This window comes from Streptomyces sp. NPDC107528 (assembly GCF_055639295.1).
This window is the reverse complement of sequence record NZ_JBVKAV010000020.1, coordinates 57,196-104,772: the sequence shown is the minus strand read 5'-3', so window position 1 is coordinate 104,772 and position 47,577 is coordinate 57,196. Positions and strand designations below refer to the sequence as shown.

At 64.8% G+C, this 47,577-nt stretch carries 35 protein-coding genes, 1 tRNA gene and 8 pseudogenes; 16 read left to right on the top strand and 28 right to left on the bottom strand.

Features of this window, described 5'->3' with window-relative positions; all coding sequences use genetic code 11:
- Positions 1 to 1,016: 1,016 nt before the first annotated feature.
- A pseudogene (locus tag ACZ7L5_RS43150) lies at positions 1,017 to 1,291 on the top strand (transposase); the annotation flags it as partial.
- 299 nt (positions 1,292 to 1,590) lie between these two features.
- Entirely contained in the window at positions 1,591 to 1,839 is a 249-nt protein-coding gene (locus ACZ7L5_RS43145; RefSeq protein ID WP_471524367.1) for a DUF1963 domain-containing protein, read from the top strand.
- 860 nt (positions 1,840 to 2,699) lie between these two features.
- On the opposite strand, the gene ACZ7L5_RS43140 is transcribed toward ACZ7L5_RS43145, so the two are convergent.
- Positions 2,700 to 2,921 (bottom strand): hypothetical protein, encoded by a 222-nt coding sequence (locus tag ACZ7L5_RS43140; protein WP_471524355.1) that lies wholly within the window; start codon positions 2,919 to 2,921, stop codon positions 2,700 to 2,702.
- Positions 2,922 to 3,503: 582 nt separating this feature from the next.
- On the opposite strand from ACZ7L5_RS43140, the pseudogene ACZ7L5_RS43135 reads away from it, so the two are divergent.
- A pseudogene (locus tag ACZ7L5_RS43135) lies at positions 3,504 to 3,737 on the top strand (SDR family oxidoreductase); the annotation flags it as partial.
- Positions 3,738 to 3,958: 221 nt separating this feature from the next.
- Here the strand turns inward: ACZ7L5_RS43135 and ACZ7L5_RS43130 are convergent.
- The 3 genes from ACZ7L5_RS43130 to ACZ7L5_RS43120 form a co-directional block, all read right to left on the bottom strand.
- Positions 3,959 to 4,486, bottom strand: coding sequence for a hypothetical protein (locus tag ACZ7L5_RS43130; RefSeq protein ID WP_471524353.1), 528 nt, complete (start codon positions 4,484 to 4,486; stop codon positions 3,959 to 3,961).
- A gap of 230 nt (positions 4,487 to 4,716) precedes the next feature.
- The gene (locus ACZ7L5_RS43125) at positions 4,717 to 5,703 is read right to left on the bottom strand and encodes an NAD-dependent epimerase/dehydratase family protein (RefSeq protein ID WP_471524365.1); all 987 of its coding nucleotides are present in this window, start codon (positions 5,701 to 5,703) and stop codon (positions 4,717 to 4,719) included.
- Positions 5,704 to 6,340: 637 nt separating this feature from the next.
- Entirely contained in the window at positions 6,341 to 6,670 is a 330-nt protein-coding gene (locus tag ACZ7L5_RS43120; RefSeq protein ID WP_471524351.1) for a hypothetical protein, read from the bottom strand.
- A gap of 218 nt (positions 6,671 to 6,888) precedes the next feature.
- On the opposite strand from ACZ7L5_RS43120, the pseudogene ACZ7L5_RS43115 reads away from it, so the two are divergent.
- Positions 6,889 to 7,220 (top strand): annotated as a pseudogene (locus tag ACZ7L5_RS43115) (IS5/IS1182 family transposase); the annotation flags it as partial.
- 243 nt (positions 7,221 to 7,463) lie between these two features.
- Here the strand turns inward: ACZ7L5_RS43115 and ACZ7L5_RS43110 are convergent.
- The 5 genes and pseudogenes from ACZ7L5_RS43110 to ACZ7L5_RS43090 all read right to left on the bottom strand — a co-directional run bounded on the left by ACZ7L5_RS43110 (position 7,464) and on the right by ACZ7L5_RS43090 (position 15,247).
- Positions 7,464 to 7,754 (bottom strand): hypothetical protein, encoded by a 291-nt coding sequence (locus ACZ7L5_RS43110; RefSeq protein WP_471524349.1) that lies wholly within the window; start codon positions 7,752 to 7,754, stop codon positions 7,464 to 7,466.
- Positions 7,755 to 7,849: 95 nt separating this feature from the next.
- Positions 7,850 to 11,251 carry a S8 family peptidase gene (locus ACZ7L5_RS43105; RefSeq protein WP_471524347.1) on the bottom strand — a complete coding sequence of 1,134 codons (3,402 nt, stop codon included), beginning with the start codon at positions 11,249 to 11,251 and terminating at the stop codon, positions 7,850 to 7,852.
- A 134-nt stretch (positions 11,252 to 11,385) separates the two neighbouring features.
- Positions 11,386 to 11,887: pseudogene (locus tag ACZ7L5_RS43100) on the bottom strand (zinc-binding dehydrogenase); the annotation flags it as partial.
- A gap of 486 nt (positions 11,888 to 12,373) precedes the next feature.
- A pseudogene (locus tag ACZ7L5_RS43095) lies at positions 12,374 to 12,757 on the bottom strand (GNAT family N-acetyltransferase); the annotation flags it as partial.
- Positions 12,758 to 14,059: 1,302 nt separating this feature from the next.
- Positions 14,060 to 15,247: an ATP-grasp domain-containing protein gene (locus ACZ7L5_RS43090; RefSeq protein ID WP_471524345.1), complete on the bottom strand. Its 1,188-nt coding sequence runs from the start codon at positions 15,245 to 15,247 to the stop codon at positions 14,060 to 14,062.
- 146 nt (positions 15,248 to 15,393) lie between these two features.
- Between ACZ7L5_RS43090 and ACZ7L5_RS43085 the strand changes: the two genes are divergently transcribed.
- The 8 genes from ACZ7L5_RS43085 (at position 15,394) to ACZ7L5_RS43050 (ending at position 23,108) form a co-directional block, all read left to right on the top strand.
- A complete protein-coding gene (locus ACZ7L5_RS43085; RefSeq protein ID WP_471524343.1) occupies positions 15,394 to 15,528 on the top strand; it encodes a hypothetical protein in 135 nt (44 codons plus the stop codon).
- 223 nt (positions 15,529 to 15,751) lie between these two features.
- Complete coding sequence (locus ACZ7L5_RS43080) at positions 15,752 to 16,885, top strand: YcaO-like family protein (protein WP_471524363.1); 1,134 nt, start codon at positions 15,752 to 15,754, stop codon at positions 16,883 to 16,885.
- Complete coding sequence (locus ACZ7L5_RS43075) at positions 16,864 to 17,490, top strand: TOMM precursor leader peptide-binding protein (protein WP_471524341.1); 627 nt, start codon at positions 16,864 to 16,866, stop codon at positions 17,488 to 17,490. Before ACZ7L5_RS43080 ends, ACZ7L5_RS43075 begins: the two co-directional genes overlap by 22 nt.
- Positions 17,480 to 19,147 (top strand): hypothetical protein, encoded by a 1,668-nt coding sequence (locus ACZ7L5_RS43070; protein WP_471524339.1) that lies wholly within the window; start codon positions 17,480 to 17,482, stop codon positions 19,145 to 19,147. The genes ACZ7L5_RS43075 and ACZ7L5_RS43070 overlap by 11 nt, the downstream gene beginning before the upstream one ends.
- Positions 19,138 to 19,779, top strand: a complete 642-nt coding sequence (locus tag ACZ7L5_RS43065) for a nitroreductase family protein (protein ID WP_471524337.1) — start codon at positions 19,138 to 19,140, stop codon at positions 19,777 to 19,779. Before ACZ7L5_RS43070 ends, ACZ7L5_RS43065 begins: the two co-directional genes overlap by 10 nt.
- On the top strand, positions 19,776 to 21,515 hold the full coding sequence (locus ACZ7L5_RS43060; RefSeq protein WP_471524335.1) for an ABC transporter ATP-binding protein: 1,740 nt from the start codon (positions 19,776 to 19,778) through the stop codon (positions 21,513 to 21,515). The genes ACZ7L5_RS43065 and ACZ7L5_RS43060 overlap by 4 nt, the downstream gene beginning before the upstream one ends.
- Complete coding sequence (locus ACZ7L5_RS43055; RefSeq protein ID WP_471524333.1) at positions 21,499 to 22,332, top strand: MbnB/TglH/ChrH family RiPP precursor modification enzyme; 834 nt, start codon at positions 21,499 to 21,501, stop codon at positions 22,330 to 22,332. Before ACZ7L5_RS43060 ends, ACZ7L5_RS43055 begins: the two co-directional genes overlap by 17 nt.
- Complete coding sequence (locus ACZ7L5_RS43050; RefSeq protein ID WP_471524331.1) at positions 22,329 to 23,108, top strand: hypothetical protein; 780 nt, start codon at positions 22,329 to 22,331, stop codon at positions 23,106 to 23,108. The genes ACZ7L5_RS43055 and ACZ7L5_RS43050 overlap by 4 nt, the downstream gene beginning before the upstream one ends.
- A 138-nt stretch (positions 23,109 to 23,246) precedes the next feature.
- Here ACZ7L5_RS43050 and ACZ7L5_RS43045 read toward each other — a convergent pair whose 3' ends face one another.
- Positions 23,247 to 24,029: an AfsR/SARP family transcriptional regulator gene (locus ACZ7L5_RS43045; protein ID WP_471524329.1), complete on the bottom strand. Its 783-nt coding sequence runs from the start codon at positions 24,027 to 24,029 to the stop codon at positions 23,247 to 23,249.
- 603 nt (positions 24,030 to 24,632) lie between these two features.
- Here ACZ7L5_RS43045 and ACZ7L5_RS43040 point away from each other — a divergent pair.
- Positions 24,633 to 24,731: pseudogene (locus ACZ7L5_RS43040) on the top strand (IS5/IS1182 family transposase); the annotation flags it as partial.
- A gap of 354 nt (positions 24,732 to 25,085) precedes the next feature.
- Here ACZ7L5_RS43040 and ACZ7L5_RS43035 read toward each other — a convergent pair.
- Entirely contained in the window at positions 25,086 to 26,183 is a 1,098-nt protein-coding gene (locus ACZ7L5_RS43035) for a hypothetical protein (RefSeq protein WP_471524327.1), read from the bottom strand.
- Between the two features lie 319 nt (positions 26,184 to 26,502).
- Here ACZ7L5_RS43035 and ACZ7L5_RS43030 point away from each other — a divergent pair.
- A pseudogene (locus tag ACZ7L5_RS43030) lies at positions 26,503 to 26,705 on the top strand (cold-shock protein).
- Positions 26,706 to 26,754: 49 nt separating this feature from the next.
- A tRNA-Met gene (locus ACZ7L5_RS43025) sits at positions 26,755 to 26,828 on the top strand.
- Positions 26,829 to 27,045: 217 nt separating this feature from the next.
- Here the strand turns inward: ACZ7L5_RS43025 and ACZ7L5_RS43020 are convergent.
- The gene (locus tag ACZ7L5_RS43020; protein ID WP_471524325.1) at positions 27,046 to 27,402 is read right to left on the bottom strand and encodes a hypothetical protein; all 357 of its coding nucleotides are present in this window, start codon (positions 27,400 to 27,402) and stop codon (positions 27,046 to 27,048) included.
- Positions 27,403 to 28,584: 1,182 nt separating this feature from the next.
- On the opposite strand from ACZ7L5_RS43020, the gene ACZ7L5_RS43015 reads away from it, so the two are divergent.
- Positions 28,585 to 29,667, top strand: a complete 1,083-nt coding sequence (locus ACZ7L5_RS43015) for a WD40 repeat domain-containing protein (RefSeq protein WP_471524323.1) — start codon at positions 28,585 to 28,587, stop codon at positions 29,665 to 29,667.
- 135 nt (positions 29,668 to 29,802) lie between these two features.
- On the opposite strand, the gene ACZ7L5_RS43010 is transcribed toward ACZ7L5_RS43015, so the two are convergent.
- From ACZ7L5_RS43010 to ACZ7L5_RS42935, 16 genes and pseudogenes are all read right to left on the bottom strand, one after another.
- Positions 29,803 to 30,651: an IS5 family transposase gene (locus tag ACZ7L5_RS43010; RefSeq protein WP_471524321.1), complete on the bottom strand. Its 849-nt coding sequence runs from the start codon at positions 30,649 to 30,651 to the stop codon at positions 29,803 to 29,805.
- A gap of 58 nt (positions 30,652 to 30,709) precedes the next feature.
- Positions 30,710 to 31,129 (bottom strand): RacP protein, encoded by a 420-nt coding sequence (locus ACZ7L5_RS43005; RefSeq protein ID WP_471524319.1) that lies wholly within the window; start codon positions 31,127 to 31,129, stop codon positions 30,710 to 30,712.
- A gap of 2 nt (positions 31,130 to 31,131) precedes the next feature.
- A pseudogene (locus ACZ7L5_RS43000) lies at positions 31,132 to 32,132 on the bottom strand (DUF6192 family protein).
- A 612-nt stretch (positions 32,133 to 32,744) separates the two neighbouring features.
- Entirely contained in the window at positions 32,745 to 34,088 is a 1,344-nt protein-coding gene (gene gdhA, locus ACZ7L5_RS42995) for an NADP-specific glutamate dehydrogenase (protein WP_471524317.1), read from the bottom strand.
- A gap of 93 nt (positions 34,089 to 34,181) precedes the next feature.
- Entirely contained in the window at positions 34,182 to 35,306 is a 1,125-nt protein-coding gene (locus ACZ7L5_RS42990) for a CaiB/BaiF CoA transferase family protein (RefSeq protein ID WP_471524315.1), read from the bottom strand.
- Between the two features lie 17 nt (positions 35,307 to 35,323).
- The gene (locus ACZ7L5_RS42985) at positions 35,324 to 37,003 is read right to left on the bottom strand and encodes an AMP-binding protein (RefSeq protein ID WP_471524313.1); all 1,680 of its coding nucleotides are present in this window, start codon (positions 37,001 to 37,003) and stop codon (positions 35,324 to 35,326) included.
- Positions 37,000 to 38,040, bottom strand: coding sequence for an acyl-CoA dehydrogenase family protein (locus tag ACZ7L5_RS42980; RefSeq protein WP_471524311.1), 1,041 nt, complete (start codon positions 38,038 to 38,040; stop codon positions 37,000 to 37,002). Before ACZ7L5_RS42980 ends, ACZ7L5_RS42985 begins: the two co-directional genes overlap by 4 nt.
- Positions 38,037 to 38,816 carry an enoyl-CoA hydratase-related protein gene (locus ACZ7L5_RS42975; protein ID WP_471524309.1) on the bottom strand — a complete coding sequence of 260 codons (780 nt, stop codon included), beginning with the start codon at positions 38,814 to 38,816 and terminating at the stop codon, positions 38,037 to 38,039. The genes ACZ7L5_RS42980 and ACZ7L5_RS42975 overlap by 4 nt, the downstream gene beginning before the upstream one ends.
- Positions 38,816 to 39,679, bottom strand: coding sequence for a 3-hydroxyacyl-CoA dehydrogenase family protein (locus ACZ7L5_RS42970; protein ID WP_471524307.1), 864 nt, complete (start codon positions 39,677 to 39,679; stop codon positions 38,816 to 38,818). The genes ACZ7L5_RS42975 and ACZ7L5_RS42970 overlap by 1 nt, the downstream gene beginning before the upstream one ends.
- A 12-nt stretch (positions 39,680 to 39,691) precedes the next feature.
- Positions 39,692 to 40,570, bottom strand: a complete 879-nt coding sequence (locus tag ACZ7L5_RS42965; RefSeq protein ID WP_471524305.1) for a 3-hydroxyacyl-CoA dehydrogenase family protein — start codon at positions 40,568 to 40,570, stop codon at positions 39,692 to 39,694.
- 31 nt (positions 40,571 to 40,601) lie between these two features.
- Positions 40,602 to 41,357 carry an SDR family NAD(P)-dependent oxidoreductase gene (locus ACZ7L5_RS42960; RefSeq protein ID WP_471524303.1) on the bottom strand — a complete coding sequence of 252 codons (756 nt, stop codon included), beginning with the start codon at positions 41,355 to 41,357 and terminating at the stop codon, positions 40,602 to 40,604.
- Complete coding sequence (locus ACZ7L5_RS42955) at positions 41,357 to 42,583, bottom strand: acyl-CoA dehydrogenase family protein (RefSeq protein WP_471524301.1); 1,227 nt, start codon at positions 42,581 to 42,583, stop codon at positions 41,357 to 41,359. The genes ACZ7L5_RS42960 and ACZ7L5_RS42955 overlap by 1 nt, the downstream gene beginning before the upstream one ends.
- On the bottom strand, positions 42,580 to 43,368 hold the full coding sequence (locus ACZ7L5_RS42950; protein ID WP_471524299.1) for an enoyl-CoA hydratase/isomerase family protein: 789 nt from the start codon (positions 43,366 to 43,368) through the stop codon (positions 42,580 to 42,582). Before ACZ7L5_RS42950 ends, ACZ7L5_RS42955 begins: the two co-directional genes overlap by 4 nt.
- A complete protein-coding gene (locus ACZ7L5_RS42945) occupies positions 43,365 to 44,609 on the bottom strand; it encodes a CaiB/BaiF CoA transferase family protein (RefSeq protein WP_471524297.1) in 1,245 nt (414 codons plus the stop codon). Before ACZ7L5_RS42945 ends, ACZ7L5_RS42950 begins: the two co-directional genes overlap by 4 nt.
- Before the next feature lie 32 nt (positions 44,610 to 44,641).
- Positions 44,642 to 45,982: an MFS transporter gene (locus ACZ7L5_RS42940; protein ID WP_471524295.1), complete on the bottom strand. Its 1,341-nt coding sequence runs from the start codon at positions 45,980 to 45,982 to the stop codon at positions 44,642 to 44,644.
- Between the two features lie 493 nt (positions 45,983 to 46,475).
- A complete protein-coding gene (locus ACZ7L5_RS42935; protein ID WP_471524293.1) occupies positions 46,476 to 47,216 on the bottom strand; it encodes a FadR/GntR family transcriptional regulator in 741 nt (246 codons plus the stop codon).
- Positions 47,217 to 47,577: the final 361 nt, after the last annotated feature.

Sequence of the window (47,577 nt, the reverse complement as noted above, 5' to 3'; positions counted from 1 at the left end):
TGCTGGGTGAGTCTGCCTCCGGGCACCGCGATCTCCTTCGCACGTTCTGGTGCCGCAGCCCAGTTTCGCGTTCGATTCCATTACATTGCAACGAACGAGCAGAACCATATTGCATTAAGTTCAAGTCCATTGCAACGAAATTGTCACCCTGAGCTCCATTGTTGGCGTAAATACGCAACGCCCCTGCTGGGCATCCCTTGAATGCAGGGTAGCACTTTCTTAATCGGAAACAGCAAGTTAAATTACGCAAGTACGCCACGCTGTAGCGGCGGAACGACCGGTCTTACTAATCTCGGCTTCCTTCCATCGATCGACCATTCTTAATCTGGAGAATCCGATGCGCCGCTCGATAAGGTTCGCGAGTTTAGTTGTCGCAACCACTCTTTTCTCAGGAGTGTTTACTGCAACTGCCTCTGCCGATGACCCCACATCGTTCAATCAGAGGCTCTGGGACAACTACGACCATCAGCTTGCTTGGGGCGGCTTCCGGCCCGAGGGAGACATAATCGAGGTCAATGATACCTATGCTGACGGTCTGCGTGCCGTGGTCGAATGGAAAACAGACTACGGCCGCACCGGTGAATGTCACGATGCTACGGGGTCAGACGACGGCTGGACGTACTGCAACCAAGACATGGCGGAGACCGGCCAATTGAAGTACAGGTTTGTACCCGGAACGGTCCTACGGCAGCGAACGATTATTGCCATACCTGGTCGGAATGGCTGTACATCGGGTAACAGCGGATGCCGGCTGTGTTCTTGCAGCGCAGCCTGAAGCTGCTGCAAGGTGCGCCAGGCAGTCCGATGTGTAACCAATATCTTCGCCAAAGAACGGCTCCTGCTGACCTGATCTATGTCGGCGGGGGTTGTTCAGCGTGCGGTAAGGGGAGCACGGTGCAGAAGATTCAACACCGGCGTCATCGGGGCCCTCGAACTCTTGACTGCGGTCGACCTAAGAGGTCCTAACAGAAGCGGTCGACTATATGACCGTCGGTCTGGTTGCTCGTAGGTCTGTCATGGGCAAGTGGGACTCGCGTCCGTGGGTCGTCTCGGATGAACTGTGGTCACTGATCGAGCCGTTGCTGCCCAAGCCGGGTCCGAAGCTTGCCGAAGGCCAGCCTCCTATACCGTACTGGCACACGTTGTGCGGGATCCTGTTCGTGCTGCACACCGGCATTCAGTGGGAGCACCTGCCCCAGGACCTGGGCTTCGGTTCCGGAATGACGTGCTGGCGTCGGTTGGCCGCGTGGACAAGGCAGGCGTGTGGGACGAGTTGCATCTCGTGCTGCTGTGTGCTGCAGATCTTCGCTGACCTCACCAGTGGCATTCCGTGGGACGATACAACACACGGACCAGGGGTGCTGGTCATGGCCCAACCACCAGATGCCCGCCCATTCGTGGCTGCAGCAGCCCCGACAGGAGCCTAGGTGCTCCCTCAGCGCGCGATGATCCCAGCGGTGGACCTGTCGCTGCCCCCGCTGGAAAGCCCCTTTTGCCCCTGCCCGATCTGGACCTCGCTAGCTCTGACCCGGCTGCCCCAGGTGAGGAGTTCGCGGCGTTCACCGAGTTCCTCAACGAGTTCCATCCCCGCTGGATGACGACGATCGGCCTCGTCACCGCGTGCACGGCTACGCCGATCCCCTGCAGGGCGATCCCTGGGAACAGGGCGCGACCACACAACCCTTCATGGCGCCCGCGCAATGGCAACTGCTGGCACAGATCGACTCCGAACCGGACGCTCTGCTCGGCGACAACGGCCTGATCTACATCTTCATTCCGAGCGATGCGCGAAGGAGGCGTGACTTCACCAAGGCCTGTGGCGTATGGCAAATGTATTGACCACGATCACGTGGCTGCGTAGGTCAGAACCGGTCACTCCAGAACGTGGTGATCTGCAGGACGTACGCCTCGGGGTCGTCAATACTGCCCAAGCGGTCCACCCTCTTGATCAAGGTATTCTGCAAGTCCTCCCCCACGTGGGGGGTAGCCACAGCTCAGCGGGACCGCGGTCGTCAGCAGTCCTTAAGACCGGCGCGCCACGAACTCCCCAAATTCGTCCTGCGGCTCGGCATCAATCGTCACCCGGTGTTCCCTGTGCCCCCGATTGTCGGCGAGTTCGAACAGGCTGACTGGGCGATCACGTGCTACTCGGGCGTGGCCGAAGACGGTTTGGTCCACGTCAAGGTCAGAGCCGCTCGGGTTCGAGCGGTCTTTTTCCTCAGGTCAGCTGCTGATCTCCGGGGCTGACGATCAGCCGCTGATCACATGCGTGTGCGAGACACAACGCCCAAGCACTGAAGAGCTGACGCATTGGCGCCACCATCCATTGGATCGGTGCCTTGCACGCCCTTCATGTGATTCGCTTGGGCAGCGTCCTGGCGGCTGGCCGTCGCGGTAGGCCACATGCATCAACATCGCGCGTGCGGCACCGCCCTGGCTCATTGGTCGGCCGTCTTACGCACGGCACCACCTGCTCAGTGGTGCCACCGGTAGACCGGCTCCCTGTCCCGTCAGGGATGCCGGTCTTTCGGGGCGTGGCCTCAAACGCGGCGACCAGTTGCTGTCCCGTGCCAACAGGTTTGCTGGGACCTTGTGCGAACCGACGTCAGAGTCAGGTTGCAGGTCGCTTCGTCGAGCAGCAGGCCCGGCCTGTCCGTGACTCACGAACCTGGCACCCCGGCCCGTGCGATGAGCCGGGGCTACACACCACTGGCACCTCCGACCTCCCGCAGAAGCTCCGGCGAGCAACACACCGCCGGCGAGATCGAAGGCCTCCGACCGGGCTGCTGCGGCAGCGACTCAACGAGACGATCGAGGGTCTGGTCGACGACGTCCGACAGCGGAACATCAAGGCCCGGATGGAAGAAGCCGAGCGGGAACTCCTGCGTTCCCAATAAGTGACGGTCAAGAGGATCGTTCATCGCTCCACAGGCGAGCCGACCGCCCCGGCCACCGAGGACGACGAGGACGACGAGGACGAGTAGGCCCCGTGCACCACAAGTGTTGCATCCGCTACGGTGCTCGGGACCGCTCCTGAGCCGCGGAAACTCCTCCGTGCACTCGCGGCGTCCCGGAGAAAACTCGGCGACTCGGTCTCAATTGGTCCACCGATCCCGGAGGTAGCCATGTCCGTCTCCGACGGAACCGCTCTCGTGACCGGCGCTTCGCGTGGCCTCGGCGCCGACGAAGCGTCAGTAGACCGACCGGTCAGGGACATCAACGCGAGACTCGGGCCGGTTGAGGTCCTCGTCCTCAACGCGACGGTCCTCAACCGGCGGCTCCTGTCAAGGAAGTCAACTGGGAGACGCACCTGGACCAACTCCGCTTCTTCGTCAAGAGCCCCACGCTGCTTCTGAGGGCCGCACTGCCCGGAATGAAGTCGCTGGGCCGCGGACGGGTCATCCAGATCGGCTCGGACATCGTCGCCCGGGCTCTGCCGGGTATGTCCGGCCTACTCCGCCGCCAAGGGGGCGCAGTGGGGCCTCACCCGGTCGTGGGCACGTGAACTGTGCCCCCTCGGAATCACCGTGAACCTGGTCGCCCCAGGGTGGATCCCCGTCGAACGTCACGCAGACGCTTCAGCGGACGACGTGTGCAGCTACCTATCGGACATACCCCTGGGCCGGATGGGTCGGCCAGACGATGTCGCCAACACGGTGTCATTTCTCGCCTCTGATGCGGCGGCCTTCATCACCGGCGAGCAACTGACTGTCAACGGCGGTCACACCATGCCATGAGATCGCCCGTCAATCCCCCGCCGGCTCCTGCAAGGTCGCGCCTTGACGCCCGCGTTGCAGAGTGAGGATGCCGGATCCATAGATCCTGGAGCTTTTGGGCAGGGGTCTTCCAGATTCGGCCAGCGGGAACAAGGTCTCGCTCGTCCACCAGTCGGCACAGCGCCTGTTCAGCGGATGATGGAGCACATGCACCAACGGTCGCTTCGCCCTCGGGATACGTATCAGCGATCTCGGGCTGCTGCCTTCGAGGCGGCCCGAAGGCCCGTGCCGGAAAGAACCGTCCTACAGTACGCACCAGCCGGACCGCGCGGCGAACGACGTCGGTCATAGGAGACCGTCACCGCACCGAGAAGGGGATCCCACAGGAACAGAGGTTGATAGAGGATCCCCAGCACGAGATTGCACGTGGCGGTCATGTCATCGTGAGGAAACGTCCACCACAGGGGCACTGTTATCCACAGCGCTGTCAGGGCAAGAGCGCCCAATCCCGCTGGCACCACGGTTGCCATCGGAGGGATCGCTCGCCCACCGATCCACGGCAGCCAACGCGGCAGCACCTCTCCCCATGGCCGCACCAGACCGATCGTGAGCAGGGCGAAAAATTCACAGACGACACTGAGCGTCAGCATCCAGACCTTCGCACCGATCGACTGGAAGTCGGCGAACCCTTCCTGGGTGTAGCCGGCCGGGTATCCCAGTGCCAGGGCTCTCCGCCAAAGGCCGCTCGGCAGCACGACGGTCGTGGTCATAGGCGTCGCTCATATCGCCCACCGTGGCGCTTGTGCGGAACATGCGACGGTACTCTCGATATTCGTCCGAGTGCTCATGACGCTCATCCTGCCGTGCTGCCCTACACATTCCGTCAGCCTGTGCGGCTGGTCCGGAGCGGCATGGAATCCCTCGTGCTGCGTACCGCATTCCACCTCCAAGTTGAGGCTTTTGACTCGCAATCAGGGGCATGCTGCGGCTTGCAAGCCGTTCAGGCGAGAGCACGGAGGATTTCCCATTCCCGTTCGGCGCTGAGTCCCGCTCTCCGTGCCCGGTGCAGGCCTCGCTCGCGCTCCCAGTGCAGCGTGTCGGTCAGCATGTCCACCCGTGACCGGTGTTGCAGCCCGACCGCGAGGGCCGCAGAGCCGTCTCGTGTCGACCAGCCTTCCCAACCCGGTTCAACCAGCCACATGGGGAGTGAATTGGGGCCCATGTACTGCTTCACGCCACGCGCGAGAAGAGAATTCGGGTCGGCGGACAACACCGGCCCCCAGTGCCCGGCCACGATGCGCGAAATCTGGATCCATTCCCCGAACGTCACCACGGGCCCGACCGCGTTGAAGGTCCCGGTCGTACCGTCCTCCGACGCACGGATCAGCCAACTGGCCAGGTCCCGCACGTCGAGCACCTGCGTCGCTGCGTCCGGCGAGTCGGGGATCAGCATGGGACCCAGCGGATCACGTGCGGCACGACCGACCCAGTAGCCGGTTCTGTCGCTCACATCACCGGGCCCTCCTATCAGGCCCAGACGAGCGATGAGGAGACGGTCACCGACAGCCCGCAACGAAGCTGCCTCACAGGCGACTTTGGCTTCTCCGTACAGCTCACGACCGACCTCGTCACGATCGGTGGGCGCGAGCAGAAGGGCCGATTCGTCAGCTCCCGGGGTCCCATGGGCCGCATAGGCGCTGCCGGACGACACATAGACCCAGTGCCGTGCCCGCTCCACCAATGAGGCGAGGGCCTGTTTGACGAACCCCGGCTGCCAGGACAGCTCCACCACCGCGTCCCACTCGCGATCCACGAGAGGCTCGAATGCGGAAGGATCCCGTCGATCCGCGGCCACGAGGACCGCACCGTCGACGACACCCCCGCTGTCACCGCGCGCGAGGCACGTGACGTGGTGCCCGCGCGCGATGGCCGCCTGGGCGAGCTCGCGGCCCACCCACGCTGTGCCTCCCAGGATCAGAAAGTTCATTTCGGCGTTCATGAAGTGCTCCCGCGGGGTACCGCCGACGACATGCTGCGGCACGTGCGTCGCGAATGCAGCGCTCGCGAGTCGCAGCAGAACATCATTCGCTGCGCAGCGTCACACGGGGCGTGCAGACCCCCGCTCATTGCGGACAGCGGGGGCCTACACCATGCGCGCGGCGCCCCTGCACTCCACGAGACCGTTGACGCCGCGTTTCCCCGTGCCATTCAAAGTAGAAATCATGCGCTACAAAGAGAAGAGCGATGACGCATTTACGTCACCGTTTCAGCATGTCCCAACCACTCGAAAGTCATCGCCTGACACGCCTTAAACTGGGGCACGACCCAGGCGCGGCCGAGCCTCCCAACGGAGAAGGTATGCCCATCCCCATTCTGCCTGCAGGCCCTCAGCACGACCTCTGGGACCGAATTGAGCAAGAAGGAGTCTCTGCTCTCCATGGCGGTTTGCCTACTGAGGCCGGACGCAGGCAGAGGGTGTGTCCGGGCGTCGATGTGTGTCGAGAACCTGAGCCGGCCCAGCGCCTCGTGGGGGGCCGGACGGCGTTGCTCCTTACGGCAGTGAGGTCTTCTCGGCAACGTAATGGTTGCGGTGTGTGATGACGTGCCAGACGCAGGACGGCGCGCTAGACCTCGATGGTCGCTTCCGGGTCCGCTTCTGGCCCGTAGCGGCCGGTGAGGATCCGTTCTCGCAGGTGTTCGACGTAGAGGGCGGTACTGATCTCAAGCGGGAAACCGGGCGGCCAGATTTGCCGCTCGTACTGGAAGCGGTGGCCGCGGAAGGAGAAGCAGGTCTCTGCGTGGACCGACACTCCCCTGTCCACGACGGCGAAGCGTTCCAGCCGTCCGCCTGCGAAACCCGCGCGCCGCCCCGGGACGAAGAGTTCGTCGAGCCCGTCGCGTGCGATGGTACGGAAGCGCTCGATGTAGTCGTCCCGAGCCTGATCCACATGCACAGGTGACATCCTCCGAGGAGCTATGACGTGTCCATGGACTGGCTGACGGCCTGGAGTTGGTGGCCGGTCCAGAGAATGACGAGGGTCGCAGGTATAGACTTCCGCGGGCTCGTTGGGCGGACGACGGGACTTTCGCAACAGGTCCTTGTGCCAGGTATGCGCGAAGCCTCTGGTAGGAGCGGGTCTACGAAGATCAAGTTTCCGCCGAGAGGCTTCCCGTGCCATCCAGTATCACCTACACCGCCGTGCTCGAGGTTCGCAGGGCAACGCCGAGCATCTCGCGAAGCTGCTGCGCGAGCACCGTGGGCGGCTCGGGACGCGCAAAGGCACCCGCGCGCTGGGCGCCTTCAAGCAGGCCGTGCTCGTACTGCGCTGGTTCGTCGACGGCACCCGGCTGGCCCAACTCGCCCGCGACAACGGCATCTCGGTCCCACCGCCTACCGCTACCTGCACGAAGGACTGACCGTACTCGCCGACCACGCCCCGGACCTGTCCAGCGCACTGGAACGCGCAGCAGCGGGCGGCCACACCCACCTCAACCTGGACCCGGCTAGGGCGGCACCGTGCCGGTCGGTGGCCCGAGTGACCAGGGCCGCGAGCGCGTCCTGGAATCGGTTCTGGCCCTCCCACAGGGGGCGGTCGGCCCTGAAACCGTCAGCCCGCGCATGGCATCCGTGCCCGGCACCGGAGCAAGGCCACGAGGACCGTGAGCAGTGCGTCGGTCTCGTGGGCGGGCAGCGCGCGCTCGTAGTCCCGATGCGCGAAGTCGGCCCGCATCACGGCGCCGGGCAGCTCACGCTTGTACGTAACGAGGCGGCCGTCGTGCTCCTGAACCGGTGAGGATCTCCAGTGTGGCAAAGGGAAGTCGGTGCCGAGCGATGTCCGCGGCCACCTGGCGGGTCAGCTCGAACCCGGCCGCCGGCCAGCCGTTCCACACCTTGGCGACCCTGCCGTCGCCCAGCCCGTAGACGACGCCCTCGACACCGGCACCGAAACGGCGCGCCCCGGGATGGCCGCGGTCGGCGAAGTAGTCGGGCCATGGGCCGGCGGTGGGCGGTTCTTCCGGGTCCGGGGTGATCTCCATCCGCGCAATAGCAGCCGAATCGGACCGACCAGCCGCGCTCGGCCCGGGTCGGAGTGCTGGCGCTCCGACCCGGGCCGAGCGGACCGAATGATGACTTAACGCACCTGGTAGGCGTCAATGATGGTCTGCTCGATGGCACGCTGCCCCGAGGCGGCGCCCTGGGCCCGGACGGAGACGGTGTCACCAGGCCGGAGCTTCAGGCCGTGCGCCTTCGCGGTGAACCACCGATCGCGCCCGGCCTTCACCGTCATCCTGCTCCAGTTCTCGCCGTGGTCGGTCGACACCCACATCTGCAAAGTGCCCTTCTCGACGGTGCCGGGAGTTCTCTCATCGATACCGGCGATCATTCGGGCCTTCATGGTCATCGACCGCCCTGGCCGGATGCCACCATCCGTCCTGGCCTGCGGGGCGTAGTCCAGTCTCAGTACAGACGGATTCCGCACCGCGCCGGGCGCCGGACCTTCCGACGGGAAGGTCCAAGCCGTGTCCACACGGCGCCCGATGGGGAAGATCTCCTGGAGTGGGAGATCTGTACGTTCCACCCTGTACATGGCGCGTTCGGGCGTGGTGGGGAACGCACCACCGGGGGCTGGGGCCAGTTCCTTGCCGTCTCGGAACACCCTCACCGACCGTTCACCGAGGATGCCGACCTTGACACCGCCCATGTGCATCCCGTCACTGATCGACGCGCCGACGTTGAGGGAATTACTCAGCCGCATGGCATTCAGGGCCGGAGCCGTGGCCTCGAACCATACGGCGGCATATCGCTGACCGGGCTTGTACGCAATCTCCGGAGTGTTCAGCCGTGCGTGGGTGGCCTCCGGAGTGCCGTACCTGACGGCCTGCAACCAGACGACGTCCTTACGCGCTGTCGCCATTTCAACGCGGCGCTGAGGAACACGCAGCGGGTAGACCAAACTGGCCCCGTCCGCGATCCATCCGCTGGTGGCGCTACGGCCGTCCAGGTACGTGTCGGCCGACCCCAAGACGGAACGATAGTCCGACTCGATCCGGGCCAGGTCGCGTGCCTCGCGCTTCGAGACGACGTAGCGCAACTTGGACGGAATGACAGGTCCGCTGCCCAGCACGAGATCGTAGATGTCGGCCTGGCGGCCGTGAGGGTTGCCGTCCGCGTACAGACGCCACCGCGTCTCGTAGGCTGCCTTCCCGTGCCGCACGGGCGCGGTCGGTTCCAGGAAGACGCGTCCGCCTTCTACCTCCTCACCAGTCGCGACCAGCATATTGCCGAGGTCAAAGCCCTTTTTGTCCTGCTGCTGGTAGAAGATGATGGCCGAGGCGACCTTGGTCCTGGCTCCCTCCACCCGCGCCGGCTCCAGCTGACGGGCCGTGCGGGCGTCGATGGTGATCAGCCGATCCTCCTCGACCATGATCTCCGGGTGCCCCGTCAGGGCCACCGAGTCCGGCTCGTCCCCCTTGGCAGGTGTCCGTACCGTGGCCATCACGCTCATCGGCCCAGGGGCCATCCTGGCCGTGCCCCAGCCCTCCTCGTCCAGCTGGACCAGGGCCCAACCACCGCCGCCCGGCTGGTACTTCCCATTGAGACTGACCAGCAGGACGCTGCCGCCGGCCCAGGGCTCCCCACGCCTGTCCAACACCTTCAGGCTGGTCGTCACCCGAGGCGCTTCCAAGGTGAAGTTGAGAGGCAGATGTCGCCGCGGGCCGCCCTCCTCCTCAAGCACCACGTAGCCCTTGTAGTGGCCCGGTTTCGCTTGTGCCGGTGTCAGAGTGATGGTCAACACCTCGGTTGCGCCCGGCGCCACGGTGACCCGCTCCTGCGAGCTGGTGACCAGATCGTCGGGCGCTGCCTCCCCCGAAAGATGCTTCGCCCGGTCCGAGACCGTGATGCTCCGCGGCTCGTCCGATTCGTTGGTGATGGCGATGTCCCGGCTCGCGGGCTTCGAGCTGTCCGGGTGGGGCAGATAGGCGAAGTCGACGTTGCCCCGGCTCAACCTCAGCGTGTCCGTTCCGGCGCGGTCGGTGTCGAGGAGGCCGGCACCGTCGCCGAGGGGCAGTTGGCCTTCGAGCTCCTGGGCCGACGCCGTCAGCGCCGTCTTGACGCGGCGGCCGTCCCAGTCGGGATGCGCCTCGCGCAGCAGGGCCGCGGCGCCGGCCGTCTGCGCCGTGGCCGGTGCGGTGCCGGTCATCGCGGCGTAGGGACGCGTCGTCCCACCGCCGGACAGCGCCCCCATGATGCCGTCGCCCGGTGCCACGAGATCGGGCTTGGCCAGGTACGTATACGGAGCCGGGCCGGCGCCGTCAAAGCGGTAGCCGTTGGCTGCCACTGTGAGCGCGCTCTCCGCGACACCCGGAGTGGTGACGCTGAAGTCTCCGACGCTGTCGTCGCCGGAGGCGACCACGAAGAGCGCGTCCGTTTCGGTAGTGAGGGCGTCGACCGACGCTGCAAGTGGATCGTCCTTACGCGGAGCCCCGCCCAGGCTCACGTTGATCACGTCAGCACCTCCGCGAGCCGCCCACTCCATCCCGGCGATCACCCAGGAGGTCAAGCCCTTTCCGTCGTCGCCGAGTACCTTGGCCGACCACAGGTCCGCGCCGAAGGCAACGCCTTTGCGTGCACCGTCGGCCTGCACTCCGGTGCCCGCGACGACGGAGGCGACATGCGTGCCATGCCCATTGCCATCCCGAGAGGTGGCCTCAGTGGTGAAGTTGACCTCTTCTTCGACCTTGCCTTGCAGATCGGGGTGCTCGGAGTCGACACCGGTGTCGATCACGGCCACGTCGACGCCTTCGCCGCTCAGCCCTCGGTTCCAGGCTTCGGGCGCTCCGATGCGCTCCAGATAGCTGTCAAGGCCAGCGGCGGCCTTGTGATTTGAGGCAGGGGTCTCGGCCGAAGCCGAAGCGGTGTCCTCGGTCTGGGTGTGGTGGACCTTGTCGTCGAGCCACACCTTGGTGACTCCCGCTGCCGCCAGCTTGTGCGGAGAGGTGAACCGGGAGGCAAAAGCCGACGACCCGGTCTTAGGCACGCTCATCGCGACAGCGTCGATGCTGGGCAGGGCGCGGGACTGCCGCTCCCCCTTGATCGCGGCCAACGGATCGGAACCCCGCACGATCAAAGGGAGTTCCTTGGTGGAAGCGTCGTCGAAGCCGCTGTCGATCAGTCGGCGAATGTTGAACAGTTCCTGGTCGAGGGTGTCGGGGAGTAGGCGCGTCACATCTTCCGGTATGACGTATACGCCACCGTCGGCACGGAGCGTACGGAAGGACGTTCCACGCTTACGGTAGGGGGCGGGATGGACAGTCAACGCGGGCCGGCCCTCCGAGGTGGGCCGTAGGGTGACCTTGTCGCCCGTGATGAGGGTGACTGTGGACTGGTCGGGCGCCGGCCCGGTGGCGAGCGGGGTCTGCTCGCCGTTCGGTGTTGCCGACGCGGCCGGCGCCGCACCTGTGTTGAGGATCAGCGCCGCAAGAAGGCCACCTATGGCGGTGGCCGCCGTGCCACGTGAGAGACATCTAGGCATGATCATGTCCTACATTGGCAATAGCCGATGAAGATACTTACAAATGTGGCGGCTTGTGGATACGGCTCCCCCCTTGTATCGCGGGGCTCCTTGTGCCATAGGGCCGTCGAGTTGCCGTACCCCACGCCGGGCGTGAAGTCGGGCGAGGGCAGGCAGTCGCCGTGTTAGAGGGCTTCAGCGCGCCGCCCCGGCAGAACGCGTCGGCCAGCGGGAGTTCGAGCTGCGTCTCAGGAGTGGGACCACCGGTCAGGACCACGGTGCCCTCCCAGTTCACGGGCGCAGAACGCCTGCCGGTAGGTCTCCGCCGGTCCACGGCGTCGATCACCGTCTTCACGCCGAAGCCCCCGGTCAGCTCCCGGTTCCGGGGGACGGGGTCGTCCGAGCGGGAGTTGACGGTGTGCGTGGCGCCAAGCCCCGTGCCGCGTCCGGCTTCGCGTCGTCGAGGCGCCGGCCAGTCGTGCCCCGGCCACCGCCGCGGTTCCGACACCCTCACAGCCAATCACCGCCACCGTGTCGCCCCGGGGACGCTGCCCGTGTGATGGCGACCCCTACGCACGCCATGACTCCACAGCCGAACAGACCGACGGCGAGTGGCGAGGCTGCGGGGTCCACCTTGGTGCACTGTCCCGCGGCGACGGATGCGGCGCCCCTGCGCGGTGGCGGCCCTGCCCCTGCCGACTCTTGCCGTGGTGGGGGCCACGGACGGCTTTGCCATTCGCTTATGGTAATGATGGCGCTCTCAGGACTCGCCACGACGGTCGGTGGGGTCCTGATGAGCAGAACGGGGACATCCCAATCTGACGGCCTCGTCACTGACCGGCAGCAAAGCGCCCCTTGGCGCCAGGAGGACACTGTATGACCACGGCAACCATCACGATCTTCGTCATCGCCATCGCCATCGTCGGGTTCGTCGCCTTCCGGAGCTTCGGCAAGCGGAAGTAGGAGATGAGGCGAACGTACGGCCCGCGCGCCCACACGTCCTACGCCCACCCGCCTCTCCAGGACCTGTCCGGGCCAGGGCGGCAGCCGCGCGCGTTCCACGGTGAAGGGGCGGGCACCGGTGAAAGCCAGACGCTCGTACTGCCGGACGAGGGCGCCGTCGTCCCCCGCGTAACAGTCCACCCGCAACAGACCGATACCGCGACCCTGTGCCTGAGCCAGGGCATCCGCGCAAAGCAATACCCCGACACCCTGGCCTCGCACCTCGTGGTCGGTGACGAGCAGGTGTATGTACAACGCCCGCTCAGGCGCGGGCTCCACGTACTGCGGTAGCTCTTCCGCCATGGTGCACACGCCCACCGGCCGGCCGGCGACCTCCGCGATCCGCACTGCGTGGCATTCGAGGAACTCCGCTCTCTTCTTACGCCTGACGTCGTCCGAGGAGAACGGGAAGCTGCCCACTGCCCAATGCGGCCCTGAGCGTCCACCAGGCAACCGAGCTGTCGAGCATGGCGACACGGCGTCCAGATCGGCGCAACCGCCTTCTCGGATTACCACGGAGTTCATGTGCGGCGGCACGAGTACCTCGTCCTTCCGGTCAACGACGGTGCGGCAAGCGCCGACCGACGCCCACTATCGGAACCGGAACGGTCCGAGAGGGTACCGGCCGCCCCGACCGCGCGGCACATCGTCCGGCTCGAAGGGGCCGGGTACTGCCACACCCCGGTGCGCCCCCGGGCCTGTCGCCCATTCCGCGGGTGCACCGCAGGATCGGATCGACACGACCTTGGCGGCGATACACTGACGACTTCGAGGCTCCGAAGCGCGGCTGCGGTGCCTACCGGAGGAACAAGCAAGCAAGCGACGATCGCCTGCGCGGAACTGAGTTGGCACAGCCAAGGGACACTGCAGCGCGACGCCGGAGCAGCACACACCGGTCGGCTTCACCATCAGCCGATAAAGCCGACCGGTCACAATCCAACGGCGCGAGTCAGACTGTCCGTGCACCGGAGCGAGGACGACTATGTGATGGACGCACACAGGACGCAAGTAACCGCAGTTACTCCCGGCGTCTATCCTCACCGCAGCGTGCCCACTACAACACATCTGTTGGCCCGAACTACAGATAGCAGCGACTGTTGGCGCTTTGACGCCTCGTGAGCGCATACCAACCTGGCCCGGCCGTATGGGGGCGGCAGGTGCTCCCGGTGAAAACACTCCGTACCGGGCAGCAGCTGCTGCATGGAACCCCGCTGCTGGCACCTGGGCCCGCGTCGAATAGGGCTGCGCACTCGGCGACCCCAGGCAGAGCACACTGTGGCTCAGCAAGTGGGCGACGGACCGGAGGACAATCGGTTCGTCGCCTCCCTTCGCGGACACAGTGAACAGCGCTGTGGTCCTCTGGCTACGGAAGGGCGCACCCGCAAGTTTCAGGGTGACCATCGGCGGCACGCGCAGCACGGGGTGAACCGCTGGACAACCTTCAATGGTGGCATGGCACGTTATGCCTTGCCGACCTGACCAGCGTAGGGGACCCGTTCTGCGTGCGGATCACGGTTCTGGCTCCCGGACGCTCGGCGCCTTGCCCGAGACTGATTTCTGGTCGTCAGGTGCGACATCCATGCCGCGTGCGGCTGAGGTACTCCGGTGTCCCAAGTGCTTTGCTTTCGTGCCGCATCAGGGGTAGAGGAGGATCCAGGACAGGGACGCGGAGGCATGAGCCACCAGAACTCCGACGACGAGGTCTGCCACGAAGCCGTACTCAGCTCGTTTGAGGCCATCGCGTGGATGACAGGCGTCAGGGCCCGGGCCGGGGCCTGCTGCCTACGCGCAGAGCAGCCTGTATCGACAAACCACTGTTTGCCCGTGTCACTCGTAGTTCAAGCGAAGCTTGCCGGCTGCGGTCCGAGCGCGATCGAGAGCTTCGTCGGCGTCGCTCCCACTGGCGAGTACATATCCCAGGTGGTCGCTCGGCGTGAGGACCCTGCCGACGAGACGGTGCGTCTGCGCCATGGCGAACCGTATGACACCGGGGCTCGTGCTAATCGCTTCCACACCGGACACGGTTTTCAGGCGTGCGCCGCTTCCGTGGATGAGCCGAACGGCCGTTCCCGGTCGACTCGTCCACTCCAGCGGCTTTGGCAAGTCGGCCATTCCCGCCGGAACGGCGAACGCCAAGGAAATGATGTCGTGGCCGTAGGTGTGTTGGACAAGATCATGTAGGCGGTCCATACCGATACGATCATGAGATTCGAGGGCAACTGGGCCGTCTGCGGGAGTGAGGAAGACCTGGGTGTGACATGGGCCGTCCACGACACCCATCACGTCCAAGAAATCCTCGACGTAGCGTGTGACTGTGCTCGCTTCTGTTTCGCTGATTCGAGCGGGAGTGACGATTTCAAGTTCCTGACAGTAATCGTCGGTGAAGACTTCGCTGATACTCAGAACCCGATGGACACCTCCACTGCTGATGCTTTCGGCGGTGATTTCTCGTCCCACTATCAGAGCTTCAACTATGAAGCTCTGATAGCCCTCTTCTAGGAGACTCCCGACTGCCTCGCGAGCTTCCGATTCACGTGTGACCCGGAATACTCCTCGACTCCGCACGCCGTCCTTCGGCTTGATTATCACCGGGTACCCATGGGTGCCAGAAAAATCCAGCATGTCAGAAACCCCGAAGCACTCCGCGAAGGGAACGGAGGCCAAACCTGAGGATGCGAGACGCTTACGCATGGCGACCTTGTCGCGCAGGAGTGCCGTAACTGCCGTTGGTGTCCCGCCGAGCCCAAGTTCTTCGCGGATCACTGCAGCCGTGTGGAGTCCACCCTCGACAAATGAGATCGCCTGGCTGAACGGTTGACTGGAATGCCATGCCTGTATCACCGGCAGCACACGTTCCACGTCCGTGTAGTCGGTCAGGAGCGTCTCGTCGCTGAGGGCTTGCTGCGTCGTAGGAGATTCACCGGGCCGCTGCACATTGACTACCCGCATTCCCAGTGACCTGGCGGCCTCCATGTGGAGGGGGCGACCGCCGATGAGCAAAACGGATCTCTTCATACCGACGAATTATCGCAGCGGGCATCGGTCATGGATCGGTCACAGCGGTTGACCGATCCGAGACAGATCTGTGCCGGATCGGTGACAGGGAGGGATGGCACTATGCGAGGGCACATACGGAAGCAGCCTCTAGGAAAGGTACGGCCGTGGCAGATTCCCAGAACATCAGCCTTGATCTCGAGGAAGAGGAGTACGACGAGTACGGCCCGCTGGGCGAGAAGGACATGGGTTGTTCTTCCAGCACCGCCAGCACCATGTCGTCGATGACGTGCTCGCGTTAGTGAAGAACAATTTCCTTGGGCACGTCTGCTGCACTGTTCTCGGTGCGGCAGGCGTGTCGTGGGGTGATGTCTCGTGACGGATCTTCGTTCCCTGGATGGACTGGTCTCCCCGTACGGCGTGGTTGAACGGATCGGAAGTCGGGGCGCAAATGTTCCCCGCTTCCCCTTGCGGCTCGGTGTTGCGCAAATCGGAAGTGGCAACCCCAAACGCTTCGTGGGGGAAATGGGCCCCGTAACAGGAAGCGGGCACGCATGGAGGTCCGAGGACAGAGCGAATTTTGTAGCGATCGCCGAGGGAGCCGAGCGGTATGCAGGAGGGGACAACCTGCAGGAGGAGCGCATCTGGGCCACCGCTGACGAGCTCGGTAGCGAATGTCTGGATCCTCGACGGTATCCGCGCTGCTCCGAGAGCGAACTAGCCATACCCGGGTGCCCAATCTCCCCGTTCGACCCCACGACACCCATCAGATGGGTGCGCGGACTCGAGTTGACAACTTCGGAACCCATATGGGTGCCAGCCACCATGGCGTGCTATGGCGTGCGGCCGGAGGTGCCTGCCGAGAGGTTCAATAACAATCTGTCAACGGGGTTCGCCGTGTACTCGGATCCTGTGGAAGCGACGGTCCGTGCCATCTGTGAAGTGGCCGAACGGGACTCGAACGCTCTTATCTGGCTCCAGCAGCTGCCACTGCCCCTGCTCAACGACAACGAAATCTCGGACGATGTGTCCGAGTTGATCGATTGGTGTCGTCGGCATTTCGTAAAAGTTTATCTGTTCGACGGTACGACCGACCTTGGCATTCCGACCGTGTACTGTCTACTCAAAGCCGAGCATGACCACCGGCTCAGCCGCTCTGTGGCGGCAAGCACCGGTCGAACTCTTACAGAAGCCGCTGACAAGGCGGTGCGGGAGGCGGTGTGCAGCCGAGGGTTTCTCGTCGAGCGCAAGTCTGTCCCGAACAGTCTTGACGAGTTCCTTCTCGTGGAGGATGGCGCACTGTATATGGGACGGCACGATCGTGCTCACGCCTTCGATTTCCTCCTCGACGAAGCTGAGTCCCGCCTCTCGCCGTCCCCCAAGGTAATCCCGGCAGACGCGGACCGGGCGCTGTCTGTACTCGTCGATGCCCTCGCCGAGGCTGATATGCGTGCAGTTGTCATCGACCGCACTCCACGAGAGCTCATGGACGTCGGATTGACTGCGGTGAACATCGTCATTCCGGATCTTCAGCCGATGAGTCTGGAACCGAAGGCCCAGTTCAAGGCTCACCCACGCCTCTACGAGGCTCCGGCGCGGATGGGGTACCGCGTGCTGTGCGAAGAGGAGTTGAACCCATGGCCTCAGCCGTTCCCCTAGAGTTGGCTCTCGTCGGTATGGGGCGTTTCGGTGAGCGTGTCACCGAGATCCTTTCCCGGCGTCTTGCCTCGGCCAAAGTGTTCTCAGACGTGGAGGAGGGGTTCCGCAGCGGCGCCGGCGCGGTGGTCGTTTCCTTGTGGCGTCCTGCTCAGGCAATCTGCGAACGTGCCGACGTGCTTGCCCATGCCACTGGCATCCCCTGGCTTCCAGTTGTACGGGAGGATCCGGCACTCAGGATCGGACCGTGGGTGGCCCCCGGAGAGGGACCATGCTTCCGCTGCTACAGCGATCGTCGGTTTCAGCACGACCATCACGGCAGGGATACCGCAGCGCTGTACTCGGCGTATGACCGGGATGAAACGCTCGGGCCCGGCGGCTACCTTCCTCAGCAGGCACGCATCGCCGCCGGGGCTGCTGCCTTCGCGCTCGAACGCAGGCATGATGCCATCGGGCGGGTGATCACCGTGTCACTGTGGCAAGGGCCCTGTGGCTACGACCATGTCGTGCCTGTCCATGGCTGCGAGAGGTGCACTGCCCCCGTGCCCGAGCGCGATCTGCGGGATCTCTTGCGGTTCAAGGGAACGGAGCACACTGATGTCCACTGACCGGCGAATGAGGTTGTGCCGCGGGCTCGTGGTGGTGCCGGGCGAGGACAAGCTGACCATCGTGGGCACCGATCGCCGTCAGGTGTTCCGTGGATCAGCCGCCACCAATGTGTTGCCCGGACTACTCGCCCTGCTTGACGGTTCACGCACCGAAAACGAGCTCCGCTCCGAACTCGACCTCGATCATGCGCAGTTGAGCCATCTTCTGGAGGCTTTGTCGCGCCGAGGGCTCCTTGAGGACGCGTCGCCTATCGCCAGGAGCCGCGCGCCGGAGCATGTGCGGACCTACCTCTCACGCACCGTCGAGATGAGCGGTTTCGCCGGGAGCGGCATGTTGCTCGACGACCTCGCGGACGCGGCAGTGTACGTCGTCGGCGACCCTGCTCTTACGTCTGCCATAGCCGATGACCTCCGAGAATGCGGTATCGAACAGGTTGGCTTCGGCCGTGGTCTTGACGAAACCGCCGTGGCCTGCTTGGAGAAGGGTGAGCGGCAACTTGTCGTTGTCGTCGACGCTGTAAGCACGCCGAAGCTTCTCGACGAAACAGCCACGTCGTGCGGGCAACGCGGCATACCTGTTCTTCGCGTCGCGCACTACGACGGTCACCTGGAAATCGGCCCATGCTTCTTCCCTGGATTCACGGCCTGTCCGGAGTGCCTGCGCCGCAGTCGTCAGGAAGCGGGCTGGCAGCACGACACCGAAGCAATTGCGCAGCCGGCGGAGACTTTCATCGGGCTCGCTGCCTCCGAGGCGTTCGCGATCGTCAGCGGAAGACCCGTCACCAGGGCAGCCCGGACCATGAGCAGAATCACCCTCAAGGACTGGACGAGCGGCAGGTACGTGGTCGCCCCCTACAGCGACTGCAGCTGCATCACGTCAAGTCCGTGGGAAGCTCAAGATCCGGAAACGTTCTTGGCCGACGCCTTCGAATGGTTCATGGAGCGGTCTACTCCTCCCTGCCTAAGGCCCCAGGGTCCGACGAGCAGGGAGGTGGCTTCGTGGTGGTCCTTGTTGAGCGAGCGCCCTGAGTATCCGGGACATCCCAGCAAAGAACTGCCCTCTGCCGTAATCCCGCTCCCGGGCATTTTCGGTGAACCGCAGCGACTGGATACGGCGCAGGCACCACTCGATGAGGCCCTGCTTGCCGATGTACTGCGGCGCGTGGGAGGTCTGCGGCAGACCGGGACCGCAGCCCTGGAGCGCTGGACACCCACCGGGGGAGGACTCGGCTCGGTCGAAGCCTACGTATGCCTTGAGGCAGGCTACCCCGACCTGCCCGGAACGATCTTTCGCTATGACGACCTCGCCCATCGCCTCATTGCTGTCACCCCGGATCACGTCCCGTTGTCGCAGGTGATGGCCGGCACCGACCTTTCCTCCCAGGGCGCGAGCGCGGTTGTGGTCTTCGTGGGTGCTCACGCACGGATCGCCAAGAAGTACCGCGACTTCGCCCACCGCCTGGTTCATCTGGACGCCGGCTGCGCGAGTTCGCAACTCATGGCGGTCGCCACCGCACGTGGCCTGTCGGTGGAGTTCGCCGCGCAATGGGACGACCGTCTCAGTGAAGTACTCGACCTCTTTCCGGAGAGTCAGTACGTCACTGCGGTTGCCAGCATTCAGGTGCCAATCCGGGATGGAGATGGGACATGCCATTGATTGCAGCGGACGAGCTCAAAGAGTCCGTCGTTGATCTCTTTCGATCCCGCGGCCCACTGCCGGCCCATCAGGTGGGACACAGTATCCGTTCCGCGGCGCCCTTCTCCGGGGGCGGTCTGCCGCTTGAGGGTGTTCTCTCAGGCCGTAGGTCGGTTCGAACGTTCACCGGAGAGCCTGTGCCGCTGGCCGGACTCGTCTCCGTCCTGGAGCTCGCCGACCTCACGCAGGAGACACAGTGGCCGCGAGCCGTGCATGGAGAAGCAGGGCTGCGGACTCTGCTCGCGGTCTATCGGGTCGCCGGTATTGAACCCGGACTCTACGCGCGAGACGGGGGCAGGCTGCTCCACCTGGCCGATCCGGCGTGGTTGACCGAGCTTGAGGAGGAGTCTGAAGGGGCCGCAGCCATCATATTGATCTGCGGGTCCGTTCGGCATGCCGGCGGGCGTGCTTACGGCGGTCTTCTGGTGCGGGCAGGTGCGCTCGGTTACGCAATGTGGCTGGCTGCGCGTACATGCGGGTTGGACTGCTCGGTTTTCGGTGGGACGAGATACAAGGTGACGGAAGCGGCAAACGGAGTCGCGGCAGGACAACGGCAGTTGTTCACCCTGGCGGTTGGACACGCTGCGAAATGACCATCTCGACCAGGGCGAGTTCCACGCTGACGACGTGGTCCCTTATCGCACGTATGGGGCGGCGGTTCGCACCACACCGATGGCAAGTTGCGGCGTCGCTGGTGATGGTTGTGGCCAACGTGGCACTGGCCATCACAGCCCCCCTCCTGTTGCAGCGACTTCTAGACGACGCCCTTCCCCGGCGCGACGGCGCCGCGCTCGCGCTGCTGTGCGGATCGCTGATTGCCATAGGCCTGCTGACCAGCGTCATTGGGGTCGCTGAGCGCGCGCTGACCGAATGGATCGGTCAACGTGTCACGGCTCGTCTGCGTATCGACGTCTACGACCGTGCGCGCAGCCAGGACTTGACGTTCTACAACGATGAGGGAGAAGAGCAGATCCAGGCACGGTTGGTCAGTGACATTCAGGGGATCGACAGATTCCTGAGCCACAGTGCCCAGAACGCGCTCTCCGCCGTGGCCACCCTGGTGGCGTCGGCCATCGTCCTTCTCATCCTGAGCTGGCCTCTGGCGCTTCTCACCCTGGGCTTGACGGTACTCCTCTGCCTTTTCAACAATCGTTTCGCCCAGCGTCGGCGCACCCTCTTCAAGCTGCGTCAGCGGCTGATTGCGGACCTGCTGCGCTATACGGCGGACGACCTCACCCTGGGGGGCGTCATACTGGCGCGAACCCTGCATCGCACCGAACGGCAACGCGCCCGCTTCGTTGCCATCTGCCGTCAAATCGGCGACGTCACGTACCGGCAGCGGGCAGCCGGGATGTCGGCATCCACCATTATTGCCGCGTCGTTCGCCTGCATCCCGCCGGTGATCTACTGGACATCAGGCACCCTCGTCTCCGGCGTGACGGTCGGTACCGTGGTCGTGCTGGTCCTTCTCCAGTCACGGCTCTCCGGCCCGATTCAGACTTTGCTGCAGCTCAGCGCAAGCCTGCAGGCATCACTTGCCGTGTTCGAGCGGATTGTGGAATACCTCGACCTGCCCATGAGCGACCGCGCGGCACCGATCCTGCCGGCACCCGGTCCACCGATCGGCGTGCGTCTACGAAACGTCTCTCACCACTACCCGGGGTCAGCGCACCCTGCCCTGAATGACGTCGATCTCGAACTATCTGCAGGAACGGTAACGTTCGTCGTCGGCCGCACCGGCTCGGGCAAGAGCAGCCTCGGTTTGGTGCTGGCGGGCCTGCTTGCACCCACCACCGGTACCGTGGATTTCGATGGCCAACGCGACCTCCACGCACTTCGAGCTGCCACCGTACTGATTCCCCAGAACACGACACTGTTCAATGCCTCTCTCAAAGAGAATCTGATGTTCGCCCGGGACGACCTGACGTGCGAGGACCTCGACAGGACGATTGAAGCGGTCCAACTCGACCGTGTTGTGGCAGCGCTTCCCCTCGGTTACGACACTTCTGTGGGCAGCGGTGGTCACCGCTTCTCCGGAGGGGAGCGCCAGCGCCTGGGTATCAGCCGAGCCATGCTCGCACCTTGCCGCATGCTCGTTGTCGACGAGGTGACCAGCTCACTTGACCAGGAAACCGCCAGTCATGTCATGGAGGCCCTCCGTAGGCACTGTCACGACAAGACTCTCGTGGTCATCACGCACCATCTTCCTACCCTGCGTCCGACCGACAGAGTTGTGGTGATGGATCAGGGGCGCATCGTCAAGCAGGGAGAGGCCGAGGTCTCCACGCGCTCCGAGCAGGAAGGATTGGTCAATGATCGAACCGCCTGAATTGGGAATCGGCCTCGGTTATCGCCGTGAACTTCACGATGAAATCATGGCGAACAAGTCCCGGATCGGCTGGCTGGAGATCATCACCGACCACTACATCCAGGACCCTGCGAGACTTGATCGGTTGCGAGAACTCCGTACAGAGTTCACGGTCATCCCGCACGGACTGGAAATGTCGATCGGCTCCGACGGACCACTTGACTTGAAGTATGTGGACGCTGTTGCCTACGTTGCCAACACGGTTGACGCTCCTTGGTTCAGTGACCATCTGTGCTTCACCCGTGATGGCGGAGTCGAACTGCAGAATCTCACCCCGGTAATCCGCACAATGGAGAAGGCCAAGCGAATCGCCGCTCATGCGCGGCGGGTTCAGGGCCTCGTCGGCAGGCCGTTCCTGCTGGAAAACATCACGTACTACCTCGAGATGCCGGGTGAACTGACGGAGGCTGAGCTGATCACTGAGGTCCTCGAGCGCAGCGACTGCGGCCTGCTCCTCGACCTGACCAATGTGGTGATCAACGGACGCAATCATGGTTTTGATCCGTATGCGTTCCTCGACTCCCTCCCGTTGGAACGGGTGGTCCAGGTGCACCTCGCCGGCAGCGCGCCGGCAGCCGACATCAACGAGGTGCAACTGGACAGTCACGATGCCCCTGTAGGAGAAGAGGTGTTCAGTCTCCTGGCGTATCTCGCGGAACGGCGCTGCCTCAAGGGTGTCATGATCGAACGCGATCAAGGCTTCCCCGAGGACTTCCAGGAAATCCTGTCCGACCTGTCCAGGGCGGAGCAGGTCATCGTCGGCGGAGCGCCCACATGACAGCCCCCACGCCAGGAGTGCAAGCGCTACTTGCTAAAGCTCTCACCGACCTGGATCTCGCGCGAGAGCTGTGGGCAGACCCCGACAGGATTGCCGCACGGTACGGTGCGGATCCTGATCAGGTCCGTGTTCTGGCCCGAGTGGCGTTCGACAAGTTTGGTCTGACGGCGGCAATCACAGCAGCCAAGCGGCATGAGCGCGCAGAGTATCTGTTTCCTGGCACCTATGCCCTCGCGGGCCGACTTCCTGAAGCACAGTCCTTCGTTCAATTCCACCAGTTCGGTGACCGCATGACGTCACCCGAGGATGCTGTGATGGTTGGCCGCAGACTCGAACAGTGCGTGGAGACCCTGGAGTCCACGATGGGTACGCGTCTCCTACGAGAGATGGTCGTATTCGAGACTCTCTGGTACGAGGCCCGCCACCAAGCGGAAGCGAAACAGGATCCGCCGCGGGCAGGGTACGCCGAACTACAGCCCGGCGTGATTTTGGCTTCCTTTGACCTCCCCATCGCATCGATCCAGCGACGAGTGATCGCAGACCTATCCATCGACGAATTCGATGCAGATACCACGCACTATGTGGTGAGAGCCGGGGGAGGGACACGTGTTCATGTGCACCGCCTTCCCGGACCGCTTCGGGATCTGCTTGCCATGTGCGATGGACGTGCCACGTCGAATGAGATCGCAGCGCAGCTGTCTCGCCCTGTCGGGGAGGTATACCAGGCGCTCGGCAGGATGAGGGCGAGGGGACTTGTGGCGTTCGAGCCTGCATAAAGCAGACACTGCATTGGCCGAGCCTGGACAACGGTAAGTTCGGCTCACCTTTACCCTATTGTCCGACATGGCGACTGTGGCTGTGGCCGACCGCACCAGAGATCTTTGCCATGTAAGCGCACGTGCGGTATCAGCGAGTCAGGCGGCGCCCTGGATGGACTGAAGGCCGATCGATGCGTCCCTTTGCAGGATCCGGCAGTTCAGGTCTTTCAGAGCGGTCCCCGGTTCGTCGCCCAGCTCGTCGAGAAGTGCGCGGCGGACTTCGGTGTAATGCAGCAGTGCATCGTTAAGCCGTCCGGCCTGGAAGAGCGCGACCATGAGCAGACTCGCGACCGTCTCATCCAGTGGATTCTCGTCGGCCAGCCGATACAGGAGCGGCACCTCTTCGGTATAGCGCCCTAGGCGCAATGCTGCCGTGGCCCGAGAGATTTGGGCGGCAAGGCGCTCGCGACCGAGTTGTGTCCGCACCCTGACGGACCAGTCGGTCGATAGACCGGCCAAGGGCACGTCGGCCCACAGCTTCAGCCCCTTCTCAAACAGAGACAGAGCATGATGATCGTTGCCGTCGCGTGCAAGGCCGTTCCCGTGTCGGACGAGCCGGCGAAACCGGTGCAGGTCGACTTGCATCGGTTCCACCTCAAGCAGGTAGCCGCCGGTGGTTCGCAGAACACTTACGTTGGTTTCCTCCCCCGCGGCACGAATTGCCGAACGGAGCCGCTTCGTACAGGTGTAAAGAGCGTCGCGGGGGTTACGTGGCGGGTCGCCGTCCCAAATCTGTGCGATGGCAATATCGTCCGCGAGCACCTCATTGGGCTGCCACGCGAGCAAGGCGAGCAAGCTGCATACTTTACCTGATATCCGCAGCGGTGTCCCGTCCGCCGTTATAGAGACGGTACGAAGCAAACGGATTTCCATCAGCATTCTCCTACAATGCGACCGAACCATCGTCGTTTCCGACTGGCCAGCCTCAGCCTTGGGAAGGCCTCGCAGTCCACGCGGTAGGACCGCGGGATTTAGCCGGTGCACGTGTACAAGTGACCCAAACACAGAAAAGAATCAGGAGCACCACAAAGTTCCCGATCGGCTGTGCGACGGCACTGCACACTCGTTGCTCTTCGTCAACGGGTTTACCGTAGGCGCTTGACGGAAGTGATGTCATTGCTTCTGGTTGTCGCATTTACGCCACTCGGCGGTCGCAGAAAATGGCAGATCTGCCTCGTTAGGCCATGTACGCCCTGATTGGGCACTCAACCCTAGGGCTTTGAGAAGCCGTTGGGGGTTGCGGGCATGGTGAGGGAACGCGTCCCTATGTTTCATCTCTCCATTCTGCAGCCGGGCCGCTGGGGCTGCGTTGCTCAGCGATGTCTCGTGCAGAACACGCGGCCCGGCAGGATAAAATCACGTCATTGTGCGCATGGAAGCAGTTTCGCGCGCCAGGTCGGCAGGTGTGGTGGTCGTTTGCGGTGGCTTGATTGTCCAAGCGCGAGGCAAGGGCCCGGGCCCTCGGTGCTGAAGTGCCGTGTCTCCAACCGCCACGACTCCCCGGACCTCGCCTCGACCCCGGACGACCTCGGGCCGGTGCCCGACAACATCACCGTGCACCTGGACGCTGGCTACGACTCGCCACCACCCGCGCCCTGCTCGAACGTGGTCTCCACGGCCGCACCGCTCGTTCCTGTCCGGCCGCGCCGAGCCTTGCCTGGGAGGGGGTGTTGGGGTGTCTCTCCAGGACGCGGCCCCTACCGGCGTCACACTGGCTAGACGCGCGCTTCTTACGAACGGACAGACCGCCTCGGCGGCGAACCAGCGGTGGGTCTTCCCTCGACGCGGGGCTGGTGCGGCCTCCGCAGGGGCACCCAGACCACCGCAACGGATCAGGTCCGCTTGTTGCACGCAGCGCTGATCACCTTGTATCGACAGCTCCCTCGCATGCTGCCGACCACGGGCTCCAGGTGTTCAGCCAGTCTGGCAGTCGCTTCACGTGCCGAGACTTTCCCGGATCACCTTGTTGCTGGCACGCAGAGCCTCCGTCAGGTCTCCGCGCAGCTTGTCCGGGATGGTTCCAGCGTCGAGAGAGCAGGCACGAACCAGTGCACGACAGTCGTCTGACTGTTGCTTTGTGGCGATCGCGGTGAACAGGGGGTGCGCCAGGTTCTCGCGGGCTGCGTAGCCGTCTTCGGCCTGCATTGTCCTACGGTGGAGGTCCTCGACAATGCGGTGTGCGGCAGACGCCACGGCGGGGCCGATCGCGTCGAGAACGGTATGCCCGAGCCGAATGTCGAAGACGGTCATCCCGCGTTCGGCCCGCCGGCCAAGATAGGCGGCAGTCAGGTCGTTCAGGTGTCTGTCGACGGGCTGCCTGGCGCTGAGCCGGGAAAGGACAGTGAGACAGTCCGTGACAGCTTGCTCCCACAGATCGCCAGGCACCGTGTCGCTGATGAGACCAGCAGCCCCTGCCGTGTCGTTCGCGACGAGGGCGGCAAGTACGGCTACCTGCCGCCCCTCAAGCATTCTCTTTCCGATGCCACGGTGGGCTTCGATGTGCACCAGTGCCTCAACCCATCGCCCCTCGGTGGTGAGGGTGCGCGTGCCGTCTGCGAGGAGGACGCGCCACATCCATGTGCGAACCGCTTTGCGATCTTCACCGGTCGCAGTGAGGTCCGCAGGTACAGCGACTCCTTCAAACTGCACGGCCGTGCCTGCCTCGATGGCCCTGTAGAGGTCAAGCAATCGCTGACGCCCTTCATCTGCACAACCGGCGCGGATCTGCAGGCGGGCCAAATTGACGACCGGTTCCAGTCCTCGGATAACGCTCGTGCTGGGCAAGGGACAGGCGTGAAGGTAGGCGGCGGCGTGCTGGTGACACATCTCGCGTGCGAGGTCCGGAAGGCCGAGATCCGAGGCGGTCAGCGCGGCCTGGTTGTAGACGGCCGATGCGAGCCCCTGGGCGGTCTCCTTCACCGCCGTGTCGGCCAGGTCGACGAGTGCACGTATCCGCTCAGGCAAGGGCAGGCAGGCGGGACGGAATCGCGCGACGAGCGGGAAGCGCTGGGCTATGGGGCTGTGCGGGTCCATGGATCCCCCAGGGCGAGAACGAGGACTGCTGAAGCGACGTGGGCCACCAGTCGTGTGCCTGTGGGCATCGGCGGCAATCTTCAGTCGACGACGATGCAATTCAGTGGGTTTGCGACGGTGCCGGAGGCGGAGCTGCCTTCATTCAGGGCACTCCGCACGCGAATCGACGTCTGGGGCTGCATGGCGTTGCTGCGGAAATTCTCCAAATTGCGCGTCGGTGGTGGGTAGAACGGACGCCGGGCCGGCTGCGCGGCGGCGGCGGCGGCGGCGGCCGATGATGCCCAGCTGGATTCGTCCGGCGAGAACGAAGGACGGTGGTATGGCCAGAGGCACCGTGAAGTGGTTCAACGCAGAGGAAGGGCTTCGGGTTCATCGCCCAGGCCGGGGGACCGGATGTCTTCGCGCATTACTCCAACATCATGGGCACGGAAACCGGGAGCTGGTCGAGGGAGAGCCAGTCACCTTCGAGGTTACCCAGGCCAGAAGGGGCCTCAGGCGGAGAACATCGTTAGGGGCGGCTGATGTCCTGATCTCTGCCCCTTTCGGACCGCGTGTAGGGTGTAACTGCCGACGCGGGGTGGAGCAACTCGGTAGCTCGCTGGGCTCATAACCCAGAGGCCGCAGGTTCAAATCCTGTCCCCGCTACGAAATGAGGAGGGGCCCGGCGCATCAGCCCGGGCCCCTTCCCGCGTTTGCACGCATCCGCCCGGTCCAGAACGATCCAACCGGCTCAGCACGCCAGCGACGATCTACCGCATCATCACGGCCGTCCCGGCCCATGAAGTTGCCCAGACGTTCGCCTGGCCTTGCCGCTCAGCTGGAATGAAAGCTGCGCGCGGTGATCACCTTCGGTGCTTTACGCTCACGCCCTTCCGAGGGTAGTTCCCCGGCAAGTGCCGGTAATCACGGCACCGTTATTCGAGATGCAAACTTCGATTGTCACCTGCATACCCTCATCAATTTCCAGGTCTACGGTCTCACTTTCACCAGCTCCGGCGGTAACCGTGTAGGTGTAGCTGCGGCCGTCTTCAATGTCGATTTTACCCCGCACGCCAGCACCGTCGACGTCAGTGTCCGTCACGGTGAAGATTTCATCGTCAGCAGTGAAATGTACCGTTCCCGCGCCGGCTATGTAGTCACCGCTTGGCCCGGTGGATGCAGAAGAATTTGTACCAGCGCTCGCAGTACCAGTGGCACCGAGGATAAGTGCAGAGGTCACCACTGCTGTCGTCGCGCCAGTCATAAGGCGCCTCGCCGTCGTTCGCATACCCGTTTCCCTTGTTCGAACCGATTAGTCGATAGATCTTAACGAGTTGGGGAACCATACCCAAACTCGTGGCGCCTATACGCCATATCGGTGGCGGCAGCTTCTGTTACGAACAATGAGGCGCCGTCACGTTGAAAGAGAATCTTAAGGTTGATAAGATCGGTAATGGGAAGCGGAGCAGGCGAAGGTGCGGGCGGGCGAGCATCTGCACGTTATGGGTTGTCGTGTCCAGGGGAGCTCGATTACGGTAAATGCAAAGATGAATATACCTGGCGAGAGGGTAGCCAGCACGGGTGACATGTGGCGTATTCGCGCCACATATGACAACTGGAACGGAGCAGCTAATCGTCGGACGTCACGGATGCGGCATCCACGCGGATCGTCGACCTTCTGGCCTGGACCCGGTCGGACCGGGTGCAGTCTCCTTGGAGAGGATGCGCTCACTTATCCCGAGGACTTCGATTTCCGCCCGCGATACGTGAGCTTCGGGCAATGCACGTGGAGATCAGCGGCTTCAGCAAGGCGTGATACTCAGCGACTCATCTTCGCCTGCCAAATGATCAAGTGGCGTGGGCGGTCACCGTTTTACTTCGCCGCTGCGCCGGACTCGGAGTGCGCACACTCGGGGTGACCAAAAGCGTTATCCGGACCGCAAGTGAGCCTGCACCGACTGTCAGTGGAGTGGTGTAGAACTCACAGTATGAATGATCATCGGAAAATGTCTGCAAAACGAGTCCTGCGGCACATGGCTGGGGGTATCAAGGCAGCCGTGCCGGAGGGGTGGCGACGAGGGCAGCTATGAACCTATCGTGGGGCCTCGGGCGGCGGCGGGAACAGTTTTTATGAGATGGCTGATGGCGCCAGACAAGCTTGCGTGGTCCCGCTGGGGGCAAAGGAGCTGTACGCGCTCAGCGATGCGTCTACTGACCATCTGACGGTCGAGGCCGCGACCAGCAGGACGCGGTCCTCCAGGGGAAGGCCCCACGGCCGGCCTCGACGGACCGCGTCCGCGTACTCCACCAACCACCAGGTTGTCATCGACGCTGACAACTGTGGTCGTTATGCCGTTCGGCTGTCTGAAGTGTGTGGCCGTGGGCAACTGGACTGTCAGTGCTGAGGGTTAGGGTGCCCCGCATGACTGATGATCGAATGATGCGTCGCTTCTCAGGCCACTCCCACGGCCGCACATACCGCACCACGCCTGTGATTCAGTTGGACGGGGTTCTCGTTACGGTCAGCGTTGACAAGGATGGAACGCTGTGGACTTGCGACCTGCTTGGTGGCGAATGCGCCAAGCGTGACCTGGAGCTCGACGCCGCTGGCCCGGAGGACGGCTGGTACTTCGAGAACGGCTTGTGGGGCGAGGACGACCCCGACGAGGACGACAGACCGAAGTTTCGATCGGACGCCTATGAGATCGTCTCTGAACTGACGGTGGCGCATCTGGACGGGCGTCCCGTGCTGGTGACCGGCGGCGGCCGCTTCGACCTGTCGATTCCCGATGAGTGGGACCTGATCGGAGGGGCAGTGCGTGTCTGGGACCTGCGCACTGGTCGCAAAATCGCCAAGACGCTGACCGGTCACGAGCTGGGCGTCGCCTCGCTGACCACCGTGGCGTCCGACCGGGAGCTGATTGCCGTCAGCAGCTGCGAGGCAGGCACGCTGCTGGCCTGGAATCTGACCCATGGTGGCGAACGCATCGCGGAAATCGAGGGCAGTTACAACGGAGCGATGGGAGCTGCTCTCGTCGACGGCCGACCCGTCGCCGTCACCGGAGGCGACGATGATTTCCTTCAGGCCTGGGATCTTCTCACCGGGGTGCAGATCGGCAAGAACCTCACCGGTGGTCCCGAGTCCATGTGGGCTATCACGATCACCGAAATGAACAGCCGGACGATGGTGGTGGCCGTCGGCGACGACAACGCGCTGCGCAGGTGGGACCTCACCACGCAGGAACCGATCGGAGCGCCGATGACCGGCCACACCGACAGAATCCAGACACTGGGCACCGCGACAGTCGCCGGTCGCGCGATCGCCGTGACCGGAAGCGATGACGCCACGACCCGTGTGTGGGACCTGGCCAGTGGCCAGCAGATCGGAGAACCGATCACCGGCCACCATCTCCAGATGGTTACCGAGATAGCGGGAACTCCCGTCGCCGTCACCGCTTCTGAGGACGGCGTCCGCGTGTGGGACCTCACTCTGGCCACCCGTTAGCCTGGGCACTCCGTTCCCGGCGTCTCGGACACCACGACTCGCCGGGTGGCGGTGGAGTGTTCAGCCGTATTTCACCGTCGTCCGGCGGCATTCTGGGCTGACGGCTGGTGAGGCTCCGAGTAGAAGAAGGCGCTGTCAGGGGCCGGCTGATGCCGGTTTCCTGGGCCAGCTGGGGGTGGCGCCCTTCCTCGCGAGGCGCCTGGCCATGAGGGTGATGGCGGCCCAAGTGATCAGCGTCTCGGAGTGCTGGATGAGCCGTTCGTAGTCCCGCGCGTGGCGGCGGGCCTGCATCATCCACGCGAGCGAGCGTTCGACGACCCATCTGCGAGGGGGCACGATGAAGCCGGAGGTGTCCTTGGGGCGGCTGACGGGCTTTATCGTGAGGTTGAGGTGCTGTTTTGCCCAGTCGACGAGCTTTCCGGCGTAGGCGGAGTCGGCCCAGACGATGGTGATCTCGGGGTGCATCAGGCGGAGCCGGAAGAGGACTTCCTTGGCAGCCGCGGCGTCGTGGAGGTCGGCTGGGGTGACCATGACCATGAGGGGCAGGCCGCGCGTGTCGACGACCAGGTGGCGTTTGCGGCCGTTGATTTTCTTGCCCGCGTCGTAGCCGCGGGTGGCTTTGGAGACAGTTTCGGCGGCTTTCACGCTCTGGGAGTCGATCACGGTGGCGACCGCTCGGGGGCCTTTGCCCATTTCGCGGCGGATCCGGTCGGCGAGATGGTCGCGGATCTGGCCGATGATCCCGGCGGCTGCCCAGCGGGCCATGAATCCCCAGACTGTGCGCCAGGGCGGGTAATCGGCGGGGAGGGCCCGCCATTTGCAGCCGGTATCGACGACGTATCGGATGGCGTCGACGATTTCACGGCGTGGGTGTTTCTCCGGCCGGCCGCCGCGGCTGGTCTCGCAGGCCGGGGTGGGCAGCAGTCCTTCGAGCAGGGCCCATTCGGTGTTGGTGGTGTCCGAGGGGTAGCGGCGTCGGCGCATGGCGGGGTGCCTTCGGGCGAGTGCGGCGAGGCCGCCCGCTGGGCGGTCCCGTCGCAGGTCATGAGCTGTTGATGAGGTCGAGGGTGGACTCGATGGAGTTGAGCTGGGCGACGATGTGGCGGATCCACTTGTCGCCCGGGTGGGCGGCGGCGTGCGGGGCGACCGTGCCGGTGATGAACCGGCGGAACTCGGTCAGTTTCTCGCCGAGCACGGCCCGTTCGTATGCCTCCAGCGCGGCACGTTCGGCGCCGAGCTGGTAGCCGTCGGCCCGGGTCCAGATCAGCGGTGGCCAGCCGTTTTCGGCGATGATGTCGCGCAGGGCAGCCAGCCCCGACCTGACCTGGCTGGGAGAAAGTTCGCTGGCGCGGGTCAATTGGGGGAACAGCAGTCCCGCGGGCCGCGCTTCGAACAATACGAACCGCAGGGTGTCCGCATGCCGCTGGGCGGCCTCGCCCCGCCGCCGTGAGGCGCGGGGCACGACTACTCGCCCCGCAGCATGCGGGCGAGCTCGTCATCCATGTCGACCTTGCCGGTGTCGACCGCGGTCTCGATCCAGTCCAGCGTCGCCCGCACCTTCGCGACGTTCCGGTGCACGATCCCAGCTTCGTCCTCGCTCAGGGTGCGGTCGCGCAGGCCCGGGACGGTCCGGCCGGCCGCGGCGACCAAGGAGTGGCAGGCGGTAACCAGGTCCAGGAACTCCACCGTCCGGTCGATGTTACGGACCGCTGGGGCGACCGGGCTGGTGTCCTCGAGGTGGTCGCGGGCTTGCCGGGACCGCTCGACCTGGGCATGGTTGACCTGGAAGCGTGCGGTGTCGTCGCTCATCGCCTTGAACGCGACGTCCGGCCTGCGCAGCAGGTTCGTGGCCGCCGTGGTGGCCACCTGCTCGTCGCGGGTGACTCCTCCACCACCCGGGCCTTGTCCACCGTGGTCACCTTGGCCGTCACCTCCGGCCGCTTCAGGAAGTCGCTGGTCACCGTCGCGGCGACCTGGTCGTCCTGAGCGAGCGTGTGGATCGCGGTGATCTTCTCCTTCGGCGTCACCGGTGTCTCAACCCGGTTGCCGACCCGGCGGCTGGCGTCATCCGGCGTCCACCGGGCCTTGCCCCCAGGCGGCGTGAGGATCGCGTCGAACCGCTCCTGATCGTTCTCGATGTAGGCCAGGACCCGGTGAACGGTGTAGGAGACGCCCTTCTGCCGTCGACTGACCGGCCAGCGCGAGGACGTCCACCTTGCCGACTTCACCGTGCTGAACTTCAAGCCGATGTCCTCGGCCAGCCGTGTGAAGGTCGTGGTCACCGACCACTCCGGGTCCACCGCGTTGTGACCGCCCGGCTCCCTCATCGGCTCGATCTCCAGGGCGCGGTCCCCGATCGTGAACTGCCCGCGCGTCTGCTGTTCCACCACGTCCCGCAGCTCGGCCACGATCTGCTCATAGCGGGACTGGCTGACGCTTCCGACCTTGTCGATCTCCTCCGGCATGGGTTTCACCACCCATGCGGGCCGCAGCACGGAGCTGACGTCTGTGACGTGGACACGGCCCACTCTCCACCCGAGAGTCAGACCGTAAATCCACAGATCACAACGAACGACCGCAAGTGACTGGTTGCTGAACGAAGTTGGACTCTGAATGCGTTCGCGATGCGGTCACTGTGCCCGTTCGCCGAACGTTTCCTTCCGGCGCCTCCAAGCCCTCACCACACACCGCCGCGAGCAGAAGACGGCGTTCGACCTCCGGTCAACGCCAGCCACCCACCGAGCCCCACACTCCGGACACTCGACCTCGCCCGCACCGCCCAGCGCGGCCGCCGTGAGCATGCGCAACCGCCGGTCCGTACGCCACTGCCTGGCACGACACGCCGCAGAACAGAACAAAGCGTCAGGCCGCGAACCCGCCCTCAGCCGGTCACCACAAGCCCGACAGTCCCTCTCCCCGGCCCACCCGATGCCCCTGGACACCACGCCAGCGTAGAACCCAAGGCTACTCAGAACCGGGGATCAGAAACACGCACTGACGCGATTACGCCACGACGCGAACAGCTATGCGTTGCTGTTGCGCGGTGCGGAGTTCCTCCTCTGCGGAGCCCTGAAGCGCTACACCAGCCCGAGCGCGTTCATGGCCGAGGCGACGGTGAGGAATCCCGAGATGTTGGCACCCGCGACGTAGTTTCCGGGCCTTCCGTAGTTGGCTGCCGTGATGAGGCAGGAACTGTGGATGCTGCGCATCGTTTCGGCGAGAGTCTTGTCAGTGTCGGAGAAGGACCAACGGTCGCGAGAGGCGTTCTGCTGCATCTCCAGCGCCGAGGTGGCGACCCCGCCGGCGTTGGCGGCCTTGCCCGGAGCGAAGGCGATGCCCGCGTCGTGGAGAATGTCGATGGCCTTGGGGGTGCAGGGCATGTTGGCACCCTCGGCTACCGCGATCAATCCGTTCTTGACCAGGGCGATGGCATCGGCTTCTCCCAGTTCGTTCTGGGTGGCCGAAGGCACGGCGATGTCACATGGAACGTCCCACGGCGCGCTGTCGGGTACGAAGCGTGCGGTCGGTACCAGTTCGGGATAGGCGTCCAGCTTGCGGTTCTGGTTCTGCTTGATCTCGCGGAGGACATCCACGCGGATTCCGGCAGGGTCGTGGAGGTAGCCGCTGGAGTCTGAGCAGGCCACCACGGTCGCGCCCATCTGCTGCAATTTCGCCATGGCGTGCTGCGCGACATTACCCGCGCCTGAGACGACTACCGTCTTGTCTTCGAGCGAATGTCCGCGTTCGGCGAGCATCGCTTCGACGAAGTACACCACGCCGTAGCCCGTGGCCTCGGGACGGACGAAACTACCGCCGAGAACAAGGCCCTTACCGGTGAGGGTGCCGGCATCGAACCGATTCGTGATGCGCTTGTACTGACCGAAGAGATAGCCGATCTCGCGGCTCCCCACGCCAATGTCACCTGCGGGAACATCCGTATGGGTCCCGATGTGCCGATGCAGTTCGGTCATGTAGGCCTGGCAGAACCGCATGATCTCTGCGTCCGAGCGTCCGCTCGGGTCGAAGTCGGCTCCGCCCTTACCGGCGCCGATGCCCAGTCCGGTGAGCGCGTTCTTGAAGATCTGCTCGAAGGCGAGGAACTTGACGACTCCGAGGTTCACACTGCGATGAAACCGGAGTCCACCCTTGTAGGGGCCGAGCGCGGAGCTGAATCCCACCCGGAATCCCCGGTTGAGGTGTGTTCTGCCACGGTCGTCGGTCCACACCACGCGGAACATGGCTTGCCGCTCCGGCTCGCAGAGCCGCTCCAACAAACAGGCGTCACGAAGCTCAGGCTGTTGCTGGAGCACGGGCTGGATGGAGTGTAGAACCTCCAAGACAGCCTGATGGAACTCCGGTTCGGCCGGGTTGCGGCGGACGACTTCGTTGTAGACCGCTGTCGTGGTGGTGTCGAGGGCCATGGTGGTCAATGCCTTCCTGATCGATGTGCGGGAACTGCACAGGGCCCCGGACGGAGCCGTTCGACTAGCCGTCGGTGCCCCGCACCGGGGCTGTCAGCGACCGGGCCACACTGGTCCGTCCGGGAGCGGATCGAGCGCCGGGTAGCCGAGCCGCTCCGGTGGTCTGCGCAGGTCGGAGTCCACCGGGCTTGGCAGCGTACCGACGTCGAAGCCCTCACCCGTCAGCCGATCGCCGGAGTCGATGTCCACCAGTCCGGCGGACACGGCTTCCTCGAACGTTGCCACCACAACGGAGCAGACGTCCTCGCCTTCGAACACCTTGCGCCAGTGGTCGGCCGTACGTGCGCCGATCCGGTCAGCGATTGCGGTGATGACCGTGCTCTCCTGCCCCCGTTCATCCAGGTACTGCTCAGGCAGTTGCAGCAGTTGCGCCAGGCGCTCCCAGAACTTCTGCTCCAGCGCGGCGACGGCGACGTGCCGGCCGTCGCTCGTGGCGTACACCTGGTAGCGGGGACTGCCACCCGTGAGCAGTTCGCTGCCCGGAATCGGCCATCCGCCGCCGCCTTGGTGCGTCGCGAAGTAGCCGTAGGCCAGCAGTTGGAGATTGCGCGTCATGGCGATGTCGAGATGGCAGCCCTTTCCCGTCGCGTCGCGCTGGCGGAGTGCCAGCAGAATGTTCATCACCGCGGGGTAGGTGCCGGCGGCGATGTCAGCCAGCACCGTGGGGGGAAGGGGTGGATTCCCCCCACGGTCGACCACAACACCCAGGAGTCCCGTCTCGGCGAGATAGTTGAGGTCGTGCGCAGCACGCTTCGCGTGCGGCCCGTGTTGTCCGTAGCCGGTGATCGAGCAGTAGATCACGCCCGGGTTCACCCCACGCACGTGCTCGTATCCCAGGCCCAGGCGGTCGACAACGCCGGGGCGGAACTGCTCCACCACCACGTCGGCCTCTGTCGCCAGTTCGAGCACGCGGTCCCGTTCGGCCGGATTCTTGAGGTCTGCGGCATAGGCGCGCTTGCCTCGGTTGAGCACCGCGTAGTTGGCGCTGGCCTCGCCGAGAGTGGGCCAGTACGTCCGCATCTCGTCGCCCTGACCGGGGCGTTCGATCTTGACCACGTCGGCACCCGATTCCGCCAGGAGCAAGGTGGCCAGCGGGCCGGGCAGCAGGGTGGACAGATCCAATACGCGTACGCCGGAGAGGGGCTGAAGGGTGGTCATGTCTGCCTTCCCGTGCCTCAACTGCCAGTTTCGGTGGTGTAGTCGGACGCCACGAGCTGGCGGAGCTTGAACTTCTGGACCTTGCCGCTCTGAGTGGTAGGCAACGTATCCAGCAGGACCAGCCGCTCGGGCAGATAGTGCTTCGACATACCGTTCGCCAGGAGGTAAGCGCACAGCGTGCTCAAATCCATCTGCGTGCCGGGACGCAGTACCAGGACGGCGCAGGCCCGCTCGCCAAGTCGCTCGTCCGGGTAGCCGATGACCGCCGCGTCGACCACATCAGGGTGATCAAAGAGCACGGTCTCCACATCGGTCACCGGGATGTTTTCGCCACCCCTGATGATGATGTCCTTGCTGCGCCCCCGCAGAGACAGCCATCCGTGCTCGTCGATGCAGGCAGTGTCACCGGTCTTGAACCACAGGCCGGGATAGAAGGACTCATCCGTCGCGTCCGGACGGTCGTAGTATCCGAGGATCACGCCCGGCCCGCGCATCAGCAGGTCACCGGTCACGCCCGGTGGCACGTCCGCGCCCGTGTGGTCGACCACCCGGATTTCGGAACCCGCGAAGACGGACCCGTCGGTCAGCAGGATCTCTGGCGGTTCCGTCGGCGTACACGAGGTCATGATGCTGCACTCGGTCATGCCCCAGGCCGGTGCGATGTAGGCGCCTAGCGCCTTGCTCGCCTTCGCCGGCAGCGTCCTCGGTACCGAGGACCCCGCGATGACCAGGCACTCCAGAGGGCAGTCCGGATCACCGGCGAGTTCGGTGCGCATCATGTCCTGGAGGAACGTCGGGGCGCCGAAGAAGGCGGTCACCTGTTCGTCCCGGATGACCTCGACCCCCCACGCCGGATCCCACCGATCCATGTGCACAGCGGTCCCCGCGAGAAGGGCGGTGAAGAGAATTCCCCAGACGAGGCCGGTGTGGTGTCCGACGGGAGAGGCGATCAGCTGAACCATGGGGTCGCCCAGTGCCTTCGGCCCGAGATGGTCGGCGAGGCCCCTCGCCGCGTAGATGAGAGTGTCGTGGGTGTGCATGGCGCCCTTCGGCTCACCTGTGGTGCCCGAGGTGAAGCCGAGGTAACACAACTCGCCGGCGTCGCGTCTCTCGAAGGTGCGCGCGGGGACGTCCATGAACGTATCCCAGGTGTACTCGCCCGGGCCGAGGTCCGTCGTGTCCTGGTCAATCACCACGATGTGTTCCAGAGTGGCGATCTCCTGCCGCAGGCGTCGTGCGAGTGCGAAATGGTCGGAGCCCCGCCACGACCGCGGGACGACCAGTACCTTCGCCCTGGACCGGCGCACGATGGCCGCGGCCTGCAGCTCTCCGTACGACACCGGTACGCCGGTGTAGATCGCGCCGATCTCGTTGATGCCGAAGACCAGCGAGCAGTACTCGAGCCAGTTCGGCAGCATCACCGCGACGGTATCGCCCGCGCCCACACCGATGGCAGCCAGCGCCGATGCGGCTTGGTTGGCCGCCCGATCGAACTCCCGGTAGGTCAGCCGCTCCGGTGCTCGACCGGTGCGGTGCCCGACCAACGCCGTGCGGTCGGGATGGCTGCCCGCCGCCTCGGACAGTACTGACCGCACCGTCCTTCCCTGCCACCAGCCAGCCGCCCGGAACTCATCGGCGTCGTGTCCGGTGACCGGTGTGTGCTGACCACGGAGCAACTCCGCCAGCGAGCCCGTCATGAAGACTCCTTCCGCGAAATTGTGCCCGTGCCGAGCACGTGGTCCGCGGCCGCCGCGCGGCGAAGGTTCCACACATCGCACGAGGCACGCAGGGATACCGCGGCACGCAGCATGCTGCCGACTTGATATTCCGTCAGATAGCCGTAGCCACCGTGGACCTGAACGGCTCGCGCACAGGCGTCAATGGCTTGCTCACAGGCCGAGTCGAGCACTTCGGTGGCCTGCCAGACCGTACAGTCCCGTGGCCTCAGCACCTGGCGCAGCGCCCTGCTGGCTGACCCCGAGGCCGCCAGCAGCGTGTCGCGTACGCTCGCCAGGGCGGTGAGCGGCGCACCGAACTGCTCACGCTCTTCGCTGTACTTCAGCGCTGCCTCCGCTGCGGCATCGGCGATCCCGGCGGCGACCGCCGCCGCGCCGAGCCGCAGCCGGATGCGCACCGCGTCGGTGTCGACACCGTCAACCACCACGTCGGCTTCCGCGACGGATTGGACCAGTTCGGCCGAGGAAGTCAGCGCACCGTCGAGGCCGGTGCGCCGCAGCGGCTCGAACCGCAGCGCCTCTGGAGGGAGGACCCGGACCGTACCGTGCCCGAGGACCACCACATGAGGACGCTCGCCGGCCGGGTCGATCCGGTCGACCCGGCCGGAGATGCGCCCGTTGTCCGATGTCAGGCGCACGGCAACCGAGGCGTCGTCGACCACCGCCACCGCGCTGTCCCCCGCTTGTATGGCTCGGGAGAGCGCGTTGTCGCCGAGGATGTCCACGGCCGCATGCGCCTGCACCGACGCCCAGGCAAGTGCGGGCCAGCGGCGGGCGATGCAAGCGAATGCGAGGGCCGCGAGATCGTCACCCGCCTGGTCCCCGTCCGTGGACGCCCCCAGTGTCCACACGCCAAGCTCGACCAGGTGCCTTCGGACCGCTGCAACCTGACCCGGCTGCTCATCGTGCGGGAATTCCTTCGTGCCCGCGACAACTGCGCCGAGCATGGCCGCGAGGTCGGTCTGCTCAGTGCTCAGGGCAGGGGCGTGGCCTGTCACGTCCAGAACCTTTCGGCATCGGGCTGGCGCCGCTCGGTGAAGGCCTCGCTCACTTCGTGAGCCTCCTTCGTGGACAGGTACACGCTGAGGTATTGGTCGTGCGCCATCCTGGCCTGGCCGGAAACACCGTTATGACGGCCGGAGAACGCTGCCTTCAGCCCTCCGAGTGCCATCGGGCTGCGCGTGGTGAGTTCACGGGCAACCTCTGCCGCCCGTTCGCGCAGTTCAGCTGCCGGTACGACCTCGTTGACCAGTCCCATCTCTCGCGCCTGCGCGGCGGAGTACTTGCGGTTCAGATACCACATCTCCTTGGCCCGCTTGCGGCCGATCGTGTCTTCCAGGTACCAGCTTCCGTAGCCGGCATCGAAGCTGCCCACCATCGGGCCAACCTGCCGGAACACCGCGGTGTCAGCGGCGATGGTCAAATCGCACACGGTGTGCAGTACGTTGCCCCCGCCAACCGCGAAACCGTTGACCGCAGCCACGATCGGCTTCGGGACGACATCGATCGCCTGGTACACGTCGATGATCGGCAGCACTTGCGACTGATCGAACGAGGTGATGGGTTCGTGCTCCCCGCCGATGCAGAAGAACTTCTCTCCGGTGCCCGTGAGTACTGCGGCACGCAGTGCCGGATCAAGCCGGAAGCGCTGCAAGGCGTCGGAGAGTTCGAGGCAGGTCTGGTGGCGGAACTTGTTTCCTGCCTCGGGCCGGTTGATCGCGATCGTGAGGACGGCGTCGTCCCTCTCGACCAGGATGTCGGTGTAATCGGTCATCAGCTCTTCTCCTGGACGGTGCGGAATCCATGGCCGTTCTTGTTGCCGTGGTATCCGGCGGCGACCATCTGCCGCAGCAACGGCGGCGGTGCGAACCGGGGGTCGAGCGTGGCCTCGTAAGCGCTGTGGGTGGCATGGTTGTGCACGTCGAGACCGATCAGGTCGAGCAGTTCCAGCGGTCCCAGCCTGTACCCGAGTCCGAGCCGCATGGCGGTGTCGATGTCCTCTGCGCTGGCCAGGTCCCTGTCGTACTCGGCGATGACATCATTGAGATAGGGCATCAGAAGGTAGTTGACGAGGAAACCGGGCCGGTCCGGTACGACGACCGGTTTCTTGCCGAGCGCGTCGACGAATGCCACCAGCCGCTCCACCACAGCCTCTTCGGTCTGCAGGGCGCGGACGACTTCAACCACGCTCATGAGCGGTGCCGGGTTGAAGAAGTGCAGGCCCGCGAAGCGCCCGGGGTGAGGCACGGCACCCGCCAGATCGGTCACCGAGAGGGCTGAGGTGTTGGTGACGATCAGCGCCTCGTCGGCGACTACCTCTGCGACCCTGGTGAACAGTTCACGCTTCACCTCGGCACGCTCAGTCACCGCTTCGATGACGAGGTCGCTGCCGGCCACCTCGGCGACATCCGTGACCGGCCTGATGCGGGCGAGGACTTCGTCCCGCTGAGATGAGGTCACCTTGCCTCGGGCGACGCCGCCCTCGAGGAAGGCGGTGAGCGCGCCGAGGCCGGCATCGATCCGGTTCTGGTCCGCTTCGAGCACGGTCACCTGGTGGCCCGACATCGCGGCGACCTGCGCGATACCGGCGCCCATGGTGCCCAGACCCAGCACAGCGACTCGTTGAATTGCAGACATGGTCATCCTCGCTCACGTACCGAACAGCCGGTTGTCGTCGTAGGTGTAAAAGCCGCGGCCGGTCTTGCGTCCCAGATCGCCAGCGGCGACCATCCGGTCCACCATCGGCGGCGGGAAGAAGCGCGGATCGCGAAGCTGCTCGTACAGCCGTGTGGCCACCTGCTGGTGGATGTCCAGGCCGACCACGTCCAGCAGCGCAAAGGGACCCATGGGGTGACCGAGTGCGCCGGTCACCGCCGTGTCAATGGACTCCTTGGTGCCAAGGCCCGATTCCAGCGCGTTGATGCAGCTGTTCTCCCAGGGAATCAGGAAACGGTTGACGATGAACCCGGGCCGATCCTTGGTGGCCACCGTTGTCTTGCCGAGTGACGCAAGGAACTCGACCGTCGCGTCGTGGGCCCAGCTTGCCGTGTGGTGACCGTCGGCGACCTCCACCAGCTTCATGAGCGGTGCCGGGTTGCAGTAATGCGTGCCGACGACCCTCTCTGGACGCTTCGATCCGGCCGCGATCGCGGTGACCGACAACGTCGATGTGTTGGTGTGGATCAGGGTGCGCTCACCCACGATGCCGTCCAGCTCGGCGAAGAGTTCCTTCTTCGCACCGAGGTTCTCGTAGATCGCCTCGATCACCACAGCGGCCGAGGCGAGGTCACTCAGCTCGGTCGTTCCCTCGATCCGCCCGGCTGCCGCGTCCGCCTGTTCCTGCGTCAGCTTGCCGAGCCTGGCGCTCTTGGCGAGGAAGCCACGGACCGATTCGACTCCCCTGCTGAGGTTGCCCTCGTCAAGGTCGTGGATGATCGTCCGATACCCCGCTCGTACGGCGACGGTGGCGATCCCGGAACCCATCGTCCCCGCGCCGAGCACCGCCACAGTGCGCTCTTGCGTTGTCACGTCGTTCACTCCTGTTCGAGGTTCGCCGTCCTCATCGGACGGAATGACCGCCGTCGATGACGATCGTCTCGCCGGTCATGAAGTCCGAGGCGTCACTGGCGAGCATGAGCAACCACGGCTTGATTTCTGCGGGCTCGCCCATCCTGCGGGTGGGAATCGCCTTGATCACTCGCTCGGTCGTCTCCACGTCGGCGCGCAGCTCCGCGTTGAGGGGGGTCGCGAAGTAGCCGGGCGCCAGTGCGTTGACGCCGATTCCGTAGCGAGCCCACTCGATTGCCATGGTTTTGGTGAAGGAGACGACGGCCGCCTTGGAGGCTGAATAGGCGGCATGGCCGGCGACACCCTTGAACGCGAAGTTCGACGCGATGTTCACGACCTTGCCGGACCGTGCCGGCACCATGTAGCGCCCCGCTGCCCGCGTGGCGAGGTAGACGCCACGAAGGTTGGTCGCGATGACCCGGTCCCATTCTTCCGGTTCTTGCTCCAGCAGTGGCGTCGTGGCGACGATGCCGGAATTGTTGACCAGCACGTCCAGCCGGCCGAATCGCTCCACTGTGGAGTCGACCAGGTGATTGACCCCGTCGACATCGGTGATGTCTGCCGGGCAGGCCATGGCCTCCCGTCCGAGAGCGGCCTGTTCACCAACGAAACTGTCCAGCTCTCGACCAGTACGCGCCGCTACGCACACCCGTGCGCCCGCCTCGGCCAGTGCCTCGGCCATGGCACGCCCCAGGCCACGCCCTGCACCGGTGACGATGGCGACCTTGCCGTCGAGTGACGTCGTCATCACAGCTCCTTCACTGCCCGTGCGGTGTCGCGGGCGATGAGCATCCGCTGCACCTCGTTCGTGCCGTCGTAGATCTGGGTCACTTTGGCGTCACGTAGGCAGCGCTCGACCCCAAGGTCGGCGATGTCCCCGTAGGGCCCGAGGATGCGCATGGCCTCGCGCGCGGCATGCCAGCCGAGGTCGGTGCAGGACTGCTTCATGATGCCGATCTGCCCGACCGGCGGTTCCCCTGCGAGATCCACCTGGCGTGCGACGCTGAACAACAGCAGTCGCCCCTGCAGGATCTGGCCGCGCAGTGTCGCCAGTGCGAAGGCAGCCTCGTCCGGCAGCCGGGAACCATGCAGCCGCTTCAGCGCGCACAGCGTGCGGGCGTAGGCGGCGCGCGCCAGTCCCACACCTTGCGCGGCGGCGCTGATCCGCGACTTCGTCACCGAGTTCATGACGATGCGCCATCCGCCGCCGGGCTCGCCCAGCAAATGGTCGGCAGGAATCTCGACTTCGTCGAAGAACAGTTCGGCGGTACTCGATCCGTTCATGCCGAGCTTCGACAGCGGGTTTCCTCTGGAAAGGCCGGGCCACCGCCCGTCAAGAACGAAGGCGGTAATGCCGTCTCGTCCGCGGGAACGATCGACCGTGGCGAAGCAGATGATCACGTCGGCCCGGTCGCCGGTGGTGATGAACGTCTTGGCCCCGCTGAGCCGGTATCCGTCCGCACGGGGGGTGGCGACTGTGCGCAGACTGGACACGTCGCTGCCCGCGTTGGGTTCGGTGATCCCAAGCGCTCCGTACGTCTTGCCGGTCAGCAGGGCAGGGATGTACCGCTCGGCCAGTTCGTCCGATCCAGCGACCATGATTGGGTACGCCGCGTGCATCTGGGTCATGTAGACCAGGCTGGTAGCCGCGCAACCCGCGGTGATCTCCTCGACGGCGGCAGCATAGGCGACATTGGTATCGCCGGTTCCGGACAGCCGCTCCGGAAAGATCAGGCCTCCCAGGCCCGCCTTGGCCAGCGCTTGGTAACTCTCGTGCACGAACACGTGATCCCGGTCGGCGGCGGCAGCCCGCGGCGCGACCTCATGAGCCACCACGTCCCGCACTGCCGCCCGCACGGCCAGCTCCCGCTTGCTCAGCAGGGCGTCCGCGGCGGACTCGTCGAGTGCTTGGTGCCAGGCGAGATAGGACTCGGGGTCTAGGTCGATGTCAAGCGCAGCCACTGCGGTGTTCATGCCTTCACCTCGAATTCCGGTGTCCGCTTCTGCCTGAACGCGGCGATTCCTTCTGCTGCTTCGGAACCGCCGATCGCCGTCGCGGCCAGCCGTGTCTCCAGGTCGAGGCCCACGTCCAGTGGGCTGTCGAGCCCGACGTCGACCGCGTCGAGGATCGCGCGGCACGCGGCCGGGCCACGCTGGGCGACCTCGCCCGCCGCCGCCAGGGCGAAGGGCATCAGTTCACCGGGCTCGACCGGAGGGAGCACCGTGATGCCGAGATGATAGGCGCGCTCGGCATCGAAGCGATGGCCGGTGAGCATGGCGTGCCGCGCCACGGCAGGCCCCACCACCCGGGCCAGGCGCTGGGTTCCGCCGTATCCGGGGATCAACCCGAGCCCCGCCTCGGGGAGCGCGAACGCCGCTCGGTTGGAGGCGACGGCGAACGTGCAGGCGAGTACCAGCTCGAACCCCCCACCGAGGGCAAGTCCGTTTACCGCGGCGATGACGGGGACGGGGCACTGCTCGATGCTGCGGATGACAGCCTGCCCTGCTCGCATCAACGGGGTCGCCTCATCGACGCTCAGCCCGGCGAGTTCGTCGAGGTCTGCTCCGGCGCTGAATGCCTTGTCACCGGTACCGGTGAGCACGATGGCGCGGACATCCTTCGATTCCGCCAACGCGGCGATCTCATCGCCGAGTTGCCGCAGAATCCCCGAGTTCAGCGCATTGAATGCCTGCGGCCGGTCGATCCGAACTGCGGCGACCGCGCCGTGGCGTTCCACCGCAACGTTTTGCTGACTCATCGTGCTCCAGGTGCTTCCGTGGTGGCCTCCTCGATCGCGCCGCGTCCCTGCAGGTGCGCTATCTCGGCCGGGGTGTATCCGTGTTCGGCCAGTACTTCGGCCGTGTGCCCCCCCAGTTCCGGGAACCGGGTATTGCGCAGGTCGGGGACCGACGCGAACCGGAAGGGGCTGCGCACGCTGTACAACCCCTCGCCGGCCCCGGGTACGGGCAGCAGGCTCCTTCGGGCGATCACCTGTGGGTCCGCGACTACTTCGGACAGCCGCTGCACGAGGGAGCACGGGATGCCCGCGTCCCCGAGGATCTGCTGCCACTCGGCGGCCGTCCGCTCGGCCATCCGCGCCCCCACCAGCTCGGTCAGCTCAGTGCGATGAGCGCGTCGCCCTGCGTTTTCCGCTAGTTCGGCACGCTCCGCGAGTTCGGGAAGCTCGATCGCGACGCAGAAGCGTCGCCACATGGCGTCGTTTCCGATGGCGATCACGAGGTCACGGTCGGCGGTCCGGAAGGACTGGTACACGGCGAGGACAGAGTCGGTGCCTCCGCTCGGTGCGGGCTCCGGGTCGCCTGCCAGGTAGGCAGCGATCCTGGGCGCCATCAGCGCCAGATCCGAGTCGAGCAGGGAGACATCAATGAGGTCACCGACGCCCTCTGTCCTTTGCCGCACGGCCGCCGCGCTGATGGCCAGGGCGGCACACATGCCGGTGACCACATCGGACAGTGCCGTGGACACGCGCTGCGGGGCGCCGCCCTTGGCTCCGGTCACCGACATGAGGCCGGAACGGGCCTGCGCGGCGAGGTCGTATCCGGGCAGGGTGTTGTCCGGTCCGTCCAGTCCGAATCCGGACATTGCGCAGTAGATGAGGTGTGGGAAGTCCGCCCGCAGCCGTACGTGGTCGATGTCGAGTGCCTCGAGCTTGCCTGGGTTGAGGTTCTCCATGAACACATCGGCCGTGCTGATCAGTGTGCGTAGTGCGGCCAGCCCCTCCGGGACCCGAAGGTTGATTGCCACGGAGCGCTTGTTGCGGTTCGCCGAGGCGAACCACGCCGACGCCGACTGAACGAAGGGTGGGCCCCAGGAACGGGCGTCGTCGCCTGTTCCCGGGCGCTCCACTTTGATGACGTCAGCGCCCAGATCTGCCAGGTACATGGACGCCGTCGGACCCGCGTATGAGGTCGTCATGTCGACGACTTTGAGGCCTGTGAGCGGTCCGCTCGTTGACGTCGACCCGTCCTGGTCGCTCATGAATCCACCTTTACGTCGATCGGGATTTCGTTTTAAACAACCGTCGCCGTTGCCTTTGACTCGCTCAGCCCGGGTCTTCCCGCGCTTGCAATGTCGTCGCGATAGGACTCTCGGGCTACGAATACCGCTGCGAAAGTCACACATGCGCCCGCGATGATGTAGAGCGCAAGCGGCCAGGGTTTTTGCGCCCACGCGAACAGCGCGGCCGCGACGAACGGCACCGGCCCGCTCAGTAGCATGCTGCCCATCTGGTAGCCGATCGCGGAGCCGCTGTAGCGCACCCGTGTCTCGAACAGCTCCGGCAGAAAACTGGACATGGGCGCGTAGGTGAGCGCGTGCACGACAGGCAGCGCGATGATCATCGCTGCGATGACGGCGACGGTATTTCCGGTGTTGATCAGCCAGAAGAATGGATACGCTTCCAGCGCGGTGAGCACAGCCCCGATGAGCAGCAGGGGTCTGCGGCCGAACCGGTCGGTCAGGATCGCGACGACCGGCATGGTGAAGATCTGCAGGCCCGCTGCAAGACAGACGGCAAGCAGAAGTGTGCCGCGGCTGACGCCCGCTTCGTTCTGGCCGTACCTCAGCGCGAACACGGTGGCCATATAGAAGGGGATGCTGTTGGCTGCCATCGAGAAGATGGCAATGAGCAGAGGCCTCCAGGCCCTGCGCACTACTTCGCCGGCCGGGAATCTCGCTTCTTCCCCGCGGTCGCGAACGGCCTGGAAAACGGGCGACTCCGAGATTTGTACCCGGATGTAGAGACCGACGGCCACCAGGACGGCGCTGGCGAGGAAGGGCAGGCGCCATCCCCAGCTCATCATCGCGTCGTGCGGCAGCAGTTCGATGAGAAGAAAAGCGCCTGTGGCCAGCACCAGTCCGGTCGGCACGCCGCACTGTGGCCAACTGGCGTAAAACGCCCGCCTGCCCGGTGGCGCGTGCTCAACCGCCATCAGCACGGCGCCACTCCACTCGCCGCCGATCGCGATGCCCTGCAGCAGACGGGCCATAACCAGGAGTGCCGGTGCCGCTATGCCGATCTGTTGGTAGGTCGGCAGTACACCGACCGCTGCCGTACCGACGCCCATCACGAGAAGGCTGAGCACCAGCATCTTCTTGCGTCCGAGACGGTCACCGAAGTGACCGAAGATTACGCCGCCGAGAGGACGGGCCGCGAAGCCGACCGCGAAGGTCGCGAACGAGGCGAGTGTGCCGGCAAGCGGGTCCAGCGATGGGAAGAACAGCTCGCCGAAAACCAGCGCCGAAGCCGTGCCGAAGATGAACATGTCGAAGAACTCGATGACGGTGCCGATGAAGCTCGCAAAAGCGACCTTGGCGATCGGGACCTCGGACGTCTGGGATCGATGAGACATGCGCCGCCCTCCTGAAGGGTTGGCCGATACAAGTCTGTGCCCAACACTGGAACAGTAGAGTATTTGCCACCATGCTTCAAGGTCCGACTTTGGTCAAGCAAGCATTAGTCCAACATTTGCAGCCACTAGGTTGGGAGGTGCGACGGGGCGGCGACACGGTCGCATCCTGCGCGCGTGCACAGCGCTACACCGACCCGGACATACGCGACAGAGCCCCGACTTGATGCGTTCAAGTCGGGGCTCTGCGTCATGGGGGCGGCGGAGGGGCGTCGCTTCGCGGGCCGGCGTGCGGGCGCGTGTGCGGGGGCCGCATCAGCAGTCTCGCGTGTGCAGTCGAGCTGGTGCGGAGCGCCATCGCTGGCACTACGTGATCTGCGGCGGGCTTGTGCCGAGCGAGGTCAGCCGGCCCGCGGGGCACATCGAGGAACATCTCGAAGGCACCCGCGACCCAGCGGCCGCGCCGTTCAGCGGGTCACGAAGCCCGCGCTGAGGCTCAACTGTTGTTCACGTGGACCGCGAGATGCTTTCGCAGGTAGGTCAGATGGTCCACGATCGCCTCTTCCCCGGCATCCGGGTCTTGGGCTGCGATCGCGTCCACAATGGCCTGGTGCTGACGCACCGTCGTGCGGCCGACTTCAGGAGAGAGGTCCAGATAATGCACGGGCTCGGTCTCATGGTGGAGGGCGGCGACAAACGAGGCGAGCACCCGGTTCCCTGATGCCTGGGCGATGAGCGAGTGGAACTGCTCATCGAGCTTGGGAACGAGGGGATCCTCCACCGAGGCCGTCTTCTGCTGCTGCACGATGTCTCGGAGCTGCGCGAGGTCGTCCTCACTACGGTGCACCGCCGCGAGACGGACAGCAGGGATCTCGAGGTACTGCCGCACCTCGGCAACCTCGCTGAAGTTGATACTGCCGAGCGCGAGAAGGTTGTGCACGGAGTCGATGACCACAGTGCCCAGGGAGTGGTGGTCCACTGACTGAACGAAGTTGCCTCCGCGTGACCCCGGGACCTTGTAGAGCAGGCCCTGCGTCGTCAACGAACGCAGCGCCTCTCGCAAAGTCGTCCTGCTGACGTTGAATTGCCTGGCCAGCTCGGACTCAGGTGGAAGCATCTCGCCACTCTTGAGCTCACCCGAGAGGATCGTCAGCCGGATCTGCTCTTCGACCTGTTCTCTCGGCCTGAGGACCTTCTGTCCGATCACTCGCGTCTTGGCGTCCTGCCGATCAGCCACGATTCAGTTCCACCCGTTTCCGACGAGGTTGGATCATCTCCAACAGCTCATTGTCGGATAGTAACACGGTGACTCACTGACCGACATATCACCATCATAGGCTGGTTCTGCCAAGTGGTACTCAACGAGACCGAGAGGCGCCCTGAATCATGGCATCCCCGCGCCCTGTGTGTCTGGGCCGCACCTGCCACTACCGAAGAAGGGGGCCGCATGACGAAGCGCCCGTACACCAGCACGGCGCGAGCGCCCACGCCGCGAATCACGGAGACGCACTCTCGAGCAGCACGCCCGCCGGTCGCCGTGATATGTAGGACTTGGTTGACAGGGTCTAAATGTTGGATAATAGTCGCCCTGTCTACCT

What these genes read in the sequence shown, in the direction of transcription:
- ACZ7L5_RS43140 (WP_471524355.1), bottom strand. Translation starts at nt 2,921, where the DNA reads ATGAACGATCCTCTTGACCGTCACTTATTGGGAACGCAGGAGTTCCCG.
- ACZ7L5_RS43130 (WP_471524353.1), bottom strand. Translation starts at nt 4,486, where the DNA reads ATGACCACGACCGTCGTGCTGCCGAGCGGCCTTTGGCGGAGAGCCCTG.
- ACZ7L5_RS43125 (WP_471524365.1), bottom strand. Translation starts at nt 5,703, where the DNA reads ATGAACTTTCTGATCCTGGGAGGCACAGCGTGGGTGGGCCGCGAGCTC.
- ACZ7L5_RS43110 (WP_471524349.1), bottom strand. Translation starts at nt 7,754, where the DNA reads ATGGAGATCACCCCGGACCCGGAAGAACCGCCCACCGCCGGCCCATGG.
- ACZ7L5_RS43105 (WP_471524347.1), bottom strand. Translation starts at nt 11,251, where the DNA reads ATGCCTAGATGTCTCTCACGTGGCACGGCGGCCACCGCCATAGGTGGC.
- ACZ7L5_RS43090 (WP_471524345.1), bottom strand. Translation starts at nt 15,247, where the DNA reads ATGAAGAGATCCGTTTTGCTCATCGGCGGTCGCCCCCTCCACATGGAG.
- ACZ7L5_RS43080 (WP_471524363.1), top strand. Translation starts at nt 15,752, where the DNA reads ATGGGCCCCGTAACAGGAAGCGGGCACGCATGGAGGTCCGAGGACAGA.
- ACZ7L5_RS43075 (WP_471524341.1), top strand. Translation starts at nt 16,864, where the DNA reads ATGGCCTCAGCCGTTCCCCTAGAGTTGGCTCTCGTCGGTATGGGGCGT.
- ACZ7L5_RS43070 (WP_471524339.1), top strand. Translation starts at nt 17,480, where the DNA reads ATGTCCACTGACCGGCGAATGAGGTTGTGCCGCGGGCTCGTGGTGGTG.
- ACZ7L5_RS43065 (WP_471524337.1), top strand. Translation starts at nt 19,138, where the DNA reads ATGCCATTGATTGCAGCGGACGAGCTCAAAGAGTCCGTCGTTGATCTC.
- ACZ7L5_RS43060 (WP_471524335.1), top strand. Translation starts at nt 19,776, where the DNA reads ATGACCATCTCGACCAGGGCGAGTTCCACGCTGACGACGTGGTCCCTT.
- ACZ7L5_RS43055 (WP_471524333.1), top strand. Translation starts at nt 21,499, where the DNA reads ATGATCGAACCGCCTGAATTGGGAATCGGCCTCGGTTATCGCCGTGAA.
- ACZ7L5_RS43050 (WP_471524331.1), top strand. Translation starts at nt 22,329, where the DNA reads ATGACAGCCCCCACGCCAGGAGTGCAAGCGCTACTTGCTAAAGCTCTC.
- ACZ7L5_RS43045 (WP_471524329.1), bottom strand. Translation starts at nt 24,029, where the DNA reads ATGCTGATGGAAATCCGTTTGCTTCGTACCGTCTCTATAACGGCGGAC.
- ACZ7L5_RS43035 (WP_471524327.1), bottom strand. Translation starts at nt 26,183, where the DNA reads ATGGACCCGCACAGCCCCATAGCCCAGCGCTTCCCGCTCGTCGCGCGA.
- ACZ7L5_RS43015 (WP_471524323.1), top strand. Translation starts at nt 28,585, where the DNA reads ATGACTGATGATCGAATGATGCGTCGCTTCTCAGGCCACTCCCACGGC.
- ACZ7L5_RS43010 (WP_471524321.1), bottom strand. Translation starts at nt 30,651, where the DNA reads ATGCGCCGACGCCGCTACCCCTCGGACACCACCAACACCGAATGGGCC.
- gdhA (WP_471524317.1), bottom strand. Translation starts at nt 34,088, where the DNA reads ATGGCCCTCGACACCACCACGACAGCGGTCTACAACGAAGTCGTCCGC.
- ACZ7L5_RS42990 (WP_471524315.1), bottom strand. Translation starts at nt 35,306, where the DNA reads ATGACCACCCTTCAGCCCCTCTCCGGCGTACGCGTATTGGATCTGTCC.
- ACZ7L5_RS42985 (WP_471524313.1), bottom strand. Translation starts at nt 37,003, where the DNA reads ATGACGGGCTCGCTGGCGGAGTTGCTCCGTGGTCAGCACACACCGGTC.
- ACZ7L5_RS42975 (WP_471524309.1), bottom strand. Translation starts at nt 38,816, where the DNA reads ATGACCGATTACACCGACATCCTGGTCGAGAGGGACGACGCCGTCCTC.
- ACZ7L5_RS42970 (WP_471524307.1), bottom strand. Translation starts at nt 39,679, where the DNA reads ATGTCTGCAATTCAACGAGTCGCTGTGCTGGGTCTGGGCACCATGGGC.
- ACZ7L5_RS42960 (WP_471524303.1), bottom strand. Translation starts at nt 41,357, where the DNA reads ATGACGACGTCACTCGACGGCAAGGTCGCCATCGTCACCGGTGCAGGG.
- ACZ7L5_RS42955 (WP_471524301.1), bottom strand. Translation starts at nt 42,583, where the DNA reads ATGAACACCGCAGTGGCTGCGCTTGACATCGACCTAGACCCCGAGTCC.
- ACZ7L5_RS42950 (WP_471524299.1), bottom strand. Translation starts at nt 43,368, where the DNA reads ATGAGTCAGCAAAACGTTGCGGTGGAACGCCACGGCGCGGTCGCCGCA.
- ACZ7L5_RS42945 (WP_471524297.1), bottom strand. Translation starts at nt 44,609, where the DNA reads ATGAGCGACCAGGACGGGTCGACGTCAACGAGCGGACCGCTCACAGGC.
- ACZ7L5_RS42940 (WP_471524295.1), bottom strand. Translation starts at nt 45,982, where the DNA reads ATGTCTCATCGATCCCAGACGTCCGAGGTCCCGATCGCCAAGGTCGCT.